47 protein-coding genes and 2 riboswitches (2 of these 49 cut by a window edge) are annotated in these 57,671 nt (G+C 72.9%); of the genes, 15 read left to right on the forward strand and 32 right to left on the reverse strand.

The annotated features are described in order from the left end of the window. Positions 1–1,001 carry the 3' portion of an acyl-CoA dehydrogenase family protein gene (locus ACQEVC_RS38075; protein ID WP_432888116.1) on the forward strand. The gene continues 724 nt to the left of window position 1, outside the view, so only the last 1,001 of its 1,725 coding nucleotides appear in the window; the start codon falls outside the window, past its left edge; it ends in the stop codon at positions 999–1,001. Here the strand turns inward: ACQEVC_RS38075 and ACQEVC_RS38080 are convergent. From ACQEVC_RS38080 to ACQEVC_RS38100, 5 genes are all read right to left on the reverse strand, one after another. Then, complete coding sequence (locus tag ACQEVC_RS38080; protein WP_432888118.1) at positions 991–2,220, reverse strand: acyl-CoA reductase; 1,230 nt, start codon at positions 2,218–2,220, stop codon at positions 991–993. The genes ACQEVC_RS38075 and ACQEVC_RS38080 overlap by 11 nt on opposite strands. After that, positions 2,217–3,275, reverse strand: a complete 1,059-nt coding sequence (locus ACQEVC_RS38085; RefSeq protein WP_432888120.1) for an acyl-protein synthetase — start codon at positions 3,273–3,275, stop codon at positions 2,217–2,219. Before ACQEVC_RS38085 ends, ACQEVC_RS38080 begins: the two co-directional genes overlap by 4 nt. Then, positions 3,272–4,702 (reverse strand): AMP-binding protein, encoded by a 1,431-nt coding sequence (locus ACQEVC_RS38090; protein WP_432888122.1) that lies wholly within the window; start codon positions 4,700–4,702, stop codon positions 3,272–3,274. The genes ACQEVC_RS38085 and ACQEVC_RS38090 overlap by 4 nt, the downstream gene beginning before the upstream one ends. Continuing rightward, positions 4,699–6,657, reverse strand: coding sequence for a condensation domain-containing protein (locus ACQEVC_RS38095; protein ID WP_432888124.1), 1,959 nt, complete (start codon positions 6,655–6,657; stop codon positions 4,699–4,701). The genes ACQEVC_RS38090 and ACQEVC_RS38095 overlap by 4 nt, the downstream gene beginning before the upstream one ends. A gap of 236 nt (positions 6,658–6,893) precedes the next feature. Beyond that, positions 6,894–7,139, reverse strand: coding sequence for an acyl carrier protein (locus ACQEVC_RS38100; protein ID WP_432888126.1), 246 nt, complete (start codon positions 7,137–7,139; stop codon positions 6,894–6,896). A 119-nt stretch (positions 7,140–7,258) separates the two neighbouring features. Between ACQEVC_RS38100 and ACQEVC_RS38105 the strand changes: the two genes are divergently transcribed. From ACQEVC_RS38105 to ACQEVC_RS38115, 3 genes are all read left to right on the forward strand, one after another. Further along, positions 7,259–8,194, forward strand: a complete 936-nt coding sequence (locus ACQEVC_RS38105) for a transglutaminase domain-containing protein (RefSeq protein ID WP_432888128.1) — start codon at positions 7,259–7,261, stop codon at positions 8,192–8,194. A 153-nt stretch (positions 8,195–8,347) separates the two neighbouring features. Beyond that, positions 8,348–10,519 carry a discoidin domain-containing protein gene (locus ACQEVC_RS38110; protein ID WP_432888130.1) on the forward strand — a complete coding sequence of 724 codons (2,172 nt, stop codon included), beginning with the start codon at positions 8,348–8,350 and terminating at the stop codon, positions 10,517–10,519. 287 nt (positions 10,520–10,806) lie between these two features. Then, positions 10,807–13,962: an AfsR/SARP family transcriptional regulator gene (locus tag ACQEVC_RS38115; protein ID WP_432888132.1), complete on the forward strand. Its 3,156-nt coding sequence runs from the start codon at positions 10,807–10,809 to the stop codon at positions 13,960–13,962. 249 nt (positions 13,963–14,211) lie between these two features. Here the strand turns inward: ACQEVC_RS38115 and ACQEVC_RS38120 are convergent, their stop codons facing one another. Together ACQEVC_RS38120 and ACQEVC_RS38125 are read right to left on the reverse strand one after the other, a co-directional pair. Then, complete coding sequence (locus tag ACQEVC_RS38120) at positions 14,212–15,444, reverse strand: cation diffusion facilitator family transporter (RefSeq protein ID WP_432888134.1); 1,233 nt, start codon at positions 15,442–15,444, stop codon at positions 14,212–14,214. A 290-nt stretch (positions 15,445–15,734) separates the two neighbouring features. Continuing rightward, a complete protein-coding gene (locus ACQEVC_RS38125) occupies positions 15,735–16,427 on the reverse strand; it encodes an RraA family protein (RefSeq protein ID WP_432888136.1) in 693 nt (230 codons plus the stop codon). Between the two features lie 59 nt (positions 16,428–16,486). On the opposite strand from ACQEVC_RS38125, the gene ACQEVC_RS38130 reads away from it, so the two are divergent. Next, the gene (locus ACQEVC_RS38130; RefSeq protein WP_432888138.1) at positions 16,487–16,774 is read left to right on the forward strand and encodes a hypothetical protein; all 288 of its coding nucleotides are present in this window, start codon (positions 16,487–16,489) and stop codon (positions 16,772–16,774) included. Positions 16,775–16,843: 69 nt separating this feature from the next. On the opposite strand, the gene ACQEVC_RS38135 is transcribed toward ACQEVC_RS38130, so the two are convergent. After that, a complete protein-coding gene (locus ACQEVC_RS38135) occupies positions 16,844–17,482 on the reverse strand; it encodes a maleylpyruvate isomerase family mycothiol-dependent enzyme (protein WP_432888140.1) in 639 nt (212 codons plus the stop codon). A 138-nt stretch (positions 17,483–17,620) separates the two neighbouring features. Between ACQEVC_RS38135 and ACQEVC_RS38140 the strand changes: the two genes are divergently transcribed. After that, a complete protein-coding gene (locus ACQEVC_RS38140) occupies positions 17,621–18,619 on the forward strand; it encodes a sigma-70 family RNA polymerase sigma factor (RefSeq protein ID WP_432888141.1) in 999 nt (332 codons plus the stop codon). Between the two features lie 64 nt (positions 18,620–18,683). Beyond that, the gene (locus tag ACQEVC_RS38145; protein ID WP_432888143.1) at positions 18,684–19,064 is read left to right on the forward strand and encodes a VOC family protein; all 381 of its coding nucleotides are present in this window, start codon (positions 18,684–18,686) and stop codon (positions 19,062–19,064) included. Between the two features lie 87 nt (positions 19,065–19,151). Here ACQEVC_RS38145 and ACQEVC_RS38150 read toward each other — a convergent pair whose 3' ends face one another. The 4 genes from ACQEVC_RS38150 to ACQEVC_RS38165 form a co-directional block, all read right to left on the reverse strand. After that, the gene (locus ACQEVC_RS38150; RefSeq protein ID WP_432888145.1) at positions 19,152–20,345 is read right to left on the reverse strand and encodes an extracellular catalytic domain type 1 short-chain-length polyhydroxyalkanoate depolymerase; all 1,194 of its coding nucleotides are present in this window, start codon (positions 20,343–20,345) and stop codon (positions 19,152–19,154) included. Between the two features lie 180 nt (positions 20,346–20,525). Next, the gene (locus ACQEVC_RS38155) at positions 20,526–21,389 is read right to left on the reverse strand and encodes a carbohydrate ABC transporter permease (protein ID WP_432888147.1); all 864 of its coding nucleotides are present in this window, start codon (positions 21,387–21,389) and stop codon (positions 20,526–20,528) included. After that, on the reverse strand, positions 21,386–22,369 hold the full coding sequence (locus ACQEVC_RS38160; RefSeq protein WP_432888149.1) for a carbohydrate ABC transporter permease: 984 nt from the start codon (positions 22,367–22,369) through the stop codon (positions 21,386–21,388). The genes ACQEVC_RS38155 and ACQEVC_RS38160 overlap by 4 nt, the downstream gene beginning before the upstream one ends. Positions 22,370–22,376: 7 nt before the next feature. Further along, on the reverse strand, positions 22,377–23,654 hold the full coding sequence (locus ACQEVC_RS38165) for an ABC transporter substrate-binding protein (protein WP_432888151.1): 1,278 nt from the start codon (positions 23,652–23,654) through the stop codon (positions 22,377–22,379). Between the two features lie 169 nt (positions 23,655–23,823). Here ACQEVC_RS38165 and ACQEVC_RS38170 point away from each other — a divergent pair, with 169 nt between their 5' ends. Further along, entirely contained in the window at positions 23,824–24,000 is a 177-nt protein-coding gene (locus tag ACQEVC_RS38170; RefSeq protein ID WP_432888153.1) for a hypothetical protein, read from the forward strand. An 83-nt stretch (positions 24,001–24,083) separates the two neighbouring features. On the opposite strand, the gene ACQEVC_RS38175 is transcribed toward ACQEVC_RS38170, so the two are convergent. From ACQEVC_RS38175 to ACQEVC_RS38205, 7 genes are all read right to left on the reverse strand, one after another. Next, positions 24,084–25,304 (reverse strand): ROK family protein, encoded by a 1,221-nt coding sequence (locus ACQEVC_RS38175; protein WP_432888155.1) that lies wholly within the window; start codon positions 25,302–25,304, stop codon positions 24,084–24,086. 348 nt (positions 25,305–25,652) lie between these two features. Continuing rightward, positions 25,653–26,243 carry an O-methyltransferase gene (locus tag ACQEVC_RS38180; protein ID WP_432888157.1) on the reverse strand — a complete coding sequence of 197 codons (591 nt, stop codon included), beginning with the start codon at positions 26,241–26,243 and terminating at the stop codon, positions 25,653–25,655. 78 nt (positions 26,244–26,321) lie between these two features. Continuing rightward, positions 26,322–27,488 carry an AAA family ATPase gene (locus ACQEVC_RS38185; protein WP_432888159.1) on the reverse strand — a complete coding sequence of 389 codons (1,167 nt, stop codon included), beginning with the start codon at positions 27,486–27,488 and terminating at the stop codon, positions 26,322–26,324. A 173-nt stretch (positions 27,489–27,661) separates the two neighbouring features. Beyond that, the gene (locus ACQEVC_RS38190; RefSeq protein WP_432888161.1) at positions 27,662–31,426 is read right to left on the reverse strand and encodes a CARDB domain-containing protein; all 3,765 of its coding nucleotides are present in this window, start codon (positions 31,424–31,426) and stop codon (positions 27,662–27,664) included. 492 nt (positions 31,427–31,918) lie between these two features. After that, positions 31,919–33,103, reverse strand: a complete 1,185-nt coding sequence (locus tag ACQEVC_RS38195) for a serine hydrolase domain-containing protein (RefSeq protein ID WP_432888163.1) — start codon at positions 33,101–33,103, stop codon at positions 31,919–31,921. A gap of 261 nt (positions 33,104–33,364) precedes the next feature. Next, a complete protein-coding gene (locus tag ACQEVC_RS38200) occupies positions 33,365–33,631 on the reverse strand; it encodes a hypothetical protein (protein ID WP_432888165.1) in 267 nt (88 codons plus the stop codon). Next, positions 33,631–33,999: an ArsR/SmtB family transcription factor gene (locus ACQEVC_RS38205; protein WP_432888167.1), complete on the reverse strand. Its 369-nt coding sequence runs from the start codon at positions 33,997–33,999 to the stop codon at positions 33,631–33,633. The genes ACQEVC_RS38200 and ACQEVC_RS38205 overlap by 1 nt, the downstream gene beginning before the upstream one ends. Before the next feature lie 555 nt (positions 34,000–34,554). Between ACQEVC_RS38205 and ACQEVC_RS38210 the strand changes: the two genes are divergently transcribed. The 3 genes from ACQEVC_RS38210 to ACQEVC_RS38220 all read left to right on the forward strand — a co-directional run bounded on the left by ACQEVC_RS38210 (position 34,555) and on the right by ACQEVC_RS38220 (position 39,157). Then, entirely contained in the window at positions 34,555–35,337 is a 783-nt protein-coding gene (locus ACQEVC_RS38210) for an ABC transporter ATP-binding protein (protein ID WP_432888169.1), read from the forward strand. Between the two features lie 11 nt (positions 35,338–35,348). Next, positions 35,349–37,853 (forward strand): FtsX-like permease family protein, encoded by a 2,505-nt coding sequence (locus ACQEVC_RS38215; RefSeq protein ID WP_432888171.1) that lies wholly within the window; start codon positions 35,349–35,351, stop codon positions 37,851–37,853. Positions 37,854–38,146: 293 nt separating this feature from the next. Beyond that, positions 38,147–39,157 (forward strand): DUF5954 family protein, encoded by a 1,011-nt coding sequence (locus tag ACQEVC_RS38220; protein ID WP_432888173.1) that lies wholly within the window; start codon positions 38,147–38,149, stop codon positions 39,155–39,157. Between the two features lie 131 nt (positions 39,158–39,288). Here the strand turns inward: ACQEVC_RS38220 and ACQEVC_RS38225 are convergent, their stop codons facing one another. The 3 genes from ACQEVC_RS38225 to ACQEVC_RS38235 all read right to left on the reverse strand — a co-directional run bounded on the left by ACQEVC_RS38225 (position 39,289) and on the right by ACQEVC_RS38235 (position 42,933). Then, complete coding sequence (locus ACQEVC_RS38225; RefSeq protein WP_432888175.1) at positions 39,289–40,002, reverse strand: hypothetical protein; 714 nt, start codon at positions 40,000–40,002, stop codon at positions 39,289–39,291. A 148-nt stretch (positions 40,003–40,150) separates the two neighbouring features. Beyond that, entirely contained in the window at positions 40,151–42,475 is a 2,325-nt protein-coding gene (locus tag ACQEVC_RS38230; RefSeq protein ID WP_432888176.1) for a rhamnogalacturonan lyase, read from the reverse strand. 137 nt (positions 42,476–42,612) lie between these two features. After that, positions 42,613–42,933, reverse strand: a complete 321-nt coding sequence (locus ACQEVC_RS38235) for a DoxX family protein (RefSeq protein WP_432888178.1) — start codon at positions 42,931–42,933, stop codon at positions 42,613–42,615. A gap of 96 nt (positions 42,934–43,029) precedes the next feature. Here ACQEVC_RS38235 and ACQEVC_RS38240 point away from each other — a divergent pair, with 96 nt between their 5' ends. Continuing rightward, positions 43,030–43,266, forward strand: a complete 237-nt coding sequence (locus ACQEVC_RS38240) for a hypothetical protein (RefSeq protein WP_432888180.1) — start codon at positions 43,030–43,032, stop codon at positions 43,264–43,266. A 25-nt stretch (positions 43,267–43,291) separates the two neighbouring features. Here the strand turns inward: ACQEVC_RS38240 and ACQEVC_RS38245 are convergent, their stop codons facing one another. The 4 genes from ACQEVC_RS38245 to ACQEVC_RS38260 all read right to left on the reverse strand — a co-directional run bounded on the left by ACQEVC_RS38245 (position 43,292) and on the right by ACQEVC_RS38260 (position 45,758). Next, positions 43,292–43,942 carry an NADPH-dependent F420 reductase gene (locus ACQEVC_RS38245; RefSeq protein WP_432888182.1) on the reverse strand — a complete coding sequence of 217 codons (651 nt, stop codon included), beginning with the start codon at positions 43,940–43,942 and terminating at the stop codon, positions 43,292–43,294. A 181-nt stretch (positions 43,943–44,123) separates the two neighbouring features. Then, positions 44,124–44,747: a histidine phosphatase family protein gene (locus tag ACQEVC_RS38250; RefSeq protein ID WP_432888184.1), complete on the reverse strand. Its 624-nt coding sequence runs from the start codon at positions 44,745–44,747 to the stop codon at positions 44,124–44,126. Then, positions 44,744–45,541, reverse strand: a complete 798-nt coding sequence (locus ACQEVC_RS38255; RefSeq protein WP_432888186.1) for a CbtA family protein — start codon at positions 45,539–45,541, stop codon at positions 44,744–44,746. Before ACQEVC_RS38255 ends, ACQEVC_RS38250 begins: the two co-directional genes overlap by 4 nt. Positions 45,542–45,554: 13 nt before the next feature. Next, a complete protein-coding gene (locus ACQEVC_RS38260) occupies positions 45,555–45,758 on the reverse strand; it encodes a CbtB domain-containing protein (protein WP_432888188.1) in 204 nt (67 codons plus the stop codon). Positions 45,759–45,792: 34 nt separating this feature from the next. Beyond that, positions 45,793–45,936: riboswitch (cobalamin riboswitch) on the reverse strand. A gap of 263 nt (positions 45,937–46,199) precedes the next feature. On the opposite strand from ACQEVC_RS38260, the gene ACQEVC_RS38265 reads away from it, so the two are divergent. Then, positions 46,200–46,994, forward strand: coding sequence for a cobalt-precorrin-6A reductase (locus ACQEVC_RS38265; RefSeq protein WP_432888190.1), 795 nt, complete (start codon positions 46,200–46,202; stop codon positions 46,992–46,994). On the opposite strand, the gene ACQEVC_RS38270 is transcribed toward ACQEVC_RS38265, so the two are convergent. The 4 genes from ACQEVC_RS38270 to ACQEVC_RS38285 all read right to left on the reverse strand — a co-directional run bounded on the left by ACQEVC_RS38270 (position 46,985) and on the right by ACQEVC_RS38285 (position 51,106). Then, the gene (locus ACQEVC_RS38270; protein ID WP_432888192.1) at positions 46,985–47,290 is read right to left on the reverse strand and encodes a hypothetical protein; all 306 of its coding nucleotides are present in this window, start codon (positions 47,288–47,290) and stop codon (positions 46,985–46,987) included. The two genes, ACQEVC_RS38265 and ACQEVC_RS38270, sit on opposite strands and share 10 nt — an antisense overlap. A gap of 128 nt (positions 47,291–47,418) precedes the next feature. Then, on the reverse strand, positions 47,419–49,212 hold the full coding sequence (locus ACQEVC_RS38275) for a precorrin-2 C(20)-methyltransferase (protein ID WP_432888194.1): 1,794 nt from the start codon (positions 49,210–49,212) through the stop codon (positions 47,419–47,421). Further along, positions 49,209–49,838, reverse strand: a complete 630-nt coding sequence (locus ACQEVC_RS38280; protein ID WP_432888196.1) for a precorrin-8X methylmutase — start codon at positions 49,836–49,838, stop codon at positions 49,209–49,211. Before ACQEVC_RS38280 ends, ACQEVC_RS38275 begins: the two co-directional genes overlap by 4 nt. Next, positions 49,835–51,106 carry a precorrin-3B synthase gene (locus ACQEVC_RS38285; protein ID WP_432888198.1) on the reverse strand — a complete coding sequence of 424 codons (1,272 nt, stop codon included), beginning with the start codon at positions 51,104–51,106 and terminating at the stop codon, positions 49,835–49,837. Before ACQEVC_RS38285 ends, ACQEVC_RS38280 begins: the two co-directional genes overlap by 4 nt. Before the next feature lie 68 nt (positions 51,107–51,174). Then, positions 51,175–51,248, forward strand: a riboswitch (cobalamin riboswitch). A gap of 56 nt (positions 51,249–51,304) precedes the next feature. Between ACQEVC_RS38285 and cobN the strand changes: the two genes are divergently transcribed. Beyond that, positions 51,305–54,994 carry a cobaltochelatase subunit CobN gene (gene cobN / locus ACQEVC_RS38290; RefSeq protein WP_432888200.1) on the forward strand — a complete coding sequence of 1,230 codons (3,690 nt, stop codon included), beginning with the start codon at positions 51,305–51,307 and terminating at the stop codon, positions 54,992–54,994. Between the two features lie 70 nt (positions 54,995–55,064). Here cobN and ACQEVC_RS38295 read toward each other — a convergent pair whose 3' ends face one another. Both ACQEVC_RS38295 and ACQEVC_RS38300 read right to left on the reverse strand, forming a co-directional pair. Beyond that, a complete protein-coding gene (locus ACQEVC_RS38295) occupies positions 55,065–55,493 on the reverse strand; it encodes an STAS domain-containing protein (RefSeq protein WP_432888202.1) in 429 nt (142 codons plus the stop codon). A gap of 188 nt (positions 55,494–55,681) precedes the next feature. Beyond that, the gene (locus ACQEVC_RS38300; protein ID WP_432888206.1) at positions 55,682–56,713 is read right to left on the reverse strand and encodes a fatty acid desaturase family protein; all 1,032 of its coding nucleotides are present in this window, start codon (positions 56,711–56,713) and stop codon (positions 55,682–55,684) included. A 180-nt stretch (positions 56,714–56,893) separates the two neighbouring features. On the opposite strand from ACQEVC_RS38300, the gene ACQEVC_RS38305 reads away from it, so the two are divergent. After that, positions 56,894–57,671, forward strand: partial view of a sensor histidine kinase gene (locus ACQEVC_RS38305; RefSeq protein WP_432888208.1) — the 5' portion only. 458 nt of this gene lie beyond the right edge of the window; only the first 778 of its 1,236 coding nucleotides appear in the window; it begins with the start codon at positions 56,894–56,896; its stop codon lies beyond the right edge, outside the window.

A 57,671-nucleotide genomic window follows, 5' to 3' on the forward strand; every position in this document is an offset into this window, starting at 1 on the left:
CGATCGTGCAGAAGACGCTGATGGTGTCCCGGGGCGGGGTCGCCGCCCTCGCCTCCGGAGCGGTCTCCGGGGCCCGGGACATCGCCGTCGGCTACGCCCGGCGGCGGGACGTCTACGGTGCCCCGATCGACACCCTCGGCGCGATCGGCGAGCACCTGGTCCGGCTGGCCGCCCTCGACACCGTCGTCGCCGCCATGGCGGTCAAGGCCGCCTGCGCGGCGAACCTGTTCGGCCCGGGCGCCGGATACTTCGCCGCGGTGGCGAAGCTGGTCTGCTGCCGGCTGGCCGAGGAGGCGGTGACCGAGGGGCGGTACGTGCTCGGCGCCCGGGCACTGCTGGAGGAGCTGCCGTACCCGAGGTTCGTCCGCGACGTGCTGCTCTACGGGGTCTTCGACGGCACCAGCCACCTGATGCTCGACGACCTCGCCGACCGGCTGCCCCGGTTCGCCACGTCGACGCCGAACGGCCGTACCCTGGAACGGACCCGGCAGGTCTACCGCACCGGGCCCCGGCCGACGGCCGAGACCGCCCGACTGCCGTGGCGCCGCTACGCACCCGCACTCCCCGGCCGCTGCGCCGACCTCTTCACCGCCTCCGGCTGCGACCGGGCGCACCGGCTCGCCCGGGCGGCGGACGGGTTGTCGGCCACGGTCCGGGCGGCGCGCGCGGCCGGCCGGTGGGACGGCGACCAGGCGCTGCGGTTCGCCGCGGCGACCGTGCTCGCCGAACTGGAGGCCCTGCTCGCCGCCTGCGAACTGGCGTGCCCCCGGTGCCGGCCCGCCGCCGGTCCGGCCGGTGACGCGGCCGAGACGGACGTCGCCGCGCTGGAGTACGCGTTCGAGTGGCTCGGCGCCCGGATCGCCGGCCGGCTCGGCGAACTGGCCCGGGCCTGTGGCACCGGCGAGGCGGACGCGGCCATCGCCAACCTGGTCGGCGCGGGCACCTCGGGCCGGGCCAGGGACCGGCTGCGCGGCACGCTCGACGGCCGGGTCAGGTCGTGATCGTGGTGAGCCGGGTGAACTCGCGCAGCAGCTCGTAGCCGTCCCACACCGGCGCGAAGTCGAGCGCGCGTCCGACCGGGACGATCCGGTCCACACCCCGGCCGCCGCACGCCCGCGCCAACTCCGTCAGCTCGGCCGCGCCGAACCCGAAGTGGGTGACGGTCTGGTCCCGGCGCCGCACCATCCCGGCGAGGTCGGCGAGTCGGTCCAGCCGGGCCCAGGCGAAGGTGCCCGCGCCCAGCCAGTCCCGCAGCGGGCCGTCGGCGGCGCTGAGGTCCAGGTGGGTGACGGCGTTGCCGGGGAAGCGGATCCGGTCGGCGACACCCTCGGCGGCCAGCCCGAACGCGGTGACGTACTTGTGCAGCACCATCGACGTCGGCACCTGTGGTGTCCGGGCGCCGACCACGGCGAGCAACTCGGCGGAGAACTCGGCACCGGCCCGCCGGGCGGCCTCGGGCGTCCCGACCCAGAACAGGGTACGCGGCGACGAGCAGGCCGCCTGGTCGAACCAGTACACGTCGGTGCAGAGTCGCTCCGCCAGGGACCGGCGCTCGGTGGCCGGCGCCGCCAGCCAGCCGGCCGCCGACAGCACGCAGAACGAGGACCGGTCCGGAAAGACGAGGTCGCGTGCGCCCGGCGGCAGCGCAATCGCGCGCAGCCGCCGCACCGACTCGTCCCCGCCCCAGATCACCCGCAGGTCGCACGCGGCACTCAACACGGCGGTGACGGCGTCGTCCCGGTCGTACGTCACCATCCGCTGGCTGTGCGCGACGGCGGGATGACCGTCAGCCAGTGTCTCGCGCAGCGCGTCCAGCACCGCCGCCGCGACGCCGCCGGAGCGCGGGGAGATCCGTACCACGTTGTGGTTGCCGGCCAGCGCGGCGAGCGCCCAGGCGTACACGAATACCGTGTCGACGTTGGCCGGCGGCAGGTGGAAGACCAGCCCGCGCGGGAACCGGAGCGCACCGGACGGGGTGGAGAGGTCCGCCAGGCTCCGGGCGAGGCCGCCACGCCGCAGGAAGAACCCCAGTGACCCGAGTTCCGGATGCCGCCGGACGGTGCCGGGGGCGAGCAGCCGCCGCCCGAAGGCGGTCAGGAACTCGCTGACCCGCTCGTCGCCGACAGTCAGCGGACCACCCGGCGGCTCCGTGACCAGCGCCGCGACCAGCGCCGGGACGTCGACCGGCGCGTCGGCGGGAAACTCCTCGCGTACCTTCACCGGGCCCGCCCGGGGTAGCTGTCCGAGCAGCCGCGCGGTTCGGTCCGCGGCACCCGGCCGAGCACGCTGAACCGCCGGCCCGGCCAGTCGCCGTCGTCGACACCGTGCACCACGCCGAGGTCCTCGGTCAACAGCACGTGACCCGGATACGAGCGGGGCAGCGTACTGAGCACCTGCACCACTCCCGGCTCGCCGACCGGCAGCACCCGCCAGCTCACCGGATCCCGGATCAACACGTCGGCGAAGTCCGGGCAGTACAGTCCGTCGCCGGAGGGGCCCTCCAGGAAGATCGTGCCCATCTGCTCGACCATGCCGTAGAAGTTGTGTATCCGCCGCAGGCCGGTGTCCGCGCCGAACCGCTCGCGGAACTCCCGGTTGTCCACCGCCCGGTCGGTCAGCCGCTTCCACCCGCCGGAATGGATCAGCAGGCCGTGCGACAGGTCCCAGCCGTGCTGCCGGGCGAGGTCGTACAGCCGGCTCCAGACCAGGAAGGTGAAGCCGAAGACGAGGAACGGCCGCCCGCCGTGCCGGTGCAGGAACGCCGCCACCGCCGCCGGGTCCGGCGCCTCGCGCTCGTCCAGCACGAACGCGTGGTCCCGGCCGAAGCCCATCATCCCGAGTACCCCGGCCGCACGCGCCGGCAGCGCACCGGGGCCGCGCAGCACCGCCCGGCTCTCCACCAGCAGCATCGGCAGCCGGGCGCGACCGACGACCGTGCGCATCGCGGCGGCGAGCGCCCGCTGCTGCGCCGCGGCCGCGGCCCGGTCCAGATAGACCCGGCTGACCTCGCCGGTGGTCCCGCTGGAGGTGAGCACCCGGAACACCTCCCCGGCCGGCACGCTGCGCAGGGTGTGCCGCTTGAACAGCCCGACCGGCAGCCACGGCAGCTCCGACAGCGTCCGGTACGCGCGGCCCGGACGGTGGTCGAGGGCGGCGAGGATCCGCCGGTACTCGGGACTGTGCTCGCGGTGGTGCTCGGTCAGCTCCCGCAGCGCCGGCAGGAGGGTCCGCTCCCGGGCCGGCTGGGGCAGGGTGAAGACTCCCGGCTCGCTCACCGTTGCGCCTCCGCCTCGAGGCGGCGGTAGTCGGTCTTCCCGTTGGCCAGCGTCGGCAGCCGGTCGATGCCGCGGACGTCGAGGCCGGACCGGTGCAGCCGCAGCCGGTCGGCCAGCGCGACCCCGAGCGCGCGGGCCGACTCGTCGCCGATCCCCGCACACCACACCACCACCCGGTCCCCGGCCGAGACCGCCGCGACCGGCCCGGGAGCGTCGTCGACGAGCCGTTCGACGTCGTCGAGGTGGACCCGGGTGCCGAAGACCTTTCCGATCCGCTTGAGCCGGCCCGTCAGCCACAGGAAGCCCTCGTCGTCGAGCCGCCCCAGGTCACCGGTTGCCAGTTCGCCGCCCAACTCGTCGCCCAGGGCGAGGTCCGCGGCGCTGTCGGCGTACCCGAGCATCACGTTGGGACCGGAGTAGACCACCTCGCCGGAAACCCCTGGCACCGTGCTCTGTTCGCCGGTGTCGGTACGTACGCACAGCCGCCCGCCCGGCACCGGGAGACCGGCCGAACCCACCTTGTCGGGCAGCCGGTCCGGCGGCAGCACCGCGATCCGGGCCGTCGCCTCGGTCTGGCCGTACATCAGGAACAGCCGTCCACCGACGCCGGCCAACCGCTCGTGCAGGCGCCGGGCGAGCGCCGGACGCAGCGGGCCGCCGGCCTGGGTCAGGGTACGCAGCCGGGGCCGGCGCGCCGGGTCCCACCGCAGCCGGGTCAGCATCTCGTAGTGCCGGGGCACGCCGGCCAGTGACGTCGCCCCGTGCCTGTCGCAGGCCCGCCAGAAGCCGGCGGAGAAGACGTCTCCGTCGGCGACCACCACCGTCCCGCCGGCCACCAGGTGGCTGTTCAGCACCGAGAGGCCGTAGCTGTAGAAGAGCGGCAGGCTGGTCGGGGCCACCTCCCGATCGTCGATCTCCAACGCCTCGGCGATCGCCAGCGCGTTCGCCAGCACCGCCGAACGCGACAGCCGGACCAGTCGCGGGTTGCCGGTCGAACCCGAGGTGGCCAGCAGGAGGGCGAGCGACGGTGCGGGGAGATGCTCCGGGTCGGCCCGCCGCCGCCAGATGCCGCCGACCCCGGCCATCGAGGCGGCCTGGTATCCGGCCGGACGGTCGGCATCGGCGGGGCAGGGCGTCTCGTCCAGCCCGACCACAGCGGCCGGCTGGTAGGCGGCGACGAGCCGGCCCAGCAGGTCGGCCGGGAGCCGGGGGTCCAGCAGTGCGACCGGTCGGTCGGCAAGCATCGCGGCGAGGTACCGCAGTACCGAGTCGACCGTGCTGCCGGTGCGCGCGAAGAGCACACCCGGCGGCAGCGCGTCGTACGCCCGACGGATCGGGGCCAGCGCGGCGGCCAGGCCGGCGCCCGAGAGGATGCGGCCGGTCGTCCCCTCCACCAGCCGCGCCCCACCGCCGACGAGCCCGGTCACCGGCCCGGCCCGTCGCCCGGAGGCGGGGCCGTCAGCTCGGTCGCGAGCTGGGCCAACGACACGGGTCGGACGAAGTCGTCCGGCAGTAGGCCGGTGTAACCCTCGTCGGCCAGGGCCCGCAGGATCGCCGGTACGACCAGCAGCCGGCCCGTCGTCTCGAGGTAGGTGCCGGCCATCGAGACCTCGGTCGCCCCGGTGAACCGGGTGACGGCCCGGTGCAGCGCCAGCTCACGGTCGCCGGTGGCGGCCCGGGCGGCCCGCCGCAGACCGGTTCCCTCCGCCAGGCGCGGCAGGGCCCGCCAGGCCGCCGGTTCGTCCCGGTCCAGGGGCGGGCGGGCGTAGGTGACGAAGTGCTCCGGACAGGTCACGGCGGCGGTCGGGCCGATCCGGGCCAGAACGAAGTCCCGCAGCTCGGCCGGGCCCGGGCCGGTGTCCCCGACGGCCAGGAAGGCGACCAGCCGCTCGCCGTCGGGCGTCGGCTCCACCCGTGGGTACGCCGCCCGCACGTCGGGATGCTCCTCCAGCAGCTTGCGCAACTGGTCGAGGTCGGTCAGGTGGTTGCCCAGCCAGCACCCGGGTGGGCGGAGCTGTCCGGCGATCCCGGTGGCGACCTCCACCAGCTCGGCGAAGCTCAGGTCGTGCTGCCGGAGCGCCTGCCGGAGTACGCGTTCCGGGCCGCGCAGCAGCACCTCCATCTCCCCCGGTAGCAGGATGTTGCCGTTGAAACCGCCCTGCACGTGCATGGAGTCCCGGCCGATCCGGACCATCAGGTAGGCGTCCATCCCGGTGTCGTTGTCGCTGATCTCCCGGGGGTTGAGCATGATCTCCGGCTCGGGCAGCCCGTCGAGCGTCGCCGGACCGTAGTCACCGCGCAGACAGAGCCGCTCGTACTCGTCCGAGACACCGAAGTTGACGGTGGACCCCCAGGCGAACCCGGTCCCCCGGCGCCGGATCTCGGCGGCCTCCAGCTCGGCGAGCCGGTCCCAGCCGATCCGGTACTGCCGCTGCGCCCGCAGGATCTGCGTCGCCGCCCGCCGGACCAGTTTGCCGAGCGGCGCCCGGTCGGACACGTCGAGGCTGGTGAAGAGGATCCGGTGGAAGCAGCCGACCACCCCCTCCTCCGCCGGCCCCCGACCGTGGTAGTGGAACCGCAGCACCGAGCGGTCCGCGCCGCTGAGGATGGCCAGCAGGATCGTCACCACGGCCGAGTAGAGGGCCGCCGGAGTCGTGCGGTACCGCCGGGCGGCGGCGGCCAGCACCTCCGGTGCGGTGGTCGAGACGATGGTGCCGGCGTACAACCGGAAGCTCGTGTGCGGGGTGCTGCCGAACAGCCGGCTCGGTGCCGCACGCAGCTCCGCGGCCCAGTAGCGCTCCGCCTCCGCCCGTTCGGCGTCCAGCTCCGGCGAGGAATCGAGCGCGACCGCGTCGAGCAGGTGCCGCCGTACCGGCGGGAGCCGGTGCGGTCGCCGCTCCCACCGCGCGAGGAGCAGCTCGGCCAGCTCGTCGTGGAGCAGCAGAGTCCCGACGGCGTCCATCGACACGTGCGAGAAGAACAGCACCAGTTCGGCGACGTCGCCGTCATCGGCGTGCAGCAGCAGGCCCCAGCACGGCCAGTGCCGCTCGACGTCGAAGTCGAAACGGTCGACCCAGGCGGCGATCTCGTCTCCGGTCAGTCCGTACGGCTCCCGCCCGAGGAAGACCTCGCGCTCGCCGGGCGGGTGCACCACCTGACGAGGCATGCCCCGCTCGTCGTACCCGACGGTGCTGCGCAGGGCCTCGTGCCGGGTGACCAGCTCGGTCACCGCCGCTCGGACGTCAACCTCGGGAATCGGCCGGGGCAGCGGCAGCCGCAGCCAGACAATGGATCCACGGGACGAGCCCCGGAACTTCCACCACTCGAAGACCTGTCCGGCGCCCAGCGGCCCGGATCGTCGTGCCCCCTCGACTGCCTCCACCTGGACCACGGCACCCCTCCCGGTCGACCCCCGCGGGTGGCCAGCGGACGGGGCAGCAGCCGGCAGGGCCGGCCGACGACGGGATGCGGCAAGGCACACCCGCCCACCCCGGGGTGGGCGGTGCGGCGAGTGGGTGCCGACACGACGGCGACGAATTGTGTCACCACGACACCCCGTCCCCCGTTCGCCCAGATTCTTACATTGACGATCGGGGATGGCAACCGGCCGCGACCATCCTATGTAGAATCGTAGACGCCCAGGTCGTGCAGAATCTTCAGCGCACTCTGAAAGCTGTCCATGCCGATCAGCTGATCGCTGTCGAACTCGACGTCGAACTCCTCTTCGATCGCGATAACCAGTGCCAGGTGGCCGAGGGAATCCCAACGCGGGTGGACCCGGTGCTGCAACTCCGTCACGTCCACGTCGGCGGGCAGGTCGAGCGCGGTGAGGAACACCGAACGCAGCCGCTCACGAACCAACATAGCTCTCGCGACCCTCCACTGTGGTCGGCGGCAAAGCGCCGGCCACGATGACGTCAATCCATTGACATCGACCAGAGCCGGCGAGGACGATGATACGGCACCGCCACCGAGCATGGGGGATGACGATTCCGACCCTCGCACACTCGTCGAAGCGCATCCAGGAAGTCGTCGAGCGGCTCCGGCGGGTGCCGGACACCGCCCGGATGTTCTCGGAAAGCGCTGCCGAGGCGAGGCGACTGCACCGGGTCGACCAGGCGCTACAGGCCCGGTTGCTCGACCTCGGCATGCCGCACCGCGGCCCGGCCGCAGACCCGCACTTCGACAGCCTCGACCTGGCCAACGTCGGGCTGGGACTGGGCCTGCGCTGCCCGCGCTGGCTGGCCATGCGCTGGTGGTCGAAGTCGCTGACCCAGGTCGTCCCGGGTCAGCGGCTGGACTATCGGATGGAGCTCTCCGCCTCCTGCCCCTCGCCGGGCCATGCCGGGGCATGCCGGTTCGAGGTGCATCCCCGGCTGCGGGCGGCGATGCGGCCCGGCACCTGCCGGGAGACCGGGCCGGGCACGTACGCCTTCGAGGTCCGCCTCGACAGCGGCCGGCATCTCTTCGGCGGGCCCTTCACCGAGCTGATCGACCAGATCCGCCCGGTTCAGTTCCACCTGCTGCCCTACCCGCTCAACACGGACCTCGGGTTCCTCCGGGACAGCGGCCTGGCCGACTGCCGACTGGCCGCGAACTACCTGCACCGACTGGGCGGTTCACTCGGGCTGCCGGTCCGGTCCACGGCCGGATACTTCGTCGCACCGCCCTACGCCACGGTGCACGTGTGGCTGGAGTTCCAGGTCGACGGCGACTGGCTGCCGGCGGACCCGTTCCTGCTCAACGCGCTGAACAGGTGGGGCATCGTGGACCCGGGGCAGTGGCCGCCGCACCGCTCGCCGCAGGGCCTGTTGTGGTCGGTCCACGACGAGTTCATCGAGCTGCTCAGACACAACGACCAGGACGTGCTGCTCTATCCCGCGATGGTCGTGACCGAGCAGCACGCCAGTCCGCTCTGACGCCCCCGGCCGGCGACCGGCGGTCGGCGGCGACCCCGCATTGACAGCTCTCGCTGATTGATTCAGAGTATCCGAGAGAGCGCTCTCCCATCCGATTGTCATCAGCCCGCAACCGGCCCGAAACCGACGCGGGCCTCACCTCAGGGAGCACTGATGGACAGCGCTCTGTCCCCACCCCGCCGCCGACCATCCCGGCCACACCGGTGGCGTCTCCTCGCCGGGTCGGTCGTCGCGATCCCGGCCCTGCTCGCCGGCTACCTCGCCATCTCCGGTACGTCCGCCGGGGCGGCCGAGACCCTGCTCTCGCAGGGGCGGCCGGTCACCGCCTCCTCGGTCGAGTCCGCCACCTATCCGGCCTCCGCCGCGGTCGACGGCAACACCGGAACCCGCTGGTCCAGCGGTTTCGCCGACCCGCAGTGGTTGCAGGTCGACCTCGGCACCGTCACCCCGGTCAGCCGGGTCCTGCTGAGCTGGGAGGGCGCCTACGCCCGCGCCTTCACGATCGAGACCTCGACCAACGGCTCGACCTGGACCACCGTGCACAGCACCAGCACCGGTACCGGCGGCAACCAGGAGATCAACGTCACCGGCACCGGGCGATACGTCCGGCTGAACGCGACCCAGCGGGGCACCGCGTACGGGGTGTCGCTCTGGGAGTTCCAGGTGTACGGCGAGACCGGCACCAGCGCCTGCGGCACCGGCAACGCCGCGCAGGGCCGACCGGCCACCGCCTCCTCCACCGAGTCCGCCGCCTATCCGGCCTCGGCCGCGGTCGACGGCAACACCGGTACCCGGTGGGCCAGCGCCGCCGCCGACCCGCAGTGGCTCCGGGTCGACCTCGGCAGCACCCAGTCGATCTGCGGGGTCACCCTGGTCTGGGAGGCCGCCTACGCCTCCGGGTTCCAGATCCAGACCTCGGCCGACGGCTCGACCTGGACCACCGTGCACACCAGCACCACCGGCACGGGCGGGACGCAGAACCTCACCGTCAGCGGCACCGGCCGGTACGTCCGGATGTACGGCACCGCGCGGGCGACCGCCTGGGGCTACTCGCTGTGGGAGTTCGCGGTACACACCGGCAGCGGGCCGACGACCCCGCCGACCACCACTCCCCCGCCGACCACCACCCCGCCGCCGGGCGGCAGCGTGCTGCTGTCGTACCAGAAGCCGGCGGTCGCCTCCAGCAACCAGAACGACGGCACCTGCTTCGAGTGCCTGCCCGCACGCGCCTTCGACAACGACCCGGCCAGCCGGTGGGCCACCAGCACCACCACCGGATGGGTCGACCCGGGCTGGATCTACGTCGACCTGGGCGCCACCGCCAGCATCACCCAGGTGGTGTTGCAGTGGGACCCGGCCTACGCCACCTCCTACCAGATCCAGGTCTCGGCGAACGCCAGCACCTGGACCCCGATCTACTCCACCACCAGTGGCCGGGGCTTCAAGGAGACGCTGAACGTCACCGGCACCGGCCGGTACGTCCGGATGTACGGCACCGCCCGGGTCGGACCCTACGGCTACTCGCTCTACGAGTTCAGGGTCTACGGCACCGGTGGCAACCCGACGGCACCGCCGGCGATGCCGCCCGACCCGACCTTCCCGGCCAACAACCTCGTCTGGAGCGACGAGTTCAACGGTGCCGCCGGCAGCAAGCCCGACCCGGCCAAGTGGACGATCGACCCCGGCACCGGGCAGAACAACGAGATCCAGTACTACACGAACAACAACAACGCCTCGATGAACGGCACCGGTGCCCTGGTGATCGAGGCCCGCCGGGAGACCGCCGGCGGGCGTGACTACACCTCGCACCGGATGAACACCGGCAACAAGTTCCACGTCCAGTACGGCCGGATCGAGGCCCGGATCCACGTACCGAAGGGCAACGGCCTGTGGCCGGCGTTCTGGATGATGGGCGCCGACTTCCTCACCGGACGGCCGTGGCCGTACAACGGGGAGATCGACATCATGGAGGTGCTCGGCCGGAACACCCTGGAGGGCTACTCGACGCTGCACGCACCGCAGTACAACGGCGGTGGCGGCTACGGGCAGAAGTACCCGGCGCCGGGCGGGGTCGACTTCTCCGCCGGCTTCCACGTCTGGGCCGCGGAGTGGGACAGCTCGGGCATCACGTTCAAGGTGGACGGCCAGACGGTCTTCTACGCCAGCAAGGAGACGGTGGAGTCGACCCGTGGCCCGTGGGTCTTCGACCACCCCTTCTATCTGATCCTCAACCTCGCCGTCGGCGGTGACTTCCCCGGACCGGTCGACCCGAGTACGCCGTTCCCGTCCCGGATGCTCGTCGACTACGTACGCGTCTACCGCTGAACATCGGATGGCCGGTACGGCGGACCGGCCACTCCGCGGCCCCCTCTCCCGGCGCGCCCGGCGCCCGGACGCCTGCGGCTGCCGACATGTCGGATGACCGCTACCGGTATCGCGCCCCTTGCCACGGTTTCACCCGCACGCCACCCTGTTAGGCATGGGGGCTGTTGGCGGCGGGCCGTGAGGTGTGAACCCGGCACGGCACCCGCCGGTCAGACCGGGACCGTCCCCCCGCAAGGCGGGACTGCTGATCGTGTGCTCGTCAGAGCGCACCGAAGGGTAACAGCGGCATGGTCGTAGCTCGCGAGAGCGCATACGGTGTCAGCGCTTTCCGCGACTCCGGCGACGGGGGCGTCGACACGGTACGGCTGGAGGTCCTCGGCTCGGTACGCGCCTGGCGCGGTGAACACCAGATCGCCTTCTCCTCGCCCGGACAACGGGCCGTACTCGGCCTGCTGGCGCTGGCCGCCGGCCGGCCGATGCCCCGGGCCGAGATCATCGACGCGCTCTGGGAGTACGGCGAGCCGCCGCCGACCGCCACCAACGTGATCCAGACGCACGTCAAGAACCTCCGTCGACTGCTCGAACCCGACCGGCGCACGCACACCGCCAGCGCCGTCCTGCCCCGGGTCGGCGACGGGTACGCCGTCGGCGTACCGGCCCGCAACCTCGACGTGTGCGTGTTCCGTGAACTCGCCGGTGCGGCGGCCGAGGCGCACCGCCGGGACGACCTGACCGGTTCGGTCCGGCTCTGGCAGCGGGCACTCGCGCTGTGGCGCGCCGCCCCACTGGTCGACGTCCCCTCGCTCGCCGGGCATCCGAAGGTCGTCGCGCTGGCCGAGGAGCGCCGGGCGGCGGTACGCCGGTACGGCGAGGTCATGATCGCCATCGGCAGGACCGCCGACGTGCTGCCGGCGCTGGAGGAGGTGGCCGCGAGCAGCCCGCTGGACGAGACCGCTCAGGGACTGCTGATCCGGGCCTACCACGCGCTGGGACGCCGGGACCGGGCGGTCGCGGTCTACCGCCAGGCCCGGGAGCGGCTCGTCGAGGAGCTGGGGGTCGAACCCGGTCCCGAACTCGCCACCGCCTACCGGGATGCGCTGCGGGCCGCCGAGCCGGCGACGGCGACCCCGGCTATCGCGACCGGTGCCCGCACCGGGCCGGGCGACCCGCCGGCCGTCCCCGCGCAACTGCCCGCCGACGTACCCGGATTCAGCGGCCGCTCGGCCGAACTCTCCACCCTGGACAGGCTGCTGGTGCGGTCCGGGCAGCACGACCGGCCGGCGCCGTCCACCGTCCCCGTCGTCGTGCTCGCCGGCACCGCCGGAGTCGGCAAGACCGCCCTCGCGCTGCGCTGGGGGCACCACGCCCGGCACCGGTTCCCCGACGGGCAGCTCTACGTCAACCTGCGCGGCTACGATGTCGACCGGCCTATGCCGCCGCAGGAGGCACTGGCCGGGTTCCTCCGCGCGCTCGGCGTACCCGGCACCGAGGTGCCGTTCGAACTCGACGAGTGCGCGGCACGGTACCGCAGCGAACTGGACGGCCGGCGGATGCTGATCGTGCTGGACAACGCGGCGTCGGTGGAGCAGGTCCGCCCGCTGCTACCGGGCAGTGCCTCCTGTGCGGTGCTGGTCACCAGCCGGAACACCCTCGCCGGGCTGGTCGCCCGAGACGGCGCCGAGCGGATCGAACTCGGGCTGCTCTCCGGCGCCGACTCCGTCGAACTGCTCTGGCGCACCCTCGGCGAGCGGGTCGCCCGGGAACCCGCGGCCGCCGCAGCACTCGCCGAGCGCTGCGCCCACCTGCCGCTGGCCCTTCGGGTCGCCGCCGAACTCGTGCTCACCCGGCCGACCGCACCGCTGGCGGTACTCGTCGCCGAACTCGCCGACCAGCAGCAGCGGCTTCGGCTGCTCGACGCCGGCGGTGACCCGCGCACCGGGGTACGGGCCGTGCTGTCCTGGTCGTACCAGCAACTGCCGCCGGCCGCCGCACGCGCCTTCCGGATGCTGGGGCCGCATCCCGGACCGGACATCGACCGGTACGCGGCCGCGGCGCTCTTCGACACCGGTCCGGAGCCGGCACGGCACCTGCTCGACACGCTCGCCCGGGCGAACCTCGTGCAGCCGGCCGGCGACCACCGGTACACCTTCCACGACCTGCTCCGGGCCTACGCGGTCGAACGCTCCGCAGCCGACGAGCCGGCCTCGACCGCCGACGCCGCCCTGGACCGCCTCTTCGACTACGAACTGGCCGCCGCGACGGCGGCGATCGACACGCTCTATCCGGCGGAGCGGCACCGCAGGGCGCCGGTCCACCGGCCACCGGTGCCGCCGCCGCCGATGCCGGACCCGCAGGCGGCCCGGGAGTGGCTGGACGCCGAACGGCCGACCCTGGTGGCGACGACGGTCCGGGCGGCCGAACGCGGCCGGTCGGCACACGCGGTACGGCTGACCCTGACCCTGCTGCGCTATCTGGAGAGCGGCGGATACTTCGCCGAGGCCGAACGGATGCACACGCATGCTCTGGCCGCGGCCCGGGAGGCCGGCGACCGGGTCACCGAGGCGCATCTGCTGACCGGGCTCGCCGTGATGTACGTCCAGCAGGGCCGGTACGCCCCGTCGATCGCCCGGCTGCGCGAGGCGGTGGCGCTGAGCCGGGAGAACGGCGACGGCGCCGGTGAGGCGCGGGCGCTGGGCAACCTCGGGCACGTCCAGCAACGCCAGGGCCGTTACGACGAGGCCGCCGAGGCGCTGCGCGCCGCGCTGCTGCTCTGCCGGCGGGCCGGTGACCCGGCCGGCGAGGCCCGGGCCGGCGGCAACCTCGGGCACGTACTGCTGCGGCAGGGCAACTACCGCGAGGCAGGGGTGCACCTGCGTACCTCCATCGTGCTCTGCCGGCGGATCGCGGACGCGACCGGGGAGGCGTACGCGCTGACCAGCGTCGGTGACCTGCACCTGCGCGGTGGACGGCTGCTCGCCGCCGCCGGCCGGCACCGGCGGGCACTGGCCCTGTTCGAGGCGGTCGGCGACCAGGCCGGCAAGGCGCTCGCGCTGGACGGCCTCGGCCGGGTACGCCTGCGGCAGGGCGACCACGAGTCCGCGGTGGATCTCGTGGAGCAGGCGCTCAGGTTGCTGCGCCGGGTCGGTGAGCGGGCCGGCGAAGCCTCGTCCACCAACAGTCTCGGCGAGACACTGCTCCTGCTGGGGCGGCTCGGCCCGGCCCAGTCGCAGCACAGCACCGCGCTCAGCCTGGCCACCGAGATCGGGGACGCCTACGAGCGGGCCCGGGCGCACGCCGGGCTGGGCCGGGCGTACCAGGCGGCCGGTGACGGCGGGCGCGCCGAGACGCACTGGAGTGCGGCCGAGGCCCTCTACCGGATGCTCGGGGTGCCCGAGGCGGCCGAGTCCCGGGACCAGTTGGCCCTCCTCGACCGGCCGTCCTGACTCCGCCGTCCCCGGTCGGCCGGCCCGCCCGGCGGTCGCCTCCGGTACCCTGCCCGGCCGTCCGCGTTCTGCCCCCTCGAACGGCCGTCCGCGTTCTGCCCCCTCGAACGGCCGTCCGCGTTCTGCCCCCTCGACCGGCCGCCCGCGGTTCTGCCCCCTCGACCGGCCGCCCGCGGTTCTGCCCCCTCGAACGGCGCCCGCCTGCCGCGTCTTGCCCGGCCGGCCTGGCTCAGCGGGCTCGTACCGCCGTCACGACCGGTCCGCCGGGGCGGGGACCTCGGAGGTCAGCGGTTCGGGCCGGTCCGCGCCCCGACTTCGCCGCCGGTGCGACAGCTCGGCGTGATGATGGTCGCCCGGGTGACTGGCCGGGTCGGTGTGCACGGTGGCACCGCGCAGTCGAGGTACGGCGTGACTGAGCTGGTGTTCGGCGTCGGCGGCGACCTCGTGGGCCTGGAGCAGGGTCAGCTCGGCGTCGACCACGAGGGTGGCCTCGGCGTGCAGCCGGTGGCCGATCCAGCGCAGCCGTACCCCGGCCACCTCCCGGACGCCGGGCACGGCCCGCAGGGTCGCCTCGGCCCGGTCGACCAGGTCCGGATCGACGGCGTCCATCAGCCGCCGGTAGACCTCCCGCGCGGCGTCCTTGAGTACCAGCAGGATCGCGGCGGTGATCAGCAGTCCGACCGCCGGGTCCGCCCACCGCCAGCCCACTGCGGCCCCACCGGCGCCGAGCAGCACCGCCAGCGAGGTGAACCCGTCCGCGCGGGCGTGCAGTCCGTCCGCGACCAGTGCGGCGGAACCGATCCGCCGTCCGACGGCGATCCGGTACCGGGCGACCAGTTCGTTGCCGAGGAAGCCGACGAGCGCGGCGGCGGCGACGTACGGCAGGTGCCGGACGTCCTGCGGATCCAGCAGCCTGCGGACGGCCTCGTAGCCGGCGAAGGCCGCCGAGGCGGCGATGGTCACGACGATGGCGATTCCGGCGAGGTCCTCGGCCCGGCCGTAGCCGTAGGTGTATGCCCGGGTCGCGGCCCGCCGGCCGAGCAGGAAGGCGATGCCGAGGGGCACCGCGGTCAGCGCGTCGGCGACGTTGTGCAGGGTGTCGCCGAGCAGCGCCACCGAACCGGACAGTGCCACGACGAGCGCCTGCAGGCCGGCGGTGGCACCGAGGACGGCCAGCGAGATCCACAGTGCCCGCAGTCCGGCCCGGGAGGTCTCCAGCGCGGTGTCGACCTTGTCGGCGGTGTCGTGCGTGTGTGGGGTGAGCAGATGCCCGAGACGGTGCCGTAGTCCGCGCCACCGGCCGGTGTGATCGGGCTCGTGCGGATGGTGCCCGGTCGGGTCGTAGCCGTGGCCGTGGCCATGGTGCTGCGGGTGCCGCCCGGGGTGCTGCAAGTGCTGCCCGGGGTGCTGCTGCTGGTGGTGGTGTTGGCGCGGGGTGTGCGGGTGCTCGTGTCCGGGACCGTGGTCGTGGCTGTCGCTCATGCGCCGCTGCCCCCTCCCTGTCGAACCGGCTGGCCGGCCGCGGTGGCGGCCCTCGACGCGACCGCCTCCGCAGAGGTTACGTGCTCATGTACGCACGCGACAACGAAGCAGGTGCCAACCCGTCGCAACAGCGACCGCCTGGCGGCCCTCCCGGACGCTCGGGCCTCGCCCGGCTCGTCGACGCCGACCTGGTGGACTGATCCTCGATGGCGACGCTGGCCGGTGGCTTGATCTTCGATGCCGCCGCTGACCTGGTGGCCTACTCCTCGACGGCACCGCCGACCGGTGGCCTACTCCTCGACGGCACCGCCGACCCGGCGTAGGTGTCGGCGGAAGCTGTACGCCGGGTCGGTGGCGCGTCGGGTTAGGTAGTCGGCGAAGCGGGTCTGCTCGCGCAGGGACTGCCCGGCCCGGATCCGGTCGGCCTGGTCGCGTTCGGTCCGCCGGATCTGGTGCGCGGTCGTCAGCACCTCCTCGGTCCGCTCGGCGGCCACGAACAGCACCCCGTCGTCGTCGGCGAAGACGACGTCCGCCGTGCCGACGGAGTGCGTACCGAACCGGGCGCTGAGCAGCGCCGCCGGCTCGGGTTCGTCCAGGCGTACCGGACCGGGTGGATGGCTGCCGTAGCTGAAGACGGGCAGCCCGATCTCGACCAGTTCCGGCGTGTCGCGGTGCAGGCCCCAGACAACCAGGCCGGCCAGCCCGGCCGCTCGGGCCTCCAGCACCACCAGGTCGCCGACACACGCCTCGTCCAGGCGCCCGCCGTTGTCGACGACCAGGACGTCGTCCGGGTCGGCACCGCCCAGCGCCTCCAGGAACACGTCCACGCTGCCGTAGTGCCGGGCCGGCAGCACGCGCCCGGCGAGCCGTTGCCCGGGTACGACCGCGGCGATGCCGGGCCGGGCGACCCGCAGCGGCACACCGAGGCGTACGCAGGCATCGGCCACCAGCGGGGTGGACAACTCGGCGAAGGCGTCGCGCACGGGCTTCTCCCTGGTCAGATGTGGTCGGTGGCGGTGTTGCGCTGCCGACGGGAGGCCCGATGCTACCGACGGTCGCGCCGGTGCCGGCCGGGCCAATTCGCTGCTGGTGGCCCCTGGCCGATGGCAGCGTTGACCGGGACGGCGACGACGACAACAACGGCAACGGCAACGGCAACGACGACAACAACAACAACGGCAACGGCGACGACGGCGACGGCTGGCACGGCGAGTGTCACGGCGACGGTGAGCGCGACGGTGACCGGCGGTTACAGCGATGGCGGCGGCATCGCTGTGGTCCGGGTGGTCGGCCGGGCCTGCCGTGCCTGGCTCCGGGCGGTCAGGCTTGATCCCTCCGCCAGGCACGGCAGGCCCGGCCGTCGTGGGCGCTGCCCGGACGACGGTGCCGGCGGGGCGGGTCAGCGGGGCGCGGGACGCCCGGAGAACCGGGCGACCGCCTCGCCGTCGAGCCGGCCGGGTGGCAGCCGACGCCCGCAGATCACCAGCAGCAGGTCCTGGGCGAGGCCCCGGAGCGGGCTACCGGTGCCGTAGCTCCAGTCGAGATCGGTGGCGTGCAGCGCGATCCCGGAGAGGTCCACCCCGAAGTACGCGACGCTCCTCGGCTTCATCCGGGACAGCACGAGACCGACCCGGTCCGGTGGCACCCGGCGATCCAGTCCGAGCCCGACGGTGATGTCCAGTCCGTGGATCACGTCGTGCGAGAGTGCGCCGTGCACGCCGCCACCCGGTGGTGTCCAGCGGTGCCCGATGTTGTCCCGCAACGCCCCGAGGAGGCGCTCGGCGGAAAGTTCGGCGGCGTCGCGCCGGGCGCACCGGTCGGCCATCCGGTCGATGCTTCCCCGGGCCTTGAGCAGTTCCACTACGGTACGCCCGAACGAGCTCCGGAACGGCAGCGTGGTGTGTGCGACGACCTCGCGTACGCGCCAGCCCTCGCAGAGCGTGGGTGCGTCCCACTGCTCCGGGCGGAGTGCGGCGAGCAGTTCCACCTGTTCCCGGCGTTCCGCCCGCAGCTCGGCCCAAAAATGATCTTCGTTCATCGACTGTTCTCCTGTCCGGCCGCCACCGGCCCCGGGGCGGCCCTGCCCGGGGATACGGGGTGGGCGCCGGAAACTCATCGGTCCCCGGCCGGGTCCGTGGTCACGGCGCTGCCGGTCGGGCTGGGTAGGGTCGGACGGGTGGTGGAGACGAGCCTGGGCACATCCGGCCTGGACGCGGAGACGTCCCGGTTGGAGCCGTTCCGGACCGAGCTGACCGGTTACTGCTACCGGATGCTCGGTTCCGGGTTCGAGGCCGAGGACGCCGTCCAGGAGACACTGGTGCGGGCCTGGCGGTCGTTCGACCGGTACGACGAGCGGCGCGGGTCGCTGCGGACCTGGCTCTACCGCATCGCGACAAACATCTGTCTCGACATGCTCCGCAGCGCGCAGCGTCGGGCGTTGGCCATGGACCTCGGTGCGGCCGCCGACGGGCCGGGCATCGGTGCACCGGTACCGGAGCGGACCTTCGTCCAGCCGGTCCCGGACGGTGCCGCGCTGCCGACGCACGGCGATCCGGGGGAGCTGGCGGTACGCCGGGAGACGATCCGGCTGGCGTTCGTCGCCGCGTTGCAGCACCTGCCACCCCGGCAGCGGGCGGTGCTGATCCTGCGCGACGTGCTGTGCTGGCGGGCCGCGGAGGTCGCCGAACTGCTGGAGACCACGGTGGCGTCGGTGACCAGCGCATTGCAGCGGGCGAGGACGACGCTGCGGACGGTCGAACAGGCTCCCGGCGAACCGTTCCGGCCGGCCGACCGGACCCAGCGCGACCTGCTCGCCCGGTACTGCGACGCGTTCGAGCGCCACGACGTCGAGGCGCTGGTGGCACTGCTGCACGAGGACGCCACGATGTCGATGCCGCCGTTCCGGTTCTGGTTGCGGGGCCGGGACCAGATCCGGCTGGCGCTGCTGGATCCGGAGGCGTCGTGCGCGGGTGCCCGCCTCGTCCCGGTCGCGGCGAACGGGTCCCCGGCGTTCTGGCAGCTCCGGCCGGCTCCCGATGGCGGTTATCTGCCGTTCGGGCTGGTCCTGCTCGACGTGGTCGACGGGCTGGTGGCCGGTGTCACCACGTTTCTCGACGCCGATCGGCTGGTCACCCTCTTCGGGCCGCCGGACGAGGTGCGACCGGCTGACCGATGAGTTCCGGCTTCCCGGCCCGTACCCCTTGACGACAGTGGTACGACGGACACCGGAGGAGCTTGCCGTGACAACCGTGCAGCCGATCATCGCCACCCCCGACCTGCCCCGCCTGCTGGCGTTCTACCAGCGGTTGCTCGGTGCGGTCGAGGTACGCCGGTTCCCGGACGACGGGCCGGTCTTCTACGTCTTCCTGCGGCTGGGCGACTCCGACCTCGGACTCGTGAGCGAGGCGGGGGCCGACCTGTCGGCACCGCAGCGGATCGCGATCAGTGTTGCCGTGCCGGACGTCGACGGGCTGCTGGACAAGGTGGCGGCACTCGGCGGTCGGGTGCTGAGCCCGCCGAACGACATGCCGTGGGGCCAGCGGGTGGTCCACCTGCACGATCCGGACGGCAACCTGGTCAACCTGACCCAGGAGCTGCGCGAGGGCGACCGGGCCGGCTGAGTCACCGGCCCGGTGGCTCCGGACGCGTCGGGACGGCCGGAGCCACCGGATGGCCGGCGCCCGGGGGACGGCACCGGCCACGCCCGTTCAGCAGCCGATCACCCAGTGGGCGGGACCGGTCTGCTGGAGGGTGGTGGTGGCGAAGACGTTGTAGAGGCCCATCCGGGCGCCCGAGCCGAGCGCGTAGGCGTACCCGCCGGACTGGTAGGCGCGGCCCGCCTGGACGTGGGCGTAGTTGCTGGCGGTGACGCAGACCGGATCCTCGCCCGGGTCACCGGGATCGCCGGGGTCGCCCGGGTCGCCGGGGTCGGTGCCGAGGCCGAAGAAGAGCGCGTCCCGGTACGCCGAGCAGATGGTGTCCAGGAAGTACGCGGCGGCGGTGCCGCACTGCTCGGCCCCGGAACCCGGGTCGACCGGAGTGCCATGCCCCATGCCGGCGACCCGGTAGAGGCGCACCTGGTCGGCGCCGTAGGTCTCCAGGGTGGTGCCGCCGGGCAGGCTGGAGGTGCCGGTCGGGGTCTGCGACACGCCGAGCACATTGGTCCACTGGTCACGGGACTCGGTGCTGTTGGCGGTGCCGACGGTGTAGTCGGCGGTGCCGTGCCAGATCGCGACCTTCGGCCGGGCACCGGAGTAGCCCGGGTACGCGTTGCGGACCAGGTCGCCCCACTGCGCCGGGCTCCGGTCGACACCCGGGTTCATGCAGCTGAACGCGTTGACCATGCTGGTGGCGCAGCGGTAGGGGATGCCGGCGACGATCGAGCCGGCCGCGAAGGTGTCCGGGTAGCTGGCGAGCATCGCCGCGGCCATCGCCCCGCCGGCGGAGAGCCCGCTGACGTACACCCGGTTGGCGGCGATGCCGAAGGTACTCCGGGCGTGGTCGACCATCTGCTTGATGGAGAGCGCCTCGCCCTGCCCCCGGGCGGTGTCACCCGGCTCGAACCAGTTGAAGCAGGAGGTGGAGTTGTTCGCCGACTTCTGCTCCGGCACGATCAGCGCGAATCCCCACTGGTCGGCGTACTTGCGCCAGCCGGAGTTGCTGAAGTAGCCGTTGGCGTTCTGGGCGCAGCCGTGCAGCAGTACCACGGCGGGGGCGTTGCCGGGCAGGTTGTCCGGCCGGTAGGCGTACATGGTGAGGTTGCCGGGGTTGGAGCCGAAGCCGGTCACCTGGCCGAAGGTGGCGGCCCCGGCGGGCCCGGCGACGGCGAGTACGCCCACCGCGGCCAGTACGGGCACGAGGGCGGCCCGCACGAGGCGGGCCAGGACGGGTCTGTGGCGCATGGTGAGCCTCCGGCGGTGGTGTGGGCTGGATCACGCTGAAGTTGCCGCGACGTTACGACCCTGGGACGAACCGCCGACATGGCGTGGCGTCACACATTTCCGGACATCGAAGTGATGGCGATCCCCATGGCAGCGGAGGCGACTGACCCTGGACGGGCCGCGCCTACGGCGGGGCCTGGGTCAGCCCTTGATCCCGGTCGACATGATGCCGCGCACGATCCAGCGCTGGGCGGCCAGGAAGACCAGGGCCAGCGGGACGACCGAGACGACCGCGCTGGCGAACAGCGCCGGCAGGTTGATCGCCTGCGCGGTGAGGTTCGTCGACATCGCCACCTGGACGGTCCAGAGCGCCGGATCCTGCCCGATCACCAGCGGCCAGAGGAACGAGTTCCAGTGCTCGATGAAGGAGAGCACGCCGAGCGCGGCGAGCAGGCCCGCCGAGTTGGGCAGCGCGAGCCGCAGGTAGACGCCGAGGTGGCCGAGGCCGTCGATCCGGCCCGCATCCTCGATCTCCTGCGGGAAACGCAGGTAGAAGCCACGGAACAGCAGCACCGCGAGGGCGTTGAACAGTCCCGGCACGATCAGCCCCCACAGGGTGTTCACCCCGCCCAGCGAACCGACCACCACGAAGGTCGGCACGAAGGTGGCCGCGCCGGGCACCATCATGGTCGCGACGACCAGCAGGAAGACCGGCCGTGCCGCGGCGACCCGGATCCGGGCGACCGCGTATCCGGCCATCGAGGCGAGCAGCGTGGCGACCGGGGCCGAGATGATCGCGACCAGCGCCGAGTTGAGCAGTGCCCGGCCCAGCGGGGCGGTGCTGTTGTCGAACGCGTCGGTGAAGCCGGTCAGGTCGATCCGTTCCGGCCACCAGCGCCACTCCAGGGCGCCCAGCTCGGCCTGGCTCATCAACGAGTTGCGCAGCAGCAGATAGAACGGGAACAGGAACGGCACCGCGAAGACGACGGCCGCCAGGTAGCTGCCGATCCGGGCCCGACCGGTCGGCCGGGCGGCGCGGCGGCGCGGGAGGCCCTCGTCGCTCATTCGCCGTCCCCTCGGCCGAAGCCGACCAGCCGGCCCTGCACCAGGGTCACCAGCACGATCAGCAGGGTGACCACGAACGCGCCCGCCGAGCCGAGGCCGTAGTCCTGCTGGACCAGCGAGACGTCGTAGAGGTAGACCAGCGGCGGGCGGCCGTCCGGACCGGGCGCGCCGGCCAGGCCGGTACTGAGCAGGTTGTAGAACTCGTCGAACGCCTGGAACGCCGCGATCACCAGCAGCAGGGTCACCGCGACCGAGGTGTTACGCAGCAGCGGGAAGGTGATGTGCCGGAACAGCCGCCACTGGCTCGCCGCCCCGTCGACCCGGGCGGCCTCGTACAGCTCGCCGGGGATCTCCTGCATCCCGGCCAGGAACAGGATCATGTAGAGGCCGATCTGCAACCAGAGCCGGACGGTGACCAGCACGACCCAGTACAGCGGGGGGTCCACGGTGGCGATCCACGCGGTCGGCTCCTGGCCGATGAGGGCGGCCAGCGAGTTGGCCGCGCTGGACGGTACCCCGCTGAACAGGCTCATCTTCCAGATCAGCGAGGCGACCACGTAGGAGACGGCGGCCGGCAGGAAGAAGGCGGTCCGGAACAGCGCCCGGCCCCGGCGCAGCCGGTTGACCAGTACGGCCAGCCCGAGCGCGATCGCGAAGGTGAGCGGCACGATCACCAGCGTGAAGACCACGATCATCGACAGCGAGGTGCGGAACCGCGGATCGCCGAAGAGGGTCCGGTAGTTCGCCAGCCCCGCCCAGTCGCCGAGCGCGATGGTGCCCCGGGCGTTGCTGAAGCTGAGCAGCAGTCCCCAGCCCATCGCGACGTACTTGAAGAGCAGCAGCCCGATCAGCAGCGGTGCGGTCAGCAGGGCGAAGGCCCGCCAGGCCGACCAGTCCACCCGGCGGCGCCCCGGCGGCGCGGGCGCCGGCCGGACCGCCGGGCCGGGGGCGGTCTCCGGCGGACCGGTACGTACGGACACCTCGCCCTCAGACCGCGGGCAGCTTGTCGAGCGCCTCCTGGGAGCGGCCCGCCGCGGCGGTCAGCGTCGCCAGCGGGTCGGCGTTCTTGCGGATGATGTCGGAGGCGGCGTCGTCGTACGGCTTGCTGACCGTCGGCGCCCACAGCGCGGTGGTCCGGGTGCCGTACTGGTTGAGCAGGTCCACGACCTTCTTCGCCGGCCCGGTCCGCAACGGCTCGGCCTGGGCGGCCAGCCCGGCCCGGGGCGGCACGTGGAAGCCGTAGCTGAGTGCCCAGTCCTGCTGCACCTCGTTGTTGTGCAACCAGAGCCACTGCACGTACTTCTTCGCCTCGTCGACGTGCTTGCTCTTGCCGTTGACCACCTGGGACCAGCCGCCGAGGATCACCACCGGCTTGCCGGTCGGGCCGTGCGCCGGCCACGGTACGAGGTCGAAGTCGTCGCCGAGTTCCTTGCTGATCCGGGGCAGCGCCCAGAGCCCGCCCCAGGCGATCGCGGTGGCGCCGGTGATGAGCGCGCCCGGGTCGTACCACTCGGTGGCGTAGCCGAGCAGCATCGACTTCTCGGTGAACATCCGGCGGGCGACGGCGAAGGCGTCGGCGATCTCCGGGGTGGCGTAGCTGACCCTGCGGTCGGTCAGCACGCTCTGCCCGACCGAGAACGACAGCGGGATGCGCATGCCGGCGAGCCCGTCGTTGCCGACGAAGATGCCCTTGGTCTTGCCCTTGGTGAGCGCCTCGGCCGCGCCGACCAGTTCGGTGAGGGTGGCCGGTGCCGCGACTCCGGCGGCGGCGAGCAGGCTCTTGCGGTAGTAGAGCAGCATCACGTCGATGATCATCGGTACGCCGTACGCCTTGCCGCCGTGGGTCAGCGGGCTGAGCGCGTGCGGATTGAGTTCCGCCTTGGCCGACCCGAGGAGGTCGTCGAGGGCGGCGACCTGCTGCTGCGCCACCATGTCCGGGGTGACCTCGTTGATCTCGTACACGTCGGGGCCCTCCGGGGTGAGCACCGACGACTGCCACTTCGTCTTGTAGTCGCCCGGCACCCAGGTCACCTTGACCGCGACGTCCGGGTTCTGCCTGGTGTAGTCGGCGGCGTAGCGCAGGGCGGCTTCCCGGGCGCCCTGCTCGCCGTACTCGTGGTACCAGTGGTTGAGGGTGACCTTGGCCGATCCCGCGCCGCCGCCGATCGGGTCGGACTGGCAGGCGGGCAGCACGGCGCCGCCGACGACCAGCAGCGAGCCGCCGAGAAAGCGCCGTCGGGACAGGCCGGGATGGGGACCGCTCATGGTGCGCCTTCCTTCTCGCGCGCTGACAGCAGCCGCGTGCATCGGAGTCGGTGGATGGCGTCGCTGGGGTGAGCCGTAGCCTAGGATTCTGAAACTACTTCGTCAAGGACAAAGAATAAGCCCCTGTGGTCGGTTGACGCCCAGATCGTCCAGGTCGGACGATCCGGGCATGGCCTTCGATCTCCCGGCCCTGCCCGGCCTCGCCCGACCTCGGAACCACCTGGCCGACGCCGACCTCGGGCGGTTGCTCACCGGGCTGGCCGCCGGGGCCGGCGTGGTGCCGGTGTTGACCGCTCCGCCACCCGGGATCGAGGCGGTCCGGCGCAGGCATCCGCAATGCTGGTAGGTCTCTCCAGGCACCTGTCGGCGTCGACCCGCGCCGGGACCCCGACAGCCGCCTCACAGCACGGGTACGGCGGCCGGAGGACGTCAGCGTTGCCGGATGAGGCCCCCGGCGGTGGTGCCGATGCCGGCGAGGAACCGTTTCAGGGCGAAGGTCGCCGCGCCGAGGCTGACCGGGTTGCCGGGGATCCGGCACAGCGTGATCTCGGTCGCGGCGAGCGGCCGGCTCAGCGCGTGCTGGGCCACCACCGCCCGGACCTCGGACAGCAGCGCCTCGCCGAGCCGGGCGGCGACCCAACTGCTGAGTACGATCACCTCCGGGTTCACCAGGTTGACCAGGTCGGCGACCGCGACGCCGAGATAGCGGGCGGTCTCGGTGACCACCTTGGCGGCCACCGGGTCGCCGGCGGCCACCCCGGCGGCGAGCGCCTCGATGGTCGCGGTCTGGTCCTCGGGGTGCAGCAGTGGACTGCTCGGCGCCAGGTCGCGCAGTGTCTGCATGATGCCGGGGGCGCCGACGTACGTCTCGACGCAGCCGCGACTGCCGCAGTGGCAGAGCCGCCCGTCGACCACCAGCGTGGTGTGCCCCCACTCCCCCGCGCTATTGGTCGCGCCCCGGTAGAGCGCACCGCCGAAGGCGAGCCCGGCGCCGACTCCGGTGCCGAGATTGACCACCACCACGTCGTCGCGCCCCCGGCCGGCGCCGAACCACAGCTCGGCGACCACGCAGGCGCGCAGCGGGTTGTCCAGATAGAGCGGCAGATCCAGCGAACCGGCCAGCAGGTTGCGCAGCGGTACGTCGTGCCAGTCCCAGTTCGGGGCGTACACCGAGACCCCGCCCTCGCGGTCGACCTGACCCGGCACGCTGACCCCGACCCCGAGCACCCGCTCCGGGTCGACGCCGGCCGAGGCGAACGCCGCCCCGACCGCCGAGGCGATGTGCGCCACCACCTGCTCGGGCCGGTTCTCCGTCGGGTGCAGCTCCTCCTCGACGCTGGCCAGCACTCCCAGCCCGGCGTCGAAGAGGTCGACGTGCACGTACGTCTCGGCCACGTCGATGCCGACCAGCGCGCCGCCGGCCGGGTTGACCGAGACCACGCCCCGGGGCCGGCCGCCACCGGAGTCCTGGTAACCCACCTCGACCAGCAGCCCCAGTTCCAGCAGTTCACCGATCAGGTTCGCCGCGGTGGCGAGGCTGAGCCCCGTGTCGTGGGCGATCTGCTGCCGCGACACCATCGGCGCGCCGATGATCCGTCGCAGCACCTCGAAGCGGTTGGCGATCCGGATGTCCCTGGAGGTGCGCTTCACGGCGAAACTCTAGACCCTTCGTGGCCGGCACCCGGCGGACCCCGGCGCCCGGATGACACTCGTCGAAGACATCGACTAACTCTTATGATAAGCGCACGACATAGTGGCCACACCAACCGCCGGCGAGGTCGGAGCAGTGGCCGCACCAGCCGCGAGGTCGGACCGGGCGCCGCACCAGCGGCAAGGTCGGAGCAGTGGCCGCACCAGCGGCAAGGTCGGAGCAGTGGCCGCACCAGCGGCGAGGTCGCAGCAGTCGCCGCACCAGCGGCGAGGTCGGACCGGGCGCACCGGACGGCGGTGCCGCCCCGCGCCCCGGGGCGCCGCGGTGGCCGGGGAGGGCCGCGCCGGTCAGGGGCGACGAGTGCCGATCACCGTGGAGAGGTCCGGCGCCAGCCGGACCTCGGTGGCGAGCAGCGCCGGATGGTCGAGCCAGCCGAGCCGGGCGGCATCCGGCACGGCACCGAGCATCGGCGGCCAGCCGGTCAGCGGCGTGAAGTCGTCGACCACGACCGACCCGGCAGGCCGGAGCAACCGCTCGGGATCGGCCGGCACACCCTGTTTGCCGTTGCCACCACCGTCCAGGACCAACAGGTCGAACGGGCCGTACCCGTCGATGCGCGTCCAGTCCCCGGAGACCACCTCGACCTCCGGGACGTCGGCGAAGAGCCGGGCCACCCGGTCGGCCCGGTCGGCGTCCCGCTCCACACTGACCACCCGTACCCCGGGTCGCCGGCCGACGACCAGCCAGGCCAGCCCGACACCGCAGCCCGTACCGGTCTCGCCGATGCTGGTGGTGGCGCCGGCGGCCAGCGCCGACAGCAGCCGCCCCTGTTCCAGCCGGCACGAGCAGGCGAAATCCAGTTCCTCGGCGAGCGCCACCGCCGCCGACACCATCGGCGGCAGCCCGGTCACCCCGGCATAGCTCGCGGTACCCCGCATCGACACGACACTGCCTCCCCATCGCTCGGGTCACTCGCCGACCAACAACCACACCCGCGGCAGGCTGTGGCCAACTCGCTACCGCTTCGGCCACTGCCAGGCCGGCTCGTCCAGGCGGCCCCGGCCGGCCACCCGGGTCTCGCCGAACTCCTTCACCAGCTCGACCGTGGTAAGTTCCGCCGCGTCGCGCTCCAGCGCGCCGGTCAGCGCCCGGGCGTGGCTGACCACCACCACCTGGGTACGCGCCGAGCCGGCCACGATCAGCCCGGCCAGCGGTCGCAACAGTTCGGGATGCAGGCTCGTCTCCGGCTCGTTGAGCACCAGCAGCGCCGGCGGGCGTGGACTGAGCAGCGCGGCGACCCAGAGCAGATACCGCAGCGTGCCGTCGGAGAGTTCGGCGGTGCCCAGCGGCCGCAGCAGGCCCGGCTGGCGCAGCCGCACCTCGAACCGCCCGGCCTCGATGCCGATCGCCAGCTCGCTGCCGGGAAACGCGGCGTCGACGGCGGATGCCAGCGCGTCGGGTTCACCGGTCTCCCGGATCGTCTGCAACGCGGCGGCCAGGTCCGCGCCGTCCGGACCGAGCACCGGGGTCCGGGTACCCACCTGCGGCTGCCGGGCCGGTGCGGCCGCGTCGGTACGCAGATGGTCGTAGAAGCGCCAGGACCGGATCCGTTCGCGTACGGTGAGCAACTCCGGGGCGCGCTGCGGATCGGTGTACTCGCTGAGCATGCTGTCGAACGGGTGCACCGCGTCCGGTACCGCCCGCCACGAACGGCCGTCGCGGAGCCGCAGCGCGGTCCCGGACCGCTCGGCCAGCAACGCCGACGGGCGCAGCAGCGGCCCGGCCCAGACCGCCTCCCGCTTGATCTCCGGGTCCAGCGTGAAGAGCGAGTTCTTCGACGGCGGGGGAAGCCCGAAGTCGACGGCGTACCCGACATCGTCGCCCGCGAAGCCGAGACGCAGGCTGACCGGGCCGCGCCGGACCGTGCCCTGCACCGGGTGCTCGCCGGCCCGGACCGCCCGGCCGATCGTCTCCGGCCCCGCCCACAGCGTCGACGGCAGCCCGCCCTCCCGGGCCAGTGCCGCGACCGCCCCGTTGCGGGCCGAGTCGGCCAGCAGCCGCAAGGCCCGGTACAGGCTCGACTTGCCGGTGCCGTTCGCCCCGGTCACCACCGTCAGCCGGCCCAGCTCCACGACCAGGCTGCGCAGCGACCGGTAGTTCTGCACGGCCAGGGTGCTGATCACCCGCCCAGGTTACGGCGCCGCCGCCCGGCCCGGAGCGCGGACGCGGACCCGCCGCCGGTCCAGGAGAACGCGAGGCCCCACCGCGCCGACCGGCCACGGGCGGCACCCGGTGCTGGTACCCCGGAGCACGCCCGTGGCCGGTCAGGCCCGGACTTGATGCCTGCCGAGAAGGGTCAGTCGACGGCCGGTTTGCGCGGTTGCCGGAAGGCCGGCTGCCCACCGGTGATGGTGAAGCTCGAACCCGGCTCGACCACGATGTTGCCGGTGGCCGAGTTGGTGATGGTCACGTTCGACAGCGTCGCGCTGCCGCGTGCCCCGTTCATCGCCAGGATGCCGGCGCCGTTGTTGGACCGGTCGATCCGGACGTTACTGATCACGACGCCCGGCATGTTGCCGCCACCGGTCTTGAACTGGATGCCGTCGTACGTCGAGTCGACGATCTCGGTGTCCCGGATGGTGACCCCGACGATGTCCCGGGTGGCCGGGAACAGCGTGATCGCGCCGAACTTCTGCTGCTCGCCCCAGAACGCGCCACCGGTGCGGTAGAGGCCGTTGTTGGCGATCAGCGTCTGCCCGGAGAACGGCAGCGGGTCGTGGTCGGTGGCCAGCATGATCCCCGGATAGTTCATCGTGTCGTAGATCAGGTTGTTCTCGATCCGGTTGCCGTAGCCGCCGTAGACCGCGACGCCGTTGGCCCGCCACGGAAGCTGGATCGTGTTGTTGACGAAGGCGTTGGAGTGACCGATGTCGACCGAGGTGTCCCGGACGTAACGGCTGGCCCAGACCGCCAGGGCGTCGTCACCGGTGTTCCGGAACGACGAGTTGAAGACCCGCGAGTTCCGGGTGCCGTTGGTGAAGTTGATCCCGTCGGCGTACGTGTTGCGGATCCGCATCCCGGTGAACTCCAGCCCGTCGCCGGGTCCCCAGAGCGCCGGGATGTTGTCGTAGTCCCGACCGACCCAGACCCCGACGTTGGCGTGCTCGATCCAGACGTTGCTGATCCGGGTGCCCTCGCCGAACCGGCCGTTGAGCCCGACGCCACCCTCGGCGCCGCCCGGCCCACCCCGGATCCGGCCCGAGCCGAAGATCGCGATGTCGGAGATCTGGGTGTTGGCGTCGATGTCGAAGCCGAAGTTGCCCTCGTGCGGGTGGTTGATCCCGCCCACTACCAGGTGCGGCTCGGTCAGCGTGTAGAGCTGCGAGTGCCACATCCCGGCGCCCCGGATGGTGACGTTGCTGATCCCGACCTGGTTCCACTGGCCCCGGTTCAGCGGGTCGTCGGTGAGGATCTTCTGCTCCTGCCGCCACTGCCCCGGCGGGATCCAGACACAGCCGATCACACCGTTCTGGTCGTCGGTGACCGCCCGCTGGATCGCGGCGGTGTCGTCGAGCCCGTCGTTCGGCACCGCGCCGTACTGGGTGATCGACGTGCAGCCCGCCGGCTGGCCGGTCGCCGGGGCGACCTGCTCCAGGTCGACCAGGTCGATGATGTAGAACGCCGCCGTGTCACCGCTGTCCCGCTGGAGCCGGAACCGGGTACCGGCCGGGTACGACTGGGCCAGCAGCGCGTTCGCCTCGTCGAAGAGCCGCCGGGCGTCGCCACCCGGGCTGTTCGACAGCCCCTCCGGGTCGTCGGTGTTGCCGTACAGCCAGCTGTGCCGGGAGGAGAGGGTCAGCCTGCGCAGGAAGGTGTCGTTGACGTACAGGCTGATGGTGGCCTCGATGCCGCCGCCGCCCGGTGCGTCCGGGATGGAGTTGCGCACCACGATCGAGTTCGCCGCGTTGGTCGAGGTGAACTCGACGAACTGGCCGGTGCTGTTCAGCCGGACCGACCTGCGCCCCGAGGACTCGGTGGCGAAGTTGGTGTGCCCGAAGGTACGCAGCGGGTCGGCCTCCAGCAGGGTGCCCTGGTAACGGCCGGCCTCCGCCTCGTACGACACGTACGGCACCGCGGCACCGCGCCCGACGACGATCGACTGGGTGCGTACGTTGTTGCCCTCGTTCGTCTCCGCGACGGTGTTGGTGGCGTCGGCGGTGGCGGTGATGGTGGCCCCGCCGCTGGTGGCGGTCCAGCTACCGCTGATCGCCACGGTGCTGGTCGCACCCGCCGCGATCGACGGGGTGTTGGTGTTCAGCGTGGTGCCGCCGACCGTCACCCGGGTGACCGTGGTCGCGCCGGCCGCGGCGGTACCCCGGTTGTTCACCGACACCGTGAAGGTCACCGCGGCCCCGACCGCCGGGTTCGGCGGGTTCGAGGCGATGCCGGTCACCTGGAGGTCCGGGCCGGGGGCCTGGCCGACGACCAGCGGCGACGCCGCGGTGAAGCTGTTGTTGGCATCGTTCTGCTCGACGATCGTGTTGGTCGGGTCGACCACCGCGACGACCGGGTAGCTGCCCATCGGCCGGGTGCCGCCGTTCACCGTGACGGTGGCCGAGGCACCGGCGACCAGTGCGGGCACCGGGGCGCTGCCGGCGACCGTGCCGCCGAGGCTGACGTTGACCGTGGTCGCGGCGGCCGCCGCCGAGCCGTTGTTGCGGATCGTGGCCGAGAGGGTGACCGGGGTGGTCTCGGTCGGCGCGGCCGGCGTCCAGGTGGTCGAGGTGACCACCAGGTCCGGGTTGGGCGCGGGCGTGCCGCAGACCTCCAGCTCGGCGACCTGGCCCGACGGGGCGCCGGTGTTGGAGTTGAACCGGAGTTGCACGTCCGCCGTGGTCGCGCTGACCGGGATCACCACCACGTTGCTGCCCTGCACGAACTGGTAGCTCGCCGCCGGCACCAGGCCGGTGTAGGTGGTCGCGGCCTGGTCCCGGCCGAGGACCTGGAAGTTCTGGGTACGGGTGCCCCAGGCCGGATCCGGGTTCAGCTTGACCTGCACCGCCGTGATCGCGTGGTTGGCGCCGAGCGCGACCGTGAGGTTCTGCGGATAGCTCGGCGACCCCTCCCAGTACGTACTCAGCGACCCGTCGACGGCGTTCGCCGGTACGAAGCTGAAGGTGGAGCCGGTGGCGGTGACCGGCTTGCCCCGGGCGACGTTGGTGCAGCCGGGCTGCTGGGTACCGGTCCGGGTGACGGTGTTGCTGTTGCCGGAGAGGTTGCCCGCCACGTCCCGGGCCCGGACGAAGTACGACACGGTGGTGTCGGTCGGCTGGGTGTCGCTGAAGCTGGTCACGGTGCCGAGCGACGCCACCTGCGCGCCGTTGCGGTAGACGTTGTAGCCGGCCAGGCCGCTGCCGCCGGTGTTGTCGGTCGAGGCGCCCCAGCTCAGCGCGATCGCCGTGCCGGACTGGGTGTAGGAGAGCGTGCCGGGAACGCTCGGCGGGGTGGTGTCGGTGCCGCCGCCACCGTCCGGGCCGTAGACCTCCAGCTCGGAGATCTGCCCGGCCGGCCAGCCGCTGTTCGCGGTGATGGTGATCCGGACGTAGCGGGTGCTGGTCTGCCCGAAGGTGATTGTCACCGAGTTGCCGTCGACCGCCGGGTTGAAGGTGTACGTCCGGGACGCGGCCAGATCGCCGAAGGACGACCCGTTGGTGCTGCCCTGCACGCTCAGCGTCTGGGTACGGGTGCCCCAGCCGGCGGTCGGCAGCTTCAGGACGACCCGGTTGACCGGGACCGCCGAGCCGAGGTCGACCTGGAGCCACTCCGGAAAGGCGTTGTTGACGCTCTCCCAGTAGCTGCCCTGGTTACCGTCGACGGCCCGGGACGAGTCGTAGACGTCGGCGTGGCCGCTGGCCTGGGTGGGGCGGCCCTGGGCGAGATTGACCTCGGCCAGCGCAGCGGCCAGGTCCGGCCGGCTGGCCGGATCGGCCGCGACGGTCTGTTGGCGGTCGGGCTGTGCCGCGCCGGCCGCGTGCGCGGCGGGCAGCCACAACCCCAGGGTGGTGATCACGGCGGCGGCGACCGTCGTCGCCGTCGCCGGGACCAGATCGGAGCGTCTCATCACTGTCCTTTTCGCTGAGGGACGGTTCCGCGCCGGTGGCGGGGGCCACGGTCGCGGCGGCGGGGGTAGGCGGCAGACCGGCCGTGCGGGGAACGGTGGGCGGCCGGATCGGTTGCCGGGGTCAGCGCGGTGGAAGTGGTGCCGGTCGGTCGGACCGGGGACGGGCGACCAGCGCGGTCACCGGAGCGGGTCAGACCGGTGCGGGGTATGCCGATCGCATCACCGGCCTCTCCGGACCGAGGAGCACCACCAGCGGGAGGAGCAGCCTGTACAGAAGTTCCGCTTGAGAGTGGAGAACAGAGCAGCGATCTGTTCTGTTTTTGCAGGAGGTTGGCCAAAGGTTACCGGCGTGCTACTGGCTCGTCAACGCTTCCACCCCGATCAATGCCACCTCGGCAGACCGACGCCCGGCCGGACACGCGGCAACCCGCCCCGTGACCGGTGGTCACGGGGCGGGTGGACACGCCGGCTACCGGCGGTGTCGCGGCGCGGCTACCCCGCGCTGCCGCAGAGCGCGTCCGCCACGATCTCGTCCGCGCGGCGCAGTACGGGCAGTGCCGCCTCGTCCCCGGCCAACTGGGTGGTCAGGGAGAGCACGATCGCGCGTCGGCCGTCGGTGGTGACACCGTTGACGGTGCTCATCCCGGGCACGTCGCCGCCGTGGCTCCAGTAGCCGCCACAGGCGTTCGGAGCCCACATGATGCCGAGCCCGTAGCGGGCGCCCGGCAGGAAGTCCTGGAAGGTCTCGGCGAGCACGGTACGCCGCATCTCGACCAACTGCGCCGGGGCGAGCAGCCGGCCCTGTTGCAGCGCCTGCCAGAAGCGGACCAGGTCGGACGGGGTGCTGACCAGGTCGCCGGCCGTGTAGGCCATGGTGGTGTTGAACAGGGTGGTGTCGTCCAGCGGCCCGCCCGGCTCCCACTGCTGGTAACCCCTGGCATGCGGCCCGGGCAGGTACACCCGGTCCCCCGGCGTGGAGGTCTCGGTCAGCCGCAGCGGCCGCAGGATGCGGTCCCGCAGTTCGGCCGCCCAGCTCCGGCCGGTCACCCGCTCGATCAGCATCCCGGCCAGGATGTAGTTGGTGTTCGAGTAGTCCCAGCTCGTGCCGGGGGCGAACATCGGCGGGTGCGCCATGGCAAGCGCGACCAGTTCCCCGGGCTCGTAGTGGTCGAACCGGTGCCGGGCGTACCCCTCGGCGGAGGAGAGACCGGGCAGGTCGCGGGTGTAGTTGTAGAGGCCGCTGGTGTGCTGTAGAAGCTGCCGGACGGTGATCCGCCGGCCGTCGTTGCCGTTGCCTGCCACCACACCGGGCAGCCAGCGGTCGACGGTGTCGTCGAGCCGGAGCCGGCCCTCGCCGACGAGCTGCAACACGAGTACGGCGGCAAAGGTCTTGGTGTTGCTGCCCATCCGGAAATACCCGTCCCGGGGTACCGGCGCACCCGTGGTCAGGTCGCGGGTCCCCGCCCGGGCATAGCTGTCGCGTACGCCGTCCCGGGCCAGACCCTGCACGCCGGTGACGCCGAGGGCGTGCAGGTCCGTCACGCCGGTCCGCAGCCATCGTGCACTGTCGACGGACGTCGAAGCGGACGCCGTCGGCGCCACGGCGACGCCGAGCATCGCGGCCACCGCAGCGATGACCACCAGACACCGGGCGCCTCGACTGAGCTTCCTGGACATGTCGGTCTCCTCCCCCTCGACCACCTGGCCCGAGCCTATGAAGTCGGTCGATACCGACACATCGGTGTTTGCCCGGAGGGGATCTCCCCCGGCCGACCCGGGGAGGTGGTCGAGCCCACTCCCCCTAAAGCATCCTAGGACGATAGTCATCGTTGGGGATCTCGTTACTCGACTGGCCGTCGACATGGTCACCGCGACTCCGGACGCCGGCGGCCGTGATCCGGATGCCCCGCCCGGCCAACGGCGGGACAAGGCATCGGGCTATTCCACCTCGCGGAGCAGTCGTTCGAGGGCGGTGACGCGGTCGCGGATCTCGGCCAACTGGCCGGTGACCTCTTCGAGACGGCGTTCCGTCTTCTCCTGGGTGGCAACGGCCGTTTCGGCCAGCGCGCGGTACTCCCGTTCCCGGGCCAGGGTCGCCCTGGCCCGCCAGGTGGCGAACGCCTGCCAGATGACCACGACCACCACGGTGGTCGCCAGGGTGAAGATGCCGAGCACCAGCAGCATCGTCCACGCGTCCGAGTCCATCAGCTCGCCCCCTTCGATCGGCTTCGACCGGTCGATTCGTCGTTGGTCGGTTCATCGGCTTCGGCGGTGCGCATGGTCAGCGTGCGCACCGCCGTCGCCACGGCGGTCGGGTCGAGGTGGATCGTGAACGGGGTCACCTCGTAGTACTTCATCGCCTTGCCCTCGGGGGAGACCTCGACCGTGGCCGCCACCAGGCCGACCGCCTCCAGCCGGCGCAGGTGCACCTGGAGGAGCGGGCGGCTGATACCGAGTTGCCGGGCAAGCTCACTGACGTAGAAGCGCCCGCCGAGGAGCGTCGCGATGATCCGAAGCCGATGCGGATTGGCCAGGGTCGCGAGTGTCTTCAGCAGGTCATCGCCCGTGAGCACAGCGGTCCTTAACTAGATTTGCACGTGCCAGGAGATTCTGGCGTGTCCCGGACCACGGGTCAAGTCGCCCCCCGAGGAGTTGGTGATAGTTCCTAGCATGTGCAAGAGTTTATTTGCGCTTGCTAGCTAATGTTGACCTACGCCGGGGGTTCTGGTGTTCCGATCCACGCGAGGAGAACGGCCGCGCCGAACTGCGTCCGACCCAGCGCACGTGGCCTACCGGGCTTCGTCTGGCCGCCCTGGTCGGGTGGTTCTGGTCGGTCCTCACGATGGTGCTGCTCGCGCACGCGGTGCGACCGGCGTCGCGTCCGCGCGGCTGCGAAAGGTCCTGCTGGCGGTCCATCTGGCCTGCACCGGAACCTGGCTCGACATCGGCGCCGTCATGACCGCCCTCACCGAGGCGGAGCGCCGGCATGGCCGTGCGGGGCCCCGCGCGGCCATGCCGGCGGCGCAGTCCCAGTAGGAGCGGCGCAGTCCCAGTAGGAAACGAGACCAGCTCGCTGTCGACGATTCCGGCATCGACTGTCCGACAACCCGAAGAAAGGTTTACATGTGATGACGAAACCGGCCAGCCCGCCTCGGGAACGGCAGGAGACGGCCCTACCGCCGGCCGCCGTCCGCGCAATCGGCCTGAGCAAGGCGTACGGCAGCGGCCCCGCCCGGGTAGTGGCGCTGGACACGGTCGACGTGGCGATCCCCACCGGCCAGTTCACGGCCGTGATGGGTCCATCCGGTTCGGGCAAGTCCACCCTGATGCACTGCCTCGCGGGCCTGGACCGCCCGTCCAGCGGCTCGGTCCAGTTGGGAGACGTGGCCCTGGACACCCTCTCCGACGCGGCCCTGACCGACCTACGCCGCCGCGAGATCGGTTTCGTGTTCCAGTCGTTCAACCTGATCCCGACGCTCACCGCCGCGGAGAACATCACTCTGCCGCTGACCCTCGGCGGCCGGCGCCCCGACCGAGCCCTGCTGACGTCCATCGTGGCGGCGCTCGGGTTGGCCGATCGGCTCGGACACCGGCCCGCCGAGCTGTCCGGCGGGCAGCAGCAGCGGGTGGCGCTGGCCCGGGCCCTGGTGACCCAGCCACGGATCGTCTTCGCCGACGAGCCGACCGGGAGCCTGGACTCCCGCACCGGCGCCGAATTGCTGCGCCTGATGCGTCGCTCGGTGGACGAGTTCGGGCGGACCGTGGTGATGGTGACGCATGACCCCTCCGCGGCCGTGATCGCCGACCAGGTGCTGTTCCTCGCCGACGGCCGTCTGGTGGCCGAACTGGTCGCGCCCAGCCTGGAGGCGGTGCTGGAGCGACTGGCCGCGCTCGACCGGGGGCCGGCGTGAACATCTGGCGGATGGGAATGCGCAACCTCCTCGCGCACCGGGGCCGGCTGGCGATGACATTCGCCACCGTCGTGCTCAGCGTCGCGTTCGTCGCCGGCACCCTCTTCTTCGCGGACAGCATCGCTCCGGCCCCCGGTGCGATCCGCACCGACGTGGCCGTACTGGTGACCCCGGCCGGTGCGGAGGACGGCGGGGAGTACGACTTCGATCCCACCTTGCTGCCGGAGCAGCAGCGGCAGCGGTTGGCCACACTGCCCGGGGTGGCCAGGGCCGACGGCATCGTCTACGGGTACGCGGCCGTGGTCGGCGCGGACGGCAAGGTGGCCCGCCCGCCCGGCTTCGCCGACGATCTGATCGGCACCAACTGGACCGACAGTCCCCGGCTGCGGTTGCTGGCCGGGCGCGAACCCCGCGGGCCTGGCGAGATCGCCGTGGAACAGGTGACCGCCCGCAACGGTGAGCTGGAACCGGGCACCTCGACCCGGGCGCTGTACCGGGCCGGCACCGACGAGGTCAGGGTCGTCGGGATCTACTCCTACCACCCGGTTCTGCGGGACGGGCCCGGCCGCGCGCCGGCCCTCGCCTTCGACACCGCCACCGCCCAGCGGCTGCTCCGGGCGCCGGACACGTTCACCTCGGTGGAGCTGACCGCCGAGCCGGGGGTCGACCTGCGGCAACTGCACGAGACGGTGGCCGCCGCGCTGCCGGCGACGTTCACGGCACAGGACGGCGCCGTGCTCGCCGAGCGGTCGCGGGAGCAGGAGGAGGGCGACGCCGCGACCACGGCCCAGATCCTGCTCACGTTCACCCTGATCGCACTGCTGGTGGGCACCACGCTGATCACGAACACCTTCACGATGCTGGTCGGGCAGCGTACCCGGCAGTTCGGCATGCTGCGCGCGATCGGCGCCAGCCGCCGCCAGATCGAGGGGATGGTCGTCGCCGAGGCGGCCGGTATCGGCGTCCTCGGTACCGCCGCTGGCCTGCTGGTCGGGCTCGGCCTGGCGCTTCCGATGATCGAGTTCACGGCCACCCGGGACTCGTTTCTCGGAGACACCCTGCGGGTCAGGCCCGGTGCCGTACTGACCAGCATGTTCGTCGGAATCGCGATCACGATGCTGGCGGCCTGGCTGCCGGCCCGGCGGGCCGCCGCCGCGCCGCCCGTGGTCGCGCTCCAGGGCGACCTCGTCCTGGCGGTGAAGGCGCAGCGGGTGCGTACCGTCATCGGGTGGGTGCTGGCCGCGACGGCCGCGCTGCTTCTGCTGTTGGCGCCGCTCGGCAACCAGCCACCGTTCACCGTCGCCGGCGGCGTCGGCGCGTTCGTCCTGCTCGTCGCCGTCGTCCTGCTCGCCGCGCAGCTGGCCCGCCCGCTGGTGCGGGCCATGGTCGCGCCGTTCCGGTCCCGCCCGCTGGCCCGGCTCGCCGCCGAGAACACGCTGCGCAACCCCCGCCGCACCGCGGCCACTATCTCGGCGCTGCTCGTGGGCGTCGCACTGGCCACCGGGATCGCGGTCTTCGGCAACAGCGTCAGCCGGGCCGACCAGGCCGGCACCGAACGCGCGCTCCAGGCCCCGTTCATCGCGGTCAACATCGGCGGCGGGGAGATCAACAACGACATCCTGCACCGGATACGGGCGGTCCCGGGGGTCACCGTGGTCGCACCGATCCGGCTGGACAGCGCCCGGAGCGACGACGAGGAGATGCCGCTCGCCGCCGTCGACCCGGTCGCCCTCGGCCCCCTGCTGCACCTCGACCTCCGCTCGGGTACGCCGTCCGAGCTGGCCCGCGGCGCGTTCGCGGCAGAGTCGCTGGCGGCGCAGCGCGGTTGGTCGCCGGGCGACGTGGTCCGGTTGTCGATCGGGGACCGGCCGGAACCGGTGCAGGTCACCATCGTCGGCGTCTACTCGCACGCCCCGCTGCTCGCCAACGGGCTGCTGGTGTCGGACGAGTTCGCCGACCGGCACTTCCAGCGCCGCAACGGCGGAACGCTGCTCATTGGCGCGGACACCGGCGAGCAGTCGCTGCACCGGGAGCTGACCGCAGCGGTCGCGGATCGCCCGGACGTGATCCTCTACACCGCGGACCGGTACATCCGCGAGGAGGCCAGCCAGCTGTCCGGGCTCGTCTGGATGTCGACCGCGTTGCTCGGCCTGTCGATGCTCATCGCCCTGCTCGGCATCGTCAACACTCTTGCGCTGTCGGTCCTGGAACGCACCCGCGAGGTCGGCCTGCTCCGGGCCATCGGGATGCGGCGGCGGAAGGTCCGGGCGATGGTCCGGATCGAGTCGGTGCTGATCGCCGTGGTGGGCGGTGTGCTCGGGATCGGGGTCGGTGCGATGATCGGCGCGATGTTCCAGCATGCCGTGCTCGGTCAGCCGGTCCGCGAGACCGCCCTCCCCTGGCCTTCGATCGGCGGGCTGCTCCTGGCCATGGCCGTCGCCGGTGTGCTGGCGGCGGAGTGGCCGGCCCGCAACGCCGCCCGCACCGACGTACTGACGGCGATCGGCACACAGTAGAGGGCAGCCGGGACGGGCGCGGGCCGGCGGGCCGGATCACCAGGGGCGCCGCCGGTGGGTAGCCGGTGTCGAACGGTCGCCGCCGCCAGGTCGGCGGCGACCGTCACATCGAGCCATGTAGATGCTCGCATGGACGTTGGGGACTGACGAGGAGCCGCGGAGGGCTCGCAGGTGCGGGCCCTCCGCCCGCCGTGTCGGCGGCCACGCTCCCACGCGTCCCCGCCGGCATCTGTACCAACATTGCCGCAGCGCGGAGGGCTGCGCATCGAATACGACCGGGGCACACTGCGTGCATGACTCATCACGGTAGGCAGGTGCCGGATCATCTGCTGATCCGGATAGCGCAACGGAACGATCCGGTGTCGGCGGTCTCCGAGGACGACGCCCGGCGCCGGTCGCTCGCCTATCCGAAGCTGATGTGGGGCGCACCGGTCTTCGGCTACGCCGAGGAGGTGGTGGGCCGGTGGCGGATCCTCAGCCTCAGCGGCGACCAGCCACAGGGCAGCCGGGACGCCCTCGGCTCGTACTTCCGGCGGTTGCTGAGCGAGACACCGGAGACCTCCGGGCACGCGGCCGAGCGGCGGGAATACCAGGAGGCGATCCGGCTGCTCGACTGGGAGGTGGTCGACGACCTCACCGTGTACGGCCGCCGATACCGGATCATCCGCGCCCAGCCGTTCATCCGGATGGGGCCGGACGGACCCGAACCACCCCGGCCCACCGACCCGGATCCGTACCCGCCCGGCAAGACGCGCGACGCGCGGTGCCAGGAGGAGGGCTTCGTCATCGACCCGGCCGCGAGCACCGGTCTCGCCGACGGCCTGCTGCGGATCGAGATGGTCCCCGCGTACTACAAGGCCGGCATCGTCCCGGACGACGTCCGGGCCGACTCCCGCCGGGCGCTGGCCACCCATCCGAACGTGGTGCTGCTGCCGGTCGGCTTCACCATCGGCGAGTACGTGCACGGGAGCTGGCAACCCCGGTCGTTCGCCACGTACCCGACGCCGCAGGCCGCCCGCGACTCGGCGGCCTTCCGGTTCAGTGACATCGTGCCGCACGAAGACGCGTCGCTGGAGGAGATCCGGGCCGCGTACACCCGGGCGATGGAGGAGTTCGAGGCTCCCCGTACGGACGAGTTCGAGATCCGGGGCGTCCGCTGCCGGGTGACCCGGGTGGAGCGGTTCGTCCGGGTCGGCCCGGACGGCCCGGAGGGCCCCCGACCCTCGGACTGGGATCCGGAACCGCCGCCGGAGCTGCACTGCCAGCAACTACGTGAGCAGGGGCTGCTACCCGACCCGGACTGAGCAGCCGCGGGAAGGTGTGGATCGGGGCCACCGTCTCCGCGGCCGGGGGACTCGGCCGGTCGATCCGGCATCAGGGGAAGAGGCCGGACAGCAGCGACGGGACCAGGGGTAGCCGAAGGCCGCCGATCCCCTCAGACGGTGCCGGGTCGGTCGGCGCGCCGGGGCCGCCGCCGGTACCCGACGACGAGCCCGAGCCCGACGGCCGCCGCGACCAGCAGCGTGCCGGCGACCAGCAGCGCACGCCGGGACGTGCTCGTCGCCGGTTCCGGGGCGGGCCGGGAACCGGCCGGCCCGGCGGCGGCACTGCGGTCGTCGGCCGGTGCCGGGGCGGCGACCGCCGCGAACGGGTCCCGGTCGGGGTCGACCGGAACCGTCGGCGGCCGGATCGCGCCGGGCCAGTACTTCTCGGTCTGGCCCGGTTGCAGCGGCGCCGGCACGCCGAGCACCGCCATCCCGCCGGGCACGGTGAGGGTACCGATCCGGTAGTCCGCGAACCGGCCCTGTACGGCGGTCACCGTCCAGGCACCGGCGTGCGGTACCGCGACGGCCGCGGCGTAGTGCGCCGGCTCCGGCAGCGCCGACGCCGCGAACGACACCGACGTGCCCTTCTCGTCCACCAGCCGCAGCGCCACCCGGCCGAGATCACCCTCGTAGGGGTGGAAACCGTGCTGGAGCACCCAGAGCCCGACGGTGTAGCCCCGGCCCGGTTCCAGCCGGTCCGGCAGCGGGTCCAGCACGGTGACCGCCCAGTTGCCGGCCCGGGCGGGTGTCGGGGCGAGCAGCAGGGTGCCGGCCAGCCCGACCAGGGTCGCGACGACGGCGGCGAGCATGCGACGGGTACGCATCGTTGACCACCTCCACCGGGGACGAGCCGCGCCCCCGCCACCCGGTTCCCGGCCCCGCCGGTGGTCCGGGGTTTGCCGGAAACGGCGGGACCCGGCGCTCCGGGTGGAGCGCCGGGTCCCGCCGGGTCGGCCGGTGAACCGCCGCCACTCAGTGCCCGGGCAGCGGCACCCGGGACCAGTTGATGTCCGAGCCGAGATAGAAGCTCGGGTACGACGGCTGGTTGTAGGTCGTCTGCTGCCGGGCCACCTCGACCCGGTACTGCGGATCGTGCATCAGCGTGTAGAGCTTGCGGTCGGTCAGCTCGGTACTCAGGTAGATCCGGATCGCCGAACTGTCCACGGTGCGGGTCAGCAACTCCTCGCGCCAGTCGCCGAGGACGTCGGCGACCAGTCCCGGGTTGCCCTTCGTCCCGTTGTTGGTCCGGGTGCCCTCGGCGGTGAGCAGCCGGCCCCGCTGCCAGTCGTCGATGCTCGGGGTCACCTCCCCCGCGCCGTCGACGATCTGGGTGGTCATGTCCGCCGCCCACCGGATGCTCTGGTTGGTGCCGGGGATCACGGTGCCGAGCAGGTCCCCGTCGGCGGTACGCAGCCCCGGCCCGTCCGGCTGGCCGCCGACGACCGTCGCCCAGGTCTCCAGGCCCGGCTCGGCGGGGACGACGTCGCCGACCATGCCACGTCCGGTGTCCACACCGGTGTAGCCACCGTAGATCACCTCGCCGGTGCGGGCGTCCCGCAGCGCGTAGCCGTACGGCGCACCGGTCGCACCCTCGTGCACCATGAAGATCTCCAGTCCGGGGCGGGCCGGGTCGATGTCGGTGACGTGCATCGCGTCGCCGTGCCCGACCTTCGCCCGCGCACCCGGGTTGGCGCTGCCCGGGGGCAGGACGCCGTAGGAGCTGTAGAGCAGGCTGCCGTCGTGGTCGATGGTGGCGCCGCCGTAGACGACCTCCTGCTTTCCGTCGGCGTCCACGTCGGCGACGGACAGCGAGTGCGCACCCTGGGTGGTCAGGGTGCCGTACTCCGGGTCGGTGCCCTCCCGGCCGTGCGGGCTGTCGTTGAACGGGTTGGCCATCGGCACCCAGCCGCTGTCGACGTACCAGTCCTCGCGCAGTCGCCGGCCGTCCCAGCGGTAGGCGACCAACGTGGCGCGGGTGTAGTAGCCCCGGGCGAAGATCGCCGACGGGTGCCGGCCGTCCAGGTAGGCGACCCCGGCGAGGAACCGGTCGACCCGGTTGCCCGGCTCGATCCGGCTCATCGCGTAGTCGCCCCACATCAGCCCGTCGTCGTGCCGGCCGGGCTTGTAGTGGACGGTCTGCAACTCGCGGCCGGTCGCCCCGTCGAAGACGGTCAGGTATTCCGGCCCGTCCACGATGAAGCCCTGGAACGCCCGCAGCGCGTTGCGGGTGCTCCGCGCCGGTGCGTAGACGTCGACGAAGTGGTCGACCAGCGCCTCGGCGTCGGCCCGGGACAGCGGGTAGGCGTACGTCGGGGCGATGCCGAAGGCCTGTTCCAGGGTCGCCGGCCAGCGCCCGGCCAGCACCTCCGGGTGCCGGTGCCAGCCGAGGAAGAGGTCGACGAGCTTCTGCCGGTACTTCTCCGGGCTCAGCCGGTAGTCGTCGGTGTGCGCGTAGCCGGCCCGGACGTCCTCGCGGGGCATCGTGACGTACCGCTCGGAGACGACCCGGCCCTGCCGGTCGTACCGGGTGACCTTGGTACCGGGGGCGGTCTTGAGCATCATCTCGGCGCGGTTGTCGCCGTCGAAGTCGTAGACCAGGAACTGCGTGTAGTGCGCCCCGGCCCGGATGTTGACCCCGAGCGAGACCCGGTGCAGCAGGGTGCCGTCGAGTTGGTAGGTGTCGAGGTAGACCTCGCCGGTGTAGCCGACCTGGGAGACGTCCTTGGAGTTCGACGGGTCCCACTTGACGACGTACTCGTACTGCCCGTCGCCGTCGACGTCGCCGACGCTCAGGTCGGACGCCGAGTAGGTGTACGCCTCACCGGTCGGGGTCACCCCGTCGGCCGGCTTGCGCAGCGGCAGGTCGCGGTGGCCGTCGGCCCATGGCGTCACCGGTACGCCCCGGGCACCGGTCCGGCCCCGGACCACCGCCGCGACCTGGTAGGCGGCGGTGGCGGTGCCGGCCCGGTCGAGATAGTTGGTGCTGTCGGTGACGGTGCCGATCCGTCGCCCGTCCCGGTAGACGGCGAAGTCGGCGCCGGTCAGGCCGGTGCGCCCCCGTCCGGTCGCCTCTTCGCCGAGCAGCCGCCAGCTCAGGAACACCCCGTCGGCGGTGGCGACCGCGACGAGCCCGCGGTCGAGGCGTTCGAGGCGGGGCCCGTGCTTTCCGGCGCCGCCGCCTGGCTGGGCGGAGACCGCCGTCGGACTGCCGACCAGCAACGCGGTCACCGAGAGGCCGGCGACGAGTGCCCGCGACAGTACGGCGAACGCCCGGCCTCGCCTGGTTCGAAATCTCATGGGTCTCCAATGTGGGTACGACCCGATCCTGCCGGTGGGACGATCTGCGACCGGGCTGAAACGATACAATCCACTGAGAATTCTGGATGTCCGGCAGGCTTGTCAAGATGGTCGCCCCGTCCCGGGCGGCGGCACGGTCACCGCGCGACGGCGACCTCCAGCACCAGGCAGGCGACGGCGAGCGCCAGGAAGCCGCCGGCGTAGCCCAGCGTGCGGAAGACCCGGGCCCGCAGGTGCACGGTGACCGCTCCGACGAAGAAGAGCACCAGGCCGATCGCGGCGGCGAGCCCGACCACCGGCACCCCGAGCAGGCCGAGGAGCAGACCGGCCGCTCCGGCGGCCTTGAGTGCGGCGAGCGGCAGGCAGCCAGGACGGTGGTACGCCCACCTCGGCGGAGTTGGCGAGCACGAACTCGGTCCGGGCCAGGTCGGCGGCGGCGCTCCAGACGCAGACCACAATGGTCAGAACGGCCACCACGACGTACGCGGTCAGCACCGCGCACCTCCGGCCGGCCGGCCCGGGCGGATGACACGGGGCATCATCGGGCGCGGGCGGTGGCCGAGGAGACCCGGCACTTCGCCGCCCGGGCCCGGATGGGCGGCACCGCCTGGGTCGACGGCACCCCGGGGATCGTGATCGCCCCGCGCGGTCGGCTGATGGCCGCGCTGCGGCTCACCGTCGAAGCGGGGCGGATCCGCACCATCGAGGTGATCGGCGACCGGGACCGGCTCGACGCGCTCAGCATCGCGGTGGCCGGCGGTGCCGGCCGGTCGCGGGAACACACCTGGTAGTCCCGACGGGCCGTTCCGGGGTGCGCTATCGGAGTACGCCGCGGACGGCCGTTTCGAACTCGGGGCGGCGCAGCGAGGCGCCGAAAACGGGGCCGCCGGGTTCGAGCAGGCGCCCGGCGGCGAGGCTGTCCAGCCGTACGGCGTCGTAGCCGATGTGCTCGACGACCTCGGCCACCAGATCCGTCGCCGCCTTGTCGTCGCCGGCCACGCCGAGCGCGCGCCGGTCCGGGTCACCCGCCGGCCGGCGTTCCTCCTCGATCTGGTGGTAGCCGGCGTGGTTGAAGGTCTTCACCACCGTCGACCGGTCGAGCCGACGGGCCACGATCTCGCTGCTGCCGTACCGGGGGTCTTCGAACATCTCCTGTACGCCGTCGGTCGGCGGCCAGTAGTTCATCGTGTCGACGACGAGCTTGCCGGCGACCATTCCGGGATCGAAGGCCGGAAACCGGTGCAGCGGGATCGCCAGCACCACGAGGTCGGCGTCCCGTACGGCGTCGGCGGCCCAGCGAGGCTCGGCGCCCGGCACCAGGATCTGGGTGATCAGCGCGATCTTCTCCGGGTCGCCGGAAGCGGCGATCGTGACCGGATGGCCGGCGGCGAGCGCGACCCGGGCGATCACCGGGCCGACGTGTCCGGCGCCGAGCACGGCGATCCGGGGCAGCGACGATCCGCTCATGATCGCGAAGCCCTCGCGCCGACGGACGCCGGACGGGGGCGCTGCCGCAGCACGGCGGGGGCGCGCCGACGGGTCAGGCCGCACCGCTGTGCCCGCACGACCGTCCCCCCATCTCGTTGACGCGTCAAGTATACCTGGGGAACCAGGTCGGCCTGCCGGCTATTCCGGGTCGGTCCGCCGGCTATTCCGGGTCGGCGCCGTCAGCCTCGGCGCCGTGCGGCGGAGCGCCGAGCCGGAGCTGCCAGCCCGGTCCGCGCCCGGTCAGCCGGACCACCGCCAGTGGCGCCACATCCAGCCGCCAGAAGGTGGCGGCCGGCAGTCGCAGCGCCCGGACCAGCGCGGCCCGGATCACCACCGGATGGGTGACGGCGACGATCCGCCCACCCCGGTCACGCTGCCCGGTCAGCCATCGGTCGACCCGGTCGAGCAGCGCCTCGACGGACTCGCCGCCGTGCGGGGCGGCGTCCGGCGTGCCGAGCCAGTCCCGCAGCGCGTCGGGCTCCCGGGCGCCGACCTCGGCCAGCGGCCACCCGGTCCACCGGCCGTAGTCACAGTCGGCCAGCGCAGGCACGGCGGTGGGCCGCAGGCCGAGCGCGTACGCGGTCTGCCGGCCCGCCTCGGCGGGAGTACTGAGGCAGGCGTCGATCCGGCCGAACGGCCCGCGCCGACCTGGCCCGGTGCGGGCCAGCGCGCGGGCCGCCGCCAGGCCGGCGGGATCCAGGCTGTCGTCGCCACCGCCGAACACCGCCCGCCGCAGCGCGGCGGTGTGGGCGTGCGCGACCAGGTGCAGGCTGGTCGGGCTCACCGTCCGGCCGGGGCCTCGGCACCGTCCGGCGTCCCGGCGGACCGCTCCGGTCCACTGTCGACGGACGGCGGTCGGTTCCGGCCCCGCCAGCCGAGCAGCACGGCGAAGAGCAGGCCGATCCCGGTCCAGAGCACCACCTGGGTGCCCAGGGAGGCGAGCCGGAACTCCCACAGCAGGGTCGCCGGGAAGTCGCCCGGCACCTCCGCGAACGACGGCAGCACGGTGTAGGCGACCACCGTGACCAGCAGAAACGCGCCGACCGCCGCAGCGGCCCGCGGCGCGTCCGAGGCGTGCGGAGATATCGAGCGGTGCGCCAGGGCCCCGGCCCAGACCGCCACCAGGCCGAGCAGCACCAGCAGCAGGTAGCTGCCGGTCCGCTGGTCGATGGTGTCCGGGTTGCCGACCGCCGGCGGGTTCGCCGGATACTTGCCGAACGGTACGACGACCGCGCCGAGCAGCACCGCGCCGGCCAGCAGCAGCGCCGCCCGGCCGTCGTCGGAGCTGCGGAGTCGACGGCGCAGCAGGACGTACCCGGTGGCGAGCAGGCCGCCCATCGCGGCGCCGAACAGCCCGGTGGCCAGGAACAGCCCGGCGCGCTGACCGTCGCGCCCGACCAACTCCTCGGCGTGGTGGTCGGCCCCGACCTCGGGTGCGGAGTGGGTCGCCCGTTCCTCGATCGCGATCGCGGCATCGATCCGCGGCTCGCCGACGAGGTAGGCGAAGGTCCCGGCGATCAGACCGGCGACGAGGCCTGCGAGCAGGCCACGCAGCAGTACGGACAGGAACGTCGGCACGGCGGGAAGTCGATCAGTGGCAGGGGACGCCGAGCAGGTGCCGGCCGTCGTGCATCAGCTCGTGCAGGTACATGCCGCTGCGCGAGACGGCCCCCTGGTCGAACGCGACCAGGTAGGTCAGCAGGACGAGCACGGCCACGACGGCGAGGGCCGTCCACAGTAGCCGGGCGGAGACCACCGGGTGACTGAGCGGACGGGCCGGGACAGGGCTGGACATGCGTGTGAGACCTCCTCGGGGATGACGCGTCCCCGTCGACAGGCTGCGACGACCGAGCGTCCTGGCTCGCGGGCCCCCGACCGGGGTCGGGACCGCTCACAGTGGCGCGACCGCGCCGGACTCTCACCGGCTTCCCTCGTACCGCCGCAGATGGCCAGTCGACCGTAGCCGGGCGGTACCCGCCGGTCAACCGGGACACCGGTCGGGCAGCGGGGGCCGGGCCCGGCCGTACGCCGCACCGCCGGATCCGCCGACCGGGGGACCCGCTCCGGCGACCGGCACGGAGTCTCGACCGGCGACCGGCGACCGGCAGGCGGCAGGCGACCGGCAGGCGGACCGGTGCCGGCGGGCGGCAGGCCGGTGCCGGCGGGCGGGTGTCGGAGGTCACCACCCGGCGACCGCCCGGTTGTCCCGGCCGGAGCCGGCCGTTACCGTCGCGCCGTGACGACCCGGGTACTGCTGCTCGGCGGCACCGCCGAGGCGCGGGAACTGGCCGCCGCACTGGCCGGGCGTCCCGACACCGTGGTGGTCTCCTCACTGGCCGGCCGGGTCGCCGATCCCCGGCTGCCGGTCGGCGAGGTACGGATCGGCGGGTTCGGCGGACCGGCCGGACTCGCCCGCTGGCTGACCGAGCACCGGGTCGACGTACTCGTCGACGCCACACACCCGTACGCGGCGCGGATCAGGTCGTCGGCGGTCCGGGCGGCCGAGGCGACCGGAGTGCCGTTACTGCGGTTGGAGCGTCCCGGCTGGACGGCGGGTCCCGGGGACCGGTGGCACCGGGTGCCCGACCTCGCCGCCGCCGCCGAGCTGGTGCCCCGGCTGGGCCGCCGGGCCTTCGTCACCACCGGCCGGCAGGGACTGGGCGCGTTCCTGCACCTGACCGGCGTCTGGCTGCTGGTCCGGGTGGTCGACGAGCCGACGATCCCGTTGCCGGACAACGTCACCGTGCGGCGCGACCGGGGCCCTTACCAGGTGGCGTCGGAGTGCGAACTGCTGACCACGCACCGAATCGACGTGCTGGTCAGCAAGGACAGCGGCGGGACGTACACGATGGCGAAGCTGGCCGCCGCCCGCGAGCTGGGGCTGCCAGTGGTGCTGGTGGAGCGGCCGGCGCCGATCGCCCTGCCGGCGACGGTCACCGAGGTGACCGCGGCGCTGGCCTGGCTGGAGACGACGCTGCCGCGCCGGGCGATCGGCGGACCGCCCGGCGCATCGTCAGCGGCTCACGGGTAGTACTGGACGTACAGGTAGCTGGTCCACCAGCCGTTGTCCCGACACTGGTACGCCTTGTACGCCCCGAAGGCCACGCCGATCTGTCCCGTCCGGTTGCAGATCTCCCAGCCCTCCTCAAACGGGAAGGTAGTCCATTGGTCGATCGGCCCCTCCCACTCGTCGGCGGTCGCCGAGATCACCGGCCCGGCCACGCCGGTCCGCTCGGCGGCCACGGCCGCTCCGCCGGACCCGAGTCCACCCGCGAGCAGCGCGCCGGTGGCCGCGAGGGTCATCGCGGCCCTCCAGAACATCCTCATCTGTCCCCCTGTCTCAGCACCGCCCGCCTCGGGCGGTCCACTGAATGTTCGGACAGCGCGGCTTCACGCCGGCTTCAGCTCGGCGGCCGGGCCGAACCGGCGTGCTCCTGGGCGGTCCGCCGACGGCGTCAGCCGGGATAGGTCCGGGGCGTCCAGACCACGGTCGAACCGTCCGCCCGCCGGTCGGTCCGGGTGGTGGACGAGCCGACGATCAGCAGGCAGCGCATGTCCACATCCGACGGATCGAGTTCGGAGAGCGGGACCACGGTGATCCGCTCCCCCGGCCGGCCCACGTCCCGGGCGATCACCACCGGCGTGTCCGCGCTCCGGTACCGGAGCAGCACCTTCTGGGCCGCCTCGACCTGCCACCGGCGGCTGGCCGAAGCCGGGTTGTAGAGCGCCAGCACCAGGTCGGCAGCGGCCGCGCCGGCCAACCGCTGCTCGATCACGGCCCAGGGCTTCAACCGGTCCGAGAGCGAGAGCACCGCGAAGTCGTGGCCGAGCGGGGCACCGATCCGGCTCGCCGCCGCCTGCGCCGCGGTCAGCCCGGGCAGCACCCGTACCGGCACGGCGCCGAACCGCCCGTCGGTGGTGGCGACCTCCAGCACCGCCGTGGCCATCGCGAAGACCCCCGGGTCGCCGGAGGAGACCACCGCCACCCGGGCGCCGGCCAGGGCGAGTTCCAGGGCGTGCCGGGCCCGGTCGATCTCGACCTGGTTGCCGGAGGTGTGTCGGTGCTGGCCGGGACGGTGCGGCACCCGGTCGACGTACGGGCCGTAGCCGACCAGGTGTTCCGCCTCGCGCAGCGCCTGGCTGGTCTCCGGGGTGAGCCAGCCGCTGCCGGCGGGGCCGAGGCCGACCACCGTCACCCCACCGGCCGTCACCCCGCCAGCCGCCGCCCCGCCAGCCGCCGCCCCGCCAGCCGCCGCCCCGCCGGTCGCCGCCGTCGGGGCGGTCGACGCCGCCACGCCGGCTGCCGCGCCGACGCCGGCCGCGACCGCGTCCCCGGTGGGACTGGTCAGCACGGCGAGGGAGAAGTACGGCACCCCGTCCGGGTCGACCTCGGCCAGCGGCAGTTCCCGGCCGTTGGCGGTGGTGGCCCGTTCGACGTACCAGGCGTCGGCCAGCCGTCCGGCATCGGCAAACGCCGCCCGTACCTGCGGAAACGTCCGCCCCAGCTTGAGTACCGCGGCAGCGTCCGTGTCGGCCAGCCGGCGGGTCAACTCGTCGGCCGGCAGCGTACCGGGCAGCACGGTGAGCACCTCGTCCCGCTCGACCAGCGGCCTGCCCAGTACGGCGGTGGCGGCGCTGATCGAGGTCACCCCGGGTACGACCTCGGCGCGAAACCGGTGCGCCAGCCGCTCGTGCAGGTACATGTAGGAGCCGTAGAACATCGGGTCGCCCGCGCAGATCACCACCACGTCCCGACCGGCCGACAGGTGCGCTGCCAGCCGCTCGGCGCTGGCGTCGTAGAACTCGGTGATCGCCGCCTCGTAGCCGCCCGGATGGTCGGTGGTCTCGGTGGTGACCGGATAGACCAGCGGCTCGGTCAGTTGGCCGTCCCGGAAGTAGGGCTCGGCGATGGACCGGGCGATGCTGCGGCCGTGCCGGGCCGAGTAGTAGGCGACCACGTCGGCGGCACCGATCAGCCGGGCCGCCTTCACCGTCACCAGTTCGGGATCGCCCGGCCCGACGCCGACGCCACGCAGCGTGCCCGGCCGCCGGCCACCGTCCACTGCCGATCCACCGCCGGCCTTGCCGACCGCAGCGGATCCACCGCCACCGACCGCAGCGGATCCACCGTCACCGACCTCGCCAGCCGCAGCCGACCCACCCCCGCCGACCTCGCCGGCCGCCCGCTCGCCGCCGACGCCGACCCGCGCCGGCCCCGCCGATCCACCGCCAGGCTCGGTCGCGCTCATTCGACCTCGCTCGCGATCGCGTTGACGGCGGCGGCGGTGATGGCACTGCCGCCGCGCCGACCGTGCACCACCAGGTACGGAATGCCGGCGTCGTGCCCGGCCAGCGCCTGCTTCGACTCGGCCGCCCCGATGAACCCCACCGGTACGCCGACGATCGCCGCCGGTCGGGCGGCCCCCTCGTCGAGCATCTCCAGCAGCCGGAACAGCGCGGTGGGGGCGTTGCCGATCGCCACCACAGCGCCGTCGAGCCGGTCCCGCCACAGTTCGAGGGCGGCCGCGCTGCGGGTGGTGCCGAGCCGGCGGGCCAGTCCGGGCACCTCGGGGTCGCGCAGTGTGCAGAGCACCTCGTTGTCGCGGGGCAGCCGGGCCCGGGTGATGCCGGCGGCGACCATCACCGCGTCGCAGAGAATCGGCGCACCGGCCCGCAGCGCGGCCCGACCGGCGCGGACCAGGTCGGGTGCGACCTCGACGTCGTCGACCAGGTCGACGCTGCCGCTGGCGTGGATCATCCGGACCACCATCGGCGCGATCTCCGGCGGCAGCGCGGAGAGGTCGGCCTCGGCCCGGATGGTCGCGAACGACCGACGGTAGATTTCCGCGCCGTCGCGGATGTACTCGTAGCTCACTTCTGCCTTTCTGCCCGTACGGCCAGGGCGGCCGCCGGGGTGCCCGGTCGGCTGGTACCGCCGGCCTCGATCCGGTATCCGGTGCCGGTGGCGACCGCCAGTACGACCGGACCGGCGGGTCGGCCGCAGCGGCGCTCGCAGCCGACCACGTGCACCGGAAGCGCCGCCCCGCCCGTCGGACCGGCGTCGGCCAGCGCCTCGGTGACATCCCCCCGCACGTCGGCGAGGGCACTGGCGCAGCCGGGCCGGCCGGTGCAGGCCGTCACGCCGAGCCAGGGCGAGGCCGGGTCGACCAGCAGCCCGGCCGTGGCCAGCCGGCCGACGATATCGGGTCCACCGGTGTCGAGCACCAGGCTGCGCCACGGGGTGATGATGATCTCGTCCCTGCCGGCGAGGTCGGCCAGCAGGTGCGCCTGGTCGGCGGTCAACCGGCCGAGCCGGACCCCGGCCACCAGCACACCGTCCGGACGGGCGCCCACCACTGGTGCCGGCGCGGCACCGGACGTCCCGGGCGGGGCCGCACCCGCAGAGGCCAGCGCGGCAGAAGTGCCACCGGACGTCCCGGGCGGGGCCGTGACCGGGGAGGTGGGACGGCCGAGCGCGGCGGTCACCCGGGCCGGCCCATCCGGCAGGTCCGCCAGCCGCCACAGGTCCCGGCGCTCACCCCGGACCCGCAGGAACGCGCGGGCGGCGGCGATCAGCAACTCGACGACGTCGTCCGGACCGGCCCGCAGCCCGGTGTCGGTGCCGGCCAGCCAGAGGGTCTGCGAGCCGCCGATCCAGCACAGGTCGGCGCCGAGGGCGGCGACGTCGTGCCGGCCGTCGTCGAGGGCGAACAGGAACCGGCCGCTGAGCGACGCCAGGTCGGCGGCGCCGCGCAGCGCCGCGTCCAGGTCCCGCACCAGCGGGCGTACGTCGAGCCGCCCGGCCCGGTCCCGCCCGCTCAGCGGTGAGGCCAGCAGGTTGCGTACCCGCTCGTGGGTGGCGGTGGGCAGCAGCCCGACCTCGGCGACCCGATCGGCGACCCGGCGCACCGCGGCGTCGTCGGCGAGGCGGCGGAGTTGGAGGTTGCCCCGGGAGGTCAGTTCCAGCGCGCCGTCGGACTCGTCCCGGGCGAGGTCGGCGAGGACGCGCAGTTGGGCGGGGCGCAGTTGACCGCCGGGCAACCGCACCCGCACCAGCAGCCCGTCGGCGGCCTGGTGGGCCCGCAGCGCACCGGGGCAGCGGTCCTCCGGCGGCCGGGGGGACGGGGTGGCGAGGGCGGACACGGGCTCATCGTAGAGTCGTGGTCCTCGGCGCCGGCCGGCGGCGAGAAATGCATCACGCGGTGGACCCGGAGGAACCCGGTGCGAGTCCGGGGCGGTCCCGCCACTGTCACCGACCTGCGTACGGGTCGGGAGCCAGACACTCCGGACCACCGTGACACGGACCACGACCACGGGCGCGGACCCGGGGAGGAGCCACCCATGCCTTCGGCGGACGCTGCCACCATCCTGCTCTTGTCCACTTCGGACACCGATCTGCTCTCCGCCCGGGCCAGCGGCGCGGCGTACCGGCTGGCGAACCCGGCCCGGATCGACCTCGCCGAGCTGACCGACCTGGTCGACGGCGTCGACCTGGTGGTGGTGCGGATTCTCGGCGGCGCCCGGAGCTGGGCCGACGGGCTGGCCACACTGCGCGGCGGCACCCGGCCGGTGGTGGCCCTCGGCGGCGAGCAGACCCCGGACGCCGACCTGATGGCCCGGTCCACGGTGCCGGCCGGCACCGCCGCGCAGGCGCACGCCTACCTGGCCCAGGGCGGGCCGGAGAACCTGCGCGAACTGCACGCCTTCCTCTCCGACACGGTGCTGCTGACCGGGCACGGCTTCGCCCCGCCGGTCGCGCAGCCGAACTGGGGCGTCCGGTCCCGCCCGGCCCGCGAGGCGACCGGGCCGGTGGTCGGCATCCTCTACTACCGGGCGCACCAGCTCAGCGGGAACACCGGCTTCGTCGACGCGCTGGCCGAGGCGGTCGAGAAGGCGGGCGGCCGGGCGCTGCCGGTCTTCTGCGCCAGCCTGCGTACCCCGGAACCGGAGCTGCTGGCGACGCTCGGTGCGGCCGACGCGCTGCTGGTCACGGTGCTGGCGGCCGGTGGCACCCGCCCGGCGGACGCCGCCGCCGGCGGCACCGAAGAGGCCTGGGACGTCGGCGCGCTGGCCGCGCTGGACGTGCCGATCCTCCAGGCGCTCTGCCTCACCTCCACCCGGGCATCCTGGTCGGACAGTAACGACGGCCTCTCCCCGCTGGACGCGGCGACCCAGGTCGCGGTGCCGGAGTTCGACGGTCGGTTGATCACCGTGCCGTTCTCGTTCAAGGAGACCGACACCGACGGGCTGCCGCGCTACGTGGCGGACCCGGAGCGGGCCGCCCGGGTCGCCGGCACCGCCGTCCGGCTGGGCCGACTCCGGCACACCCCGGCGGAACGGCGCCGGATCGCCCTGGTGCTGTCGGCCTATCCGACCAAGCACGCCCGGGTCGGCAACGCGGTCGGGCTGGACACCCCGGCCAGCGCGGTACGCCTGCTCCGGACGATGCGGGACCTCGGCTACGACGTCGGCCCGGTCGACGGTCCGGACGCGCTACCCGGACTCGTCCCGGCGACCGCCGGCGAGACCGGATCCGACGCCGGCTCCCCCGACACCGGGCTACCCGACGGCGACCGGCTGATCCACGCGTTGATCGCGGCCGGCGGCCAGGACCAGGAGTTCCTGACCGAGGAGCAGCTCGCCGCCAACCCGGTACGGATCCCGCTGGCCCGCTACCGTCGCTGGTTCGAGGCGCTCCCGGCGGAGTTGCGCGAGGCGATGGTCGCACACTGGGGGCCGCCGCCCGGGCAGCTCTACGTCGACATCTCCCGGGACCCGGACGGCGAGATCGTGCTCGCCTGCCTGCGGGCCGGCAACGTGGTGCTGATGATCCAGCCGCCGCGCGGCTTCGGCGAGAACCCGGTCGCCATCTACCACGACCCCGACCTGCCGCCGACGCACCACTACCTGGCCGCGTACCGGTGGCTGGACGAGGAGTTCGGCGCGGACGCGGTGGTGCACCTGGGCAAGCACGGCTCGCTGGAGTGGCTGCCCGGCAAGACCGTCGGGCTCTCCGCCTCCTGCGGCCCGGACGCGGTACTCGGCTCACTGCCGCTGGTCTATCCGTTCCTGGTCAACGATCCCGGCGAGGGAGCGCAGGCCAAGCGGCGGGCGCATGCGGTGATCGTCGACCACCTGGTGCCACCGATGGCCCGGGCCGAGAGCTACGGCGACATCGCCCGGCTGGAGCAGCTCCTCGACGAGTACGCCAACATCGCCGCGATGGACCCGGCCAAGCTGCCGGCGATCCGGGGACAGATCTGGACGCTGATCCAGGCCGCCCGGCTCGACCACGACCTGGGTCTGGAGCAGCGCCCGCACGACGCCGAGTTCGACGAGTTCCTGCTGCACGTGGACGGCTGGCTCTGCGAGGTGAAGGACGCGCAGATCCGGGACGGCCTGCACGTGCTCGGCGAGCCGCCGACCGGCGAGGCCCGGGTCAACCTGGTGCTGGCGATCCTGCGCGCCCGGCAGGTCTGGGGCGGGCAGGCCGGCGCCGTGGCCGGGCTCCGGGCCGCGCTCGGCCTGACCGAGGGCAGCGACCAGCAGGGCACCGCCGAGGTCGACCGGGTCGAGGCGGTGGCCCGGGCGATGGTCGAGGCGATGGAGGCGCGGAACTGGGCGGTCGACGCGGTACCGGCCGTGCTGCACGACGTGCTGGGCGACGACGATCCGCGCGCCTCGGCGGTACGCCCGGTGCTGGAGTTCGCCGCCACCGAGGTGGTACCCCGGCTGGCCCGGACCACCGACGAACTGACCCACCTGCTGCACGCCCTCGACGGCGGGTACGTGCCGGCCGGGCCGAGCGGGTCTCCGCTGCGCGGACTGGTCAACGTGCTGCCGACCGGCCGGAACTTCTACACCGTGGACCCGAAGGCAATCCCGAGCCGGTTGGCGTACGCCACCGGGCAGGCGATGGCGACGTCACTGGTCGAGCGGTACCGGCGGGACACCGGCGAGTGGCCGCGCTCGGTCGGGCTCTCCGCCTGGGGTACCTCGGCGATGCGGACCGCCGGGGACGACGTGGCCGAGGTACTGGCCCTGATCGGCGTGACACCGACCTGGGACGAGGCGTCCCGCCGGGTCAACGGCTTCGAGGTGGTGCCGTTGGCCGAGCTGGGCCGGCCGCGCATCGACGTGACCGTGCGGATCAGCGGCTTCTTCCGGGACGCGTTCCCGCACGTGGTGCTGCTGCTCGACGACGCGATCCGGGCGGTGGCCGGGCTCGACGAGCCGGACGAGCAGAACTTCCTACGCGCACACGTCCGGGCCGACGCCGCCCGGCACGGAGACGAGCGGCGCGCGACGAGCCGGATCTTCGGCTCCAAGCCGGGCGCGTACGGCGCCGGACTGCTGCCGCTGATCGACAGCGGAAACTGGCGGGACGACGCCGACCTGGCCGAGGTCTACACGGTCTGGGGCGGCTTCGCCTACGGGCGCGGGCTGGACGGGCGGCCGGCCCGGGAGGAGATGGAGGACGCGTACCGGCGGATCGCGGTGGCGGCGAAGAACACCGACACCCGGGAACACGACATCGCCGACTCCGACGACTACTTCCAGTACCACGGCGGGATGATCGCCACGGTGCGGGCTCTGACCGGGCAGGCGCCCCGGGCGTACATCGGGGACAGCACCACCCCGGACGCGGTGCGGACCCGGTCGCTGACCGAGGAGACCGCGCGGGTGTTCCGGGCCCGGGTGGTGAATCCGCGCTGGCTGGCGGCGATGCGCCGGCACGGCTACAAGGGCGCGTTCGAGCTGGCCGCCACCGTCGACTACCTCTTCGGCTACGACGCCACGGCCGGGGTCGTCGCCGACTGGATGTACGAGGACCTGGCCCAGACGTACGCCCTCGACGCCGAGAACCAGGAGTTCCTGCGCCGGTCCAACCCGTGGGCGCTGCGGAACATCATCGAACGGCTCTCCGAGGCGGCCGACCGGGGACTGTGGGCGAAACCGGACCCGGCGACGATGGCGGCGCTGCGGGAGACGTACCTCCGCGTGGAGGGCGACCTGGAGGGCTCCGGTTGAGTCTTTGACCGTTCTGCACCTTGCGCTGCGCTGGCGGGACGGGATCGGATGCCCAGGTAGTGGGTTGAGGTCAGGCGGCAGCCACCACGCTGGGTGGCTCCGCCGCGATCGCAGCGGCGGACCTCGTCCCGGACGGATATTTCGATCTTGGGCGAATGCGCCGCGGCTGATCGGTGGAGGCGGTGAGGATTCCGAGCAACCCGCTCGCCTCCAGGACGCGGCGGACGAAGGGCTGCGGATCGGTGACTCGCAGCTCGCATCCGGCCTCGCCAGCGGCGTTGCGCACGCCGACGAGCGCGCCGATGCCGGCGCAGTCCAGGAACGCGACCCCGGCGAGGTCCACGATGAGGACTGCGGGAGTCTGATCCCGCAACAGGGTGAGCAGCTTGTCGCGGAGCACCGGCGCGGTTGCCAGGTCGATCTCTCCGGCCACGCCGAGCCGGACTGTCGCTGGTTGCGGATAACTTGTGTCGATGGGTAGCTGCGCGAGCGCGGTCACGGGCAGAAGGTTGGGAGCCATCGTGCTCCTCCAGCTCAACTCAGACAGGAATCGCGTGAAGGACGGGCGAGGACTGGACCGTAGGCCGGGAAGCAACGACCCTGTCGAACACAGGGACCGTTGCAGGCTCGACAAGCTGCGCGCGTCCGTGCGGCGCGGCTACCCCGAAGGCTACACGCAATCCTGACTCAGCGTGCCGCGTGTTCGGCGCGGGCCGGTGCGCCCACCTCGTGCAGGTATTGCAGGGCTTGCCGGTAGGAGGTGATGAGGCTGGTCTGTTCGTAGGCGACGCCGATCTCGGCGCAGTACGCCTGCACGATCGGCTGGGCCTTGCGCAGGTTGGGGGTCGGCATGCCAGGGAAGAGGTGGTGCTCGATCTGGTAGTTCAGGCCGCCCAGCGCCGTGTCGGTCAGCCAGCCGCCGCGGACGTTACGGGAGGTCAGCACCTGCTTACGCAGGTAGTCCTCGTCACCGGTCGGGTGCGGCATGCCCTTGTGGTTGGGTGCGAACGTCATGCCGAGGTAGACGCCGAACAGCGCTTGGTGTACCAGCAGGAAGGCGAGGGCCTGCAGCGGCGAGAGAACGATCAGCAGTGCCGAGAGGTAGCCGACGGCGTGCAGGATCAGCAGCGTGGCTTCCAGGCCGGGGCGCTTCACGGTGCCGTTGCGCAACGCCTTGACGCTGGACACCTTCAGGTCGGCGGCGAGCAGGGTGAGGAGCGGGAAGAACAGCGCAGCCTGATGCCGGGTGATGAAGCCCTTCAGCCCGCGCCGGCCGAGGGCCGACTTCGTGGCCCAGATGAGCACCTCGGGCGCGACGTCCGGGTCGAGGTCGTCATGGTTCGGATTGTTGTGGTGACGGGTGTGCTTATCCATCCACCAGCCGTAGCTCATCCCGACCCCGAGGTTTCCGGCCAGCCGTCCGGCGAATTCCCCGGGGCGTTTGGTACGGAACACCTGGCGATGTGCCAGATCATGCGCCACGAGCGCGACCTGGGTGAACGTGACGGCGAGGAACGCGGCCGTCACCAACTGCCACCAGGAGGAGCCGATGATGAAGAACGCGGTCCAACCGCCGATGAACATGAGCGTGACGACAGTCAGTCGGACAACGTAGTAGGCGGGTCGGCGCTGCATCAGTCCTTCGCCGCTGATCCGCCGTGACAGCACGGCGAAGTCGCTGCCGGTCGTTGCCCGCGACGGCGTCATGGTGATCGTCATGTTTCTATCAAACCCGCTCGATGCCGCGTCGTCAGGAGCGCTACGTCCTCCAACGCGGAGGTGCTAGCACCACGATTGAGCCGTGAGTCCGCGGGCACAATATGACCTGTGAACGCGGCCGGGACTGGCGAAGGGTTGGGCCGGTGGGCCCGGAGCGGTGCGCGCTCCGTGCTGTCCGGCATGGCCGGGATCGGTCTGGCGTTCACCAACGTACCGCTGCTCGCCGTGTCCGTTGTCGTGTTGGCCCTGACGCCGGTGCCGTTCCTCGGTCTGGCGCTGGTGCCCTGGACGATGACGCTGGTCCGGATGCGTGCCGATCTTGAGCGCAGACGTGCCTCCCGGACCGGTGTCCTCGTGACACGCCCGTACCACCCGCCTCCGGATGGGGCCGTGGCCGGTGGCTGGCAGCGCTTCCGGTGGATCGTGACCGACCCGGCCACCTGGCGCGATCTTGCCTGGCTCATGCCCGGCGCGATCGTCGGGTTCACGCTCGGGACGATCCGGGTGGTCGTGCCGTTGTACGGGCTCGCGGGTCTGTCGCTGACGCCGTTGTGGATCTGGCTCGGCACCGGCTGGTACGGCTACGGCGCCATCTGGTCCATCGACACGTTCAGCGACGGGCTGCTCTGCCTGCCGCAAGGCGCCGTCATCCTCGCCGGCGGCCTGTGGGCCGCGCCGTGGCTGGGCCGCGTCGACGCGTACTTCGCCCGGCTCTTCCTCGCGCCGACCAGGGCTGCCGAACTCCGGCTGCGCGTCACCCAGCTGACGGTGACCCGGGCTGACACCGTGGATGCCCAGGCGGCGGAGCTGCGCCGCATCGAACGCGACCTGCACGACGGCGTCCAGGCCCGCCTCGTCTCGCTGGGCATGATGATCGGTCTGGCCGACGAATTGATCGACCGGAACCCGGTGGCGGCCCACGAACTGCTCGCCGAAGCACGTGAGTCCAGCGGAACAG

Source organism: Plantactinospora sp. CA-294935 (assembly GCF_050936445.1).
Lineage (GTDB): Bacteria > Actinomycetota > Actinomycetes > Mycobacteriales > Micromonosporaceae > Plantactinospora.

Bases quoted from the DNA above. Each gene is read 5' to 3' on its own strand.
- ACQEVC_RS38100 (WP_432888126.1), bottom strand. From the start codon at position 7,139: ATGTTGGTTCGTGAGCGGCTGCGTTCGGTGTTCCTCACCGCGCTCGAC.
- ACQEVC_RS38105 (WP_432888128.1), top strand. From the start codon at position 7,259: ATGACGATTCCGACCCTCGCACACTCGTCGAAGCGCATCCAGGAAGTC.
- ACQEVC_RS38110 (WP_432888130.1), top strand. From the start codon at position 8,348: ATGGACAGCGCTCTGTCCCCACCCCGCCGCCGACCATCCCGGCCACAC.
- ACQEVC_RS38115 (WP_432888132.1), top strand. From the start codon at position 10,807: ATGGTCGTAGCTCGCGAGAGCGCATACGGTGTCAGCGCTTTCCGCGAC.
- ACQEVC_RS38120 (WP_432888134.1), bottom strand. From the start codon at position 15,444: ATGAGCGACAGCCACGACCACGGTCCCGGACACGAGCACCCGCACACC.
- ACQEVC_RS38130 (WP_432888138.1), top strand. From the start codon at position 16,487: ATGCTACCGACGGTCGCGCCGGTGCCGGCCGGGCCAATTCGCTGCTGG.
- ACQEVC_RS38135 (WP_432888140.1), bottom strand. From the start codon at position 17,482: ATGAACGAAGATCATTTTTGGGCCGAGCTGCGGGCGGAACGCCGGGAA.
- ACQEVC_RS38150 (WP_432888145.1), bottom strand. From the start codon at position 20,345: ATGCGCCACAGACCCGTCCTGGCCCGCCTCGTGCGGGCCGCCCTCGTG.
- ACQEVC_RS38155 (WP_432888147.1), bottom strand. From the start codon at position 21,389: ATGAGCGACGAGGGCCTCCCGCGCCGCCGCGCCGCCCGGCCGACCGGT.
- ACQEVC_RS38165 (WP_432888151.1), bottom strand. From the start codon at position 23,654: ATGAGCGGTCCCCATCCCGGCCTGTCCCGACGGCGCTTTCTCGGCGGC.
- ACQEVC_RS38170 (WP_432888153.1), top strand. From the start codon at position 23,824: ATGGCCTTCGATCTCCCGGCCCTGCCCGGCCTCGCCCGACCTCGGAAC.
- ACQEVC_RS38180 (WP_432888157.1), bottom strand. From the start codon at position 26,243: ATGCGGGGTACCGCGAGCTATGCCGGGGTGACCGGGCTGCCGCCGATG.
- ACQEVC_RS38190 (WP_432888161.1), bottom strand. From the start codon at position 31,426: ATGAGACGCTCCGATCTGGTCCCGGCGACGGCGACGACGGTCGCCGCC.
- ACQEVC_RS38195 (WP_432888163.1), bottom strand. From the start codon at position 33,103: ATGTCCAGGAAGCTCAGTCGAGGCGCCCGGTGTCTGGTGGTCATCGCT.
- ACQEVC_RS38200 (WP_432888165.1), bottom strand. From the start codon at position 33,631: ATGGACTCGGACGCGTGGACGATGCTGCTGGTGCTCGGCATCTTCACC.
- ACQEVC_RS38210 (WP_432888169.1), top strand. From the start codon at position 34,555: ATGACGAAACCGGCCAGCCCGCCTCGGGAACGGCAGGAGACGGCCCTA.
- ACQEVC_RS38215 (WP_432888171.1), top strand. From the start codon at position 35,349: ATGGGAATGCGCAACCTCCTCGCGCACCGGGGCCGGCTGGCGATGACA.
- ACQEVC_RS38220 (WP_432888173.1), top strand. From the start codon at position 38,147: ATGACTCATCACGGTAGGCAGGTGCCGGATCATCTGCTGATCCGGATA.
- ACQEVC_RS38225 (WP_432888175.1), bottom strand. From the start codon at position 40,002: ATGCGTACCCGTCGCATGCTCGCCGCCGTCGTCGCGACCCTGGTCGGG.
- ACQEVC_RS38230 (WP_432888176.1), bottom strand. From the start codon at position 42,475: ATGAGATTTCGAACCAGGCGAGGCCGGGCGTTCGCCGTACTGTCGCGG.
- ACQEVC_RS38245 (WP_432888182.1), bottom strand. From the start codon at position 43,942: ATGAGCGGATCGTCGCTGCCCCGGATCGCCGTGCTCGGCGCCGGACAC.
- ACQEVC_RS38260 (WP_432888188.1), bottom strand. From the start codon at position 45,758: ATGTCCAGCCCTGTCCCGGCCCGTCCGCTCAGTCACCCGGTGGTCTCC.
- ACQEVC_RS38270 (WP_432888192.1), bottom strand. From the start codon at position 47,290: ATGAGGATGTTCTGGAGGGCCGCGATGACCCTCGCGGCCACCGGCGCG.
- ACQEVC_RS38275 (WP_432888194.1), bottom strand. From the start codon at position 49,212: ATGAGCGCGACCGAGCCTGGCGGTGGATCGGCGGGGCCGGCGCGGGTC.
- cobN (WP_432888200.1), top strand. From the start codon at position 51,305: ATGCCTTCGGCGGACGCTGCCACCATCCTGCTCTTGTCCACTTCGGAC.
- ACQEVC_RS38300 (WP_432888206.1), bottom strand. From the start codon at position 56,713: ATGACGATCACCATGACGCCGTCGCGGGCAACGACCGGCAGCGACTTC.